At 59.4% G+C, this 56798-nt stretch carries 58 protein-coding genes (1 of these 58 running past the window's edge); 31 read left to right on the forward strand and 27 right to left on the reverse strand.

The genetic code is table 11. The features are described 5' to 3' along the window. Positions 1-215: 215 nt before the first annotated feature. The 7 genes from AADJ04_RS02960 to AADJ04_RS02990 form a co-directional block, all read right to left on the reverse strand. Positions 216-1325 (reverse strand): chemotaxis response regulator protein-glutamate methylesterase, encoded by a 1110-nt coding sequence (locus tag AADJ04_RS02960; protein ID WP_066696542.1) that lies wholly within the window; start codon positions 1323-1325, stop codon positions 216-218. 15 nt (positions 1326-1340) lie between these two features. After that, a complete protein-coding gene (gene cheD / locus AADJ04_RS02965; protein WP_198846530.1) occupies positions 1341-2084 on the reverse strand; it encodes a chemoreceptor glutamine deamidase CheD in 744 nt (247 codons plus the stop codon). A 33-nt stretch (positions 2085-2117) separates the two neighbouring features. Next, the gene (locus tag AADJ04_RS02970) at positions 2118-2966 is read right to left on the reverse strand and encodes a CheR family methyltransferase (RefSeq protein ID WP_142084074.1); all 849 of its coding nucleotides are present in this window, start codon (positions 2964-2966) and stop codon (positions 2118-2120) included. A gap of 158 nt (positions 2967-3124) precedes the next feature. Next, entirely contained in the window at positions 3125-3613 is a 489-nt protein-coding gene (locus AADJ04_RS02975; RefSeq protein WP_066696544.1) for a chemotaxis protein CheW, read from the reverse strand. Positions 3614-3651: 38 nt separating this feature from the next. Further along, positions 3652-5772, reverse strand: coding sequence for a chemotaxis protein CheW (locus tag AADJ04_RS02980; protein WP_198846531.1), 2121 nt, complete (start codon positions 5770-5772; stop codon positions 3652-3654). Between the two features lie 38 nt (positions 5773-5810). Beyond that, the gene (locus AADJ04_RS02985) at positions 5811-6173 is read right to left on the reverse strand and encodes a response regulator (protein ID WP_044402276.1); all 363 of its coding nucleotides are present in this window, start codon (positions 6171-6173) and stop codon (positions 5811-5813) included. Between the two features lie 49 nt (positions 6174-6222). Next, positions 6223-6669 (reverse strand): hypothetical protein, encoded by a 447-nt coding sequence (locus AADJ04_RS02990; protein ID WP_066696546.1) that lies wholly within the window; start codon positions 6667-6669, stop codon positions 6223-6225. 181 nt (positions 6670-6850) lie between these two features. Between AADJ04_RS02990 and AADJ04_RS02995 the strand changes: the two genes are divergently transcribed. Both AADJ04_RS02995 and AADJ04_RS03000 read left to right on the forward strand, forming a co-directional pair. Further along, the gene (locus tag AADJ04_RS02995) at positions 6851-7957 is read left to right on the forward strand and encodes an ATP-binding protein (protein ID WP_341238699.1); all 1107 of its coding nucleotides are present in this window, start codon (positions 6851-6853) and stop codon (positions 7955-7957) included. Between the two features lies 1 nt (position 7958). After that, a complete protein-coding gene (locus AADJ04_RS03000; protein ID WP_207373443.1) occupies positions 7959-8588 on the forward strand; it encodes a response regulator transcription factor in 630 nt (209 codons plus the stop codon). Positions 8589-8648: 60 nt separating this feature from the next. Here AADJ04_RS03000 and fliR read toward each other — a convergent pair whose 3' ends face one another. From fliR to fliF, 13 genes are all read right to left on the reverse strand, one after another. Then, a complete protein-coding gene (fliR, locus tag AADJ04_RS03005) occupies positions 8649-9419 on the reverse strand; it encodes a flagellar biosynthetic protein FliR (protein ID WP_207373442.1) in 771 nt (256 codons plus the stop codon). Between the two features lie 18 nt (positions 9420-9437). Then, positions 9438-9707: a flagellar biosynthesis protein FliQ gene (fliQ, locus tag AADJ04_RS03010; protein WP_142083364.1), complete on the reverse strand. Its 270-nt coding sequence runs from the start codon at positions 9705-9707 to the stop codon at positions 9438-9440. Between the two features lie 15 nt (positions 9708-9722). Beyond that, positions 9723-10514, reverse strand: coding sequence for a flagellar type III secretion system pore protein FliP (gene fliP, locus AADJ04_RS03015; RefSeq protein WP_082758812.1), 792 nt, complete (start codon positions 10512-10514; stop codon positions 9723-9725). Further along, positions 10507-10848 carry a flagellar biosynthetic protein FliO gene (locus tag AADJ04_RS03020; protein ID WP_082758813.1) on the reverse strand — a complete coding sequence of 114 codons (342 nt, stop codon included), beginning with the start codon at positions 10846-10848 and terminating at the stop codon, positions 10507-10509. The genes fliP and AADJ04_RS03020 overlap by 8 nt, the downstream gene beginning before the upstream one ends. A gap of 7 nt (positions 10849-10855) precedes the next feature. Next, positions 10856-11302 (reverse strand): flagellar motor switch protein FliN, encoded by a 447-nt coding sequence (fliN, locus tag AADJ04_RS03025; RefSeq protein WP_066696581.1) that lies wholly within the window; start codon positions 11300-11302, stop codon positions 10856-10858. Continuing rightward, a complete protein-coding gene (fliM, locus tag AADJ04_RS03030) occupies positions 11292-12296 on the reverse strand; it encodes a flagellar motor switch protein FliM (RefSeq protein ID WP_044402257.1) in 1005 nt (334 codons plus the stop codon). Before fliM ends, fliN begins: the two co-directional genes overlap by 11 nt. Before the next feature lie 18 nt (positions 12297-12314). Beyond that, positions 12315-12896 (reverse strand): flagellar basal body-associated FliL family protein, encoded by a 582-nt coding sequence (locus tag AADJ04_RS03035; protein ID WP_240485387.1) that lies wholly within the window; start codon positions 12894-12896, stop codon positions 12315-12317. A gap of 181 nt (positions 12897-13077) precedes the next feature. Continuing rightward, positions 13078-14259 (reverse strand): flagellar hook-length control protein FliK, encoded by a 1182-nt coding sequence (locus AADJ04_RS03040; protein WP_341238700.1) that lies wholly within the window; start codon positions 14257-14259, stop codon positions 13078-13080. A 70-nt stretch (positions 14260-14329) separates the two neighbouring features. Further along, a complete protein-coding gene (gene fliJ, locus AADJ04_RS03045) occupies positions 14330-14794 on the reverse strand; it encodes a flagellar export protein FliJ (protein ID WP_341238701.1) in 465 nt (154 codons plus the stop codon). Between the two features lie 20 nt (positions 14795-14814). After that, positions 14815-16209 carry a flagellar protein export ATPase FliI gene (gene fliI / locus AADJ04_RS03050; RefSeq protein WP_341238702.1) on the reverse strand — a complete coding sequence of 465 codons (1395 nt, stop codon included), beginning with the start codon at positions 16207-16209 and terminating at the stop codon, positions 14815-14817. Next, the gene (locus AADJ04_RS03055; RefSeq protein ID WP_198846609.1) at positions 16199-16942 is read right to left on the reverse strand and encodes a flagellar assembly protein FliH; all 744 of its coding nucleotides are present in this window, start codon (positions 16940-16942) and stop codon (positions 16199-16201) included. The genes fliI and AADJ04_RS03055 overlap by 11 nt, the downstream gene beginning before the upstream one ends. After that, a complete protein-coding gene (gene fliG / locus AADJ04_RS03060) occupies positions 16926-17921 on the reverse strand; it encodes a flagellar motor switch protein FliG (RefSeq protein WP_341238703.1) in 996 nt (331 codons plus the stop codon). The genes AADJ04_RS03055 and fliG overlap by 17 nt, the downstream gene beginning before the upstream one ends. Positions 17922-17950: 29 nt before the next feature. Beyond that, entirely contained in the window at positions 17951-19636 is a 1686-nt protein-coding gene (fliF, locus tag AADJ04_RS03065) for a flagellar basal-body MS-ring/collar protein FliF (RefSeq protein WP_341238704.1), read from the reverse strand. 174 nt (positions 19637-19810) lie between these two features. Between fliF and fliE the strand changes: the two genes are divergently transcribed. Next, positions 19811-20122: a flagellar hook-basal body complex protein FliE gene (fliE, locus tag AADJ04_RS03070; protein ID WP_341238705.1), complete on the forward strand. Its 312-nt coding sequence runs from the start codon at positions 19811-19813 to the stop codon at positions 20120-20122. Positions 20123-20226: 104 nt separating this feature from the next. Here the strand turns inward: fliE and AADJ04_RS03075 are convergent, their stop codons facing one another. Then, entirely contained in the window at positions 20227-20550 is a 324-nt protein-coding gene (locus tag AADJ04_RS03075) for a flagellar protein FliT (protein WP_341238706.1), read from the reverse strand. An 8-nt stretch (positions 20551-20558) separates the two neighbouring features. Further along, entirely contained in the window at positions 20559-20963 is a 405-nt protein-coding gene (gene fliS / locus AADJ04_RS03080; RefSeq protein WP_198846539.1) for a flagellar export chaperone FliS, read from the reverse strand. Positions 20964-21435: 472 nt separating this feature from the next. Here fliS and AADJ04_RS03085 point away from each other — a divergent pair, with 472 nt between their 5' ends. The 14 genes from AADJ04_RS03085 (at position 21436) to AADJ04_RS03150 (ending at position 38694) form a co-directional block, all read left to right on the forward strand. Next, positions 21436-22299 carry a flagellin gene (locus AADJ04_RS03085; protein WP_341238707.1) on the forward strand — a complete coding sequence of 288 codons (864 nt, stop codon included), beginning with the start codon at positions 21436-21438 and terminating at the stop codon, positions 22297-22299. Between the two features lie 146 nt (positions 22300-22445). Next, positions 22446-23882 (forward strand): flagellar filament capping protein FliD, encoded by a 1437-nt coding sequence (gene fliD, locus AADJ04_RS03090; RefSeq protein WP_341238708.1) that lies wholly within the window; start codon positions 22446-22448, stop codon positions 23880-23882. 176 nt (positions 23883-24058) lie between these two features. Further along, on the forward strand, positions 24059-24925 hold the full coding sequence (locus tag AADJ04_RS03095; RefSeq protein ID WP_341238709.1) for a flagellin: 867 nt from the start codon (positions 24059-24061) through the stop codon (positions 24923-24925). Positions 24926-24960: 35 nt separating this feature from the next. Then, a complete protein-coding gene (locus tag AADJ04_RS03100; protein WP_341238710.1) occupies positions 24961-28626 on the forward strand; it encodes a glycosyltransferase in 3666 nt (1221 codons plus the stop codon). Positions 28627-28634: 8 nt separating this feature from the next. Next, the gene (locus AADJ04_RS03105; protein ID WP_273624519.1) at positions 28635-29240 is read left to right on the forward strand and encodes a methyltransferase domain-containing protein; all 606 of its coding nucleotides are present in this window, start codon (positions 28635-28637) and stop codon (positions 29238-29240) included. Between the two features lie 160 nt (positions 29241-29400). After that, complete coding sequence (gene motA / locus AADJ04_RS03110) at positions 29401-30261, forward strand: flagellar motor stator protein MotA (RefSeq protein ID WP_341238711.1); 861 nt, start codon at positions 29401-29403, stop codon at positions 30259-30261. Positions 30262-30273: 12 nt separating this feature from the next. Continuing rightward, entirely contained in the window at positions 30274-31206 is a 933-nt protein-coding gene (motB, locus tag AADJ04_RS03115; RefSeq protein ID WP_341238712.1) for a flagellar motor protein MotB, read from the forward strand. A 68-nt stretch (positions 31207-31274) separates the two neighbouring features. After that, positions 31275-31661, forward strand: coding sequence for a chemotaxis response regulator CheY (cheY, locus tag AADJ04_RS03120; RefSeq protein WP_341238713.1), 387 nt, complete (start codon positions 31275-31277; stop codon positions 31659-31661). Between the two features lie 4 nt (positions 31662-31665). Beyond that, positions 31666-32289: a protein phosphatase CheZ gene (locus tag AADJ04_RS03125; RefSeq protein WP_341238714.1), complete on the forward strand. Its 624-nt coding sequence runs from the start codon at positions 31666-31668 to the stop codon at positions 32287-32289. Positions 32290-32398: 109 nt separating this feature from the next. Continuing rightward, positions 32399-33559: an EscU/YscU/HrcU family type III secretion system export apparatus switch protein gene (locus AADJ04_RS03130; protein WP_066692944.1), complete on the forward strand. Its 1161-nt coding sequence runs from the start codon at positions 32399-32401 to the stop codon at positions 33557-33559. Then, positions 33556-35640: a flagellar biosynthesis protein FlhA gene (gene flhA / locus AADJ04_RS03135; protein WP_066692941.1), complete on the forward strand. Its 2085-nt coding sequence runs from the start codon at positions 33556-33558 to the stop codon at positions 35638-35640. The genes AADJ04_RS03130 and flhA overlap by 4 nt, the downstream gene beginning before the upstream one ends. Beyond that, complete coding sequence (gene flhF / locus AADJ04_RS03140; RefSeq protein ID WP_341238715.1) at positions 35637-37181, forward strand: flagellar biosynthesis protein FlhF; 1545 nt, start codon at positions 35637-35639, stop codon at positions 37179-37181. Before flhA ends, flhF begins: the two co-directional genes overlap by 4 nt. Next, the gene (locus tag AADJ04_RS03145; RefSeq protein WP_066787429.1) at positions 37174-37971 is read left to right on the forward strand and encodes a hypothetical protein; all 798 of its coding nucleotides are present in this window, start codon (positions 37174-37176) and stop codon (positions 37969-37971) included. Before flhF ends, AADJ04_RS03145 begins: the two co-directional genes overlap by 8 nt. Positions 37972-37977: 6 nt before the next feature. Next, positions 37978-38694 carry an RNA polymerase sigma factor FliA gene (locus tag AADJ04_RS03150; protein WP_067513465.1) on the forward strand — a complete coding sequence of 239 codons (717 nt, stop codon included), beginning with the start codon at positions 37978-37980 and terminating at the stop codon, positions 38692-38694. Between the two features lie 180 nt (positions 38695-38874). On the opposite strand, the gene AADJ04_RS03155 is transcribed toward AADJ04_RS03150, so the two are convergent. The 3 genes from AADJ04_RS03155 to flgA form a co-directional block, all read right to left on the reverse strand. Continuing rightward, on the reverse strand, positions 38875-39258 hold the full coding sequence (locus AADJ04_RS03155) for a hypothetical protein (protein ID WP_207373424.1): 384 nt from the start codon (positions 39256-39258) through the stop codon (positions 38875-38877). Positions 39259-39297: 39 nt separating this feature from the next. Next, positions 39298-39618, reverse strand: coding sequence for a flagellar biosynthesis anti-sigma factor FlgM (gene flgM / locus AADJ04_RS03160; RefSeq protein ID WP_066692929.1), 321 nt, complete (start codon positions 39616-39618; stop codon positions 39298-39300). Positions 39619-39709: 91 nt separating this feature from the next. Continuing rightward, on the reverse strand, positions 39710-40435 hold the full coding sequence (gene flgA / locus AADJ04_RS03165; protein WP_198846552.1) for a flagellar basal body P-ring formation chaperone FlgA: 726 nt from the start codon (positions 40433-40435) through the stop codon (positions 39710-39712). 299 nt (positions 40436-40734) lie between these two features. On the opposite strand from flgA, the gene flgB reads away from it, so the two are divergent. From flgB to AADJ04_RS03225, 12 genes are all read left to right on the forward strand, one after another. Further along, complete coding sequence (flgB, locus tag AADJ04_RS03170) at positions 40735-41199, forward strand: flagellar basal body rod protein FlgB (protein WP_066787425.1); 465 nt, start codon at positions 40735-40737, stop codon at positions 41197-41199. Between the two features lie 28 nt (positions 41200-41227). Beyond that, on the forward strand, positions 41228-41632 hold the full coding sequence (gene flgC / locus AADJ04_RS03175) for a flagellar basal body rod protein FlgC (protein WP_341238716.1): 405 nt from the start codon (positions 41228-41230) through the stop codon (positions 41630-41632). Positions 41633-41659: 27 nt separating this feature from the next. Then, on the forward strand, positions 41660-42316 hold the full coding sequence (locus AADJ04_RS03180) for a flagellar hook capping FlgD N-terminal domain-containing protein (RefSeq protein WP_341238717.1): 657 nt from the start codon (positions 41660-41662) through the stop codon (positions 42314-42316). Positions 42317-42370: 54 nt separating this feature from the next. Further along, complete coding sequence (locus tag AADJ04_RS03185; RefSeq protein ID WP_273624513.1) at positions 42371-43993, forward strand: flagellar hook protein FlgE; 1623 nt, start codon at positions 42371-42373, stop codon at positions 43991-43993. Positions 43994-44187: 194 nt separating this feature from the next. Then, positions 44188-44928, forward strand: a complete 741-nt coding sequence (gene flgF / locus AADJ04_RS03190; protein ID WP_142083337.1) for a flagellar basal-body rod protein FlgF — start codon at positions 44188-44190, stop codon at positions 44926-44928. A gap of 45 nt (positions 44929-44973) precedes the next feature. Further along, positions 44974-45756 (forward strand): flagellar basal-body rod protein FlgG, encoded by a 783-nt coding sequence (gene flgG / locus AADJ04_RS03195; RefSeq protein WP_066692915.1) that lies wholly within the window; start codon positions 44974-44976, stop codon positions 45754-45756. A 51-nt stretch (positions 45757-45807) separates the two neighbouring features. Beyond that, positions 45808-46518 (forward strand): flagellar basal body L-ring protein FlgH, encoded by a 711-nt coding sequence (locus tag AADJ04_RS03200; RefSeq protein WP_341238741.1) that lies wholly within the window; start codon positions 45808-45810, stop codon positions 46516-46518. Positions 46519-46806: 288 nt separating this feature from the next. Further along, positions 46807-47958, forward strand: coding sequence for a flagellar basal body P-ring protein FlgI (locus AADJ04_RS03205; protein WP_142083336.1), 1152 nt, complete (start codon positions 46807-46809; stop codon positions 47956-47958). Position 47959: 1 nt separating this feature from the next. Further along, positions 47960-48880, forward strand: coding sequence for a flagellar assembly peptidoglycan hydrolase FlgJ (gene flgJ, locus AADJ04_RS03210; RefSeq protein ID WP_341238718.1), 921 nt, complete (start codon positions 47960-47962; stop codon positions 48878-48880). A 17-nt stretch (positions 48881-48897) separates the two neighbouring features. Next, positions 48898-50943 (forward strand): flagellar hook-associated protein FlgK, encoded by a 2046-nt coding sequence (flgK, locus tag AADJ04_RS03215; RefSeq protein ID WP_341238719.1) that lies wholly within the window; start codon positions 48898-48900, stop codon positions 50941-50943. A gap of 33 nt (positions 50944-50976) precedes the next feature. Continuing rightward, positions 50977-52347 (forward strand): flagellar hook-associated protein FlgL, encoded by a 1371-nt coding sequence (flgL, locus tag AADJ04_RS03220; protein WP_341238720.1) that lies wholly within the window; start codon positions 50977-50979, stop codon positions 52345-52347. Between the two features lie 58 nt (positions 52348-52405). Then, positions 52406-53644 carry an HDOD domain-containing protein gene (locus tag AADJ04_RS03225; protein ID WP_341238721.1) on the forward strand — a complete coding sequence of 413 codons (1239 nt, stop codon included), beginning with the start codon at positions 52406-52408 and terminating at the stop codon, positions 53642-53644. Between the two features lie 51 nt (positions 53645-53695). Here the strand turns inward: AADJ04_RS03225 and AADJ04_RS03230 are convergent, their stop codons facing one another. Next, positions 53696-54598 carry a LysR family transcriptional regulator gene (locus AADJ04_RS03230; RefSeq protein ID WP_341238722.1) on the reverse strand — a complete coding sequence of 301 codons (903 nt, stop codon included), beginning with the start codon at positions 54596-54598 and terminating at the stop codon, positions 53696-53698. A gap of 17 nt (positions 54599-54615) precedes the next feature. Here AADJ04_RS03230 and AADJ04_RS03235 point away from each other — a divergent pair, with 17 nt between their 5' ends. Continuing rightward, positions 54616-54795: a hypothetical protein gene (locus AADJ04_RS03235; protein WP_341238723.1), complete on the forward strand. Its 180-nt coding sequence runs from the start codon at positions 54616-54618 to the stop codon at positions 54793-54795. Next, the gene (locus tag AADJ04_RS03240; protein WP_341238724.1) at positions 54740-55381 is read left to right on the forward strand and encodes an NAD(P)-dependent oxidoreductase; all 642 of its coding nucleotides are present in this window, start codon (positions 54740-54742) and stop codon (positions 55379-55381) included. Before AADJ04_RS03235 ends, AADJ04_RS03240 begins: the two co-directional genes overlap by 56 nt. A gap of 169 nt (positions 55382-55550) precedes the next feature. Here the strand turns inward: AADJ04_RS03240 and AADJ04_RS03245 are convergent, their stop codons facing one another. Continuing rightward, positions 55551-56798 carry the 3' portion of a PLP-dependent aminotransferase family protein gene (locus AADJ04_RS03245; RefSeq protein WP_341238725.1) on the reverse strand. It continues 234 nt past the right edge of the window, so 1248 of the gene's 1482 nt are visible here — the last part of the coding sequence; its start codon lies off the right edge, out of view; its stop codon occupies positions 55551-55553.

Raw genomic sequence — 56798 nt, forward strand, 5'->3', positions numbered from 1 at the left:
ACTTCTTCAACCAACCCCGCCGCACCTAGAAACATGCCCTCTGTGCAGCGAAGCCTTCGATCATAGCAGAGATTTTGAGAGGAATGCAAACATCAGATGCATTTTGCGAATGCGGAATTGGCAACAGAAGAAGCGCCAGACGAACTATCGCGCAAAAGTACTAGATAGAGCCACCCACATCAACAACCCTCACAGCCAACTGACGAGGCAGCAATTCAAATACGATGCAGCACCCGGTCTGGTGAGCCACGCAGCCGAGCGAGCAGCGCACCCGCAATTTGACTCAAGGGTAAGACTTCGTCAGCCGCGCCATGTGCAATCGCCTCTCTGGGCATGCCGAAGACGATGCAACTGGCTTCGTCTTGTACATAGTTATAGCTACCAGCGTCCTTCATTTCACGCATGGCCGCTGCGCCGTCATTGCCCATACCGGTCAGCATGATGCCAAATGCGTTTCGCCCCACCACCGCTGCAGCGGACTTAAAGAGTACCTCAACAGAAGGCTTGTGCCTATTGACTGCAGGGCCGTCGTCCACCACGGCAACATAGTTCGCGCCACTGCGAGCAACATGAAATTGCTTTCCCCCGGGAGCAATATAGGCATGACCTGGGAGGATTCGTTCTCCATTTACCGCTTCTTTGACCGTAATCTGACACAGACCATTGAGCCTGGCGGCGAAGCTCGTCGTGAACCCTGGAGGCATATGCTGGGTGATAACAATGGCGGGCGAGTCAGCTGGCATCTGAACCAAGACTTCTTTGATTGCCTCAGTACCTCCGGTAGACGCACCGATACAAATCAGTTTCTCGGTTGAAAGGCGCCCGAGCAAGCCTCCGGGAGATGCAGATGTAACGGAGGCACCCACGGGATGCAACGGAGCAACAGCAACCGGGATATCTCGAACAGCGCCCCTGCGCACATGAGCCACGGCGGCAATACGAATTTTGTCTACGATCTGCTCCGCAAGATCGTTCAACCCACTTGCCAAACCCACCCTAGGCTTTGCCACGAAATCAATCGCCCCCAGTTCGAGCGCCTTCATAGTGACCTCGGCTCCACGCTCGGTGAGAGTCGAAATCATGACAACTGGCATAGGGCGCAGACGCATCAGACGGCCCAAAAAATCAATGCCATCCATCCGCGGCATCTCAACATCCAGCGTGATGACGTCTGGATTGAGCTCCCGAATCATTTCTCTGGCAATCAAGGGATCATTCGCTGTCCCTATGCACTCCATGTCCCTTTGGCGATTGATGATTTCGGCGAGCAAACTACGCACCAAGGCAGAGTCATCGACCACTACCACCCGAATTTTTTTACTCATCGAACCAACCCTCAATCAAAACAAATCCACCGATCCACCAGAATTACTTTTCGCGACGAGTACAGCATTACCCCGCACTTCTTGTGCAACATCTGGGTGCGCATGGGCCAGTCGCTTGACCATTGCTTTTCCTGTGACTGGAAAAAACACAACCTTCCGCGGATAAATATCCAGCACATCCTCTGACACGATGGGGATTCTCTCAGTATGAAGATAATTGAGCACAAAATTTGTGTTTCTTTCACCCACATTCATCGTGGTGAAATTATGCATAACTTGCGCACCACCAAATATCTTTGCCTGCATTGTTTCACGCCGAGCTCCAAGCTTCAGCATTTCGTTAATTAAAACCTCCATCGCATAAGAGCCATATCGCCCTGAGGCATCTGCCATATCACCATCGGGCAACATGAAGTGATTCATACCTCCGACACGGGATCGACTATCCCACAGACATGCCGCGATACAAGAACCCAAAACAGTCATAATAACCAAGTTCTCAGCTGACACGAAGTATTCACCAGGTAATACTTTTACCGTGTTATGCTGAAAATGGTGATCAAGATAAAAAAATGAAGCCTCTCCAGGGCGCCTTGGACGAGCTTTCAATTCCTCTAGAGAAGAATTTTTCACACTCATCACAGAGGAGGAATACACATCAGAACTAAGGGGTGCTATTCTGGGTGCACGACGCCGCTCTAGACCTGCCCCAGCACCACTAGAAGCAGAAGAGGATGTGCTTAATCGATTATTGGTCATGGGACAGTTTGAGAGTAGTCTCACCAAACAGAGTCAGCGCCGCTCGTAAACCGTTTTTCCGCGCAGGACAAACAGGTCTTTAGACTCGCTAAAATTTTCCGCATGTCCCACAAATAGAAGCCCTCCAGGCTTAAGGACTCGATGAATTTTTTCCAACACTCTTCTCTGAGTTGCGGCATCGAAATAAATCATTACATTTCGACAAAAAACCACATCGAAGGGCTCCTTGAATGGCCAGTCGTCTCGAATTAAATTGACACTCATAAAGTCAATTAAACGCCTTAATTCAGGCTTAACTCGCACCATCCCTGCATTAGAAGCCTTACCTTTCAAGAAAAACCTCTGTAGTCTTTCCTGGCTCATCCCCTTCATACTATCTATTCTGTAAACACCATTTCCGGCTGTAGCTAGGACTTTGGAGTCAATATCACTAGCTATCAGTTTGAAAGGGGGATTGTTCCCTAAAGCCTCACATGCAGTCATCACTATTGAATAGGGCTCCTCACCCGTAGAAGCGGCATTGCACCATACCTTCCAGGAAGTTCCCGACGGCTTGCTACGCAGGTGAGACGCGAATATTTCGAAATGATGCTGCTCGCGGAAAAAAGCAGTCAGATTGGTTGTCAATGCATTGACAAACTCTTGCCACTCAGGTCCGTCATTAGATTCAAGCCAACTGAGATAGTCGCTGAAGCTGTCGTGACCTGTTTCCCGGAGTCTGCGGGAGAGTCGGCTGTACACCATGGCGTGCTTACCATCATGTAAGCTGATTCCAGCACGCTTGTAAATAAGGCCTTGAACTCTTGCGAAATCTGCGTTTGTCCAAACAAACTCTCTACCTTGCGCAAGAGGCCCCGTAGGTGCGATGACGTTCGCATCCATCTCTGAGCGATGCGAAGAAGAGCGGTTAATTTTTATGGAATGAGTGGCTTGGGACATGAGTTCATCCAAATAGAAAATCTACCAATGCTCAAATTCAAAGAATCTGTGGCCAACCTATTGACTCATGCATCCTATGCCACGCAGCAGAAGCTTATGGTTCACTCATCATTTGCGGCCAAACCCATATCCGCGTTCGACATTAATTTTTCGATATCAAGCAGGATCAGCATTCTCTCCCCAACAGATCCCAATCCAAGAATACATCCATTATCAATTGCACTCTCAACATCAGGGGCAGATCGAATATTTTCAGCGGACAACTCCATCACATCACTGACAGAGTCAACTACGATTCCAACAACACGGTCACGCAAATTTAAAATTATTACAACCGTAAAACTATTGTAATCCGCCTGAGCACAATTAAATTTAAGCCGCATATCCACGATAGGAACGATAGTTCCGCGCAAATTCACGACACCCTTTATAAAAGCAGGTGCGTTTGCAATACGGGTTGGCTGCTCATACCCTCGTATTTCTTGCACCTTGAGTATGTCAATGCCATACTCCTCCTGATCCAATCTAAAGGTCAGATATTCGCGAGCACCAACATGCACGTTTTCAGAAATTTTAGCAACGAGACTCATAAATACTCCTCAGGACCAGATATTTCAATCAAATCCCCTCAATGCCTAGCACGGCGAACTAGCCCACCAATATCCAAGATCAAAGCAACAGTGCCATCACCCAATATTGTTGCACCCGAGACATTCGGAACTTTGCGGTAATTCGATTCCAAGTTTTTAACAACCACTTGGTGCTGCCCCAATAACTCATCCACCAGCAGAGCAACACGGCTTCCATCCGCCTCAACAACCACCATAATGTTGCTAGTTTTATTCAAATCGAATCTAGGGACTTGGAATATCTTCTCCAAAGCTATCACAGGCATATATTCGTCACGAACTTTCACCAGCTGCGATCCTTGGGCAACCGTACTAACGTCATCCGGATTCACTTGGAATGACTCCACCACGGACGAAAGCGGCAGTATGTAGACTTCCTCTCCCACTCCGACTGACATACCATCCATAATTGCAAGGGTCAGTGGCAGGCGCACCGAGACCTTCATCCCATAACCTTCCGCCGAATCAATCTCCACCGATCCATTCAATGCAGCAATATTTCGTTTAACCACATCCATTCCGACACCACGGCCAGATACGTCAGTGACTTCATCTGCCGTCGAAAATCCAGGAGCGAAAATCAGCTGCCACACTTCAGAGTCAGGCATCTGTTCGGATACATCCATTCCCCTCTCCAAGGCCTTCTTGAGTATCTTTTCGCGTGACAGTCCTTTGCCATCATCACGTACGTCAATCACAATAGAGCCCCCTTGATGGGAAGCAGACAGCGTGATAGTTCCGTGCTCAGATTTCCCCTTTGCTAAGCGTTCTGCAGGTAGCTCAATCCCGTGGTCACAGCTATTGCGGACCAAATGGGTAAGAGGGTCAGTAATCTTTTCAACCAGTCCTTTATCCAACTCAGTCGCCTCACCAAGAGTGACAAGCTCTACCTTCTTGCCCAGCTTGTTTGCCAAGTCCCGTAACATACGAGGAAAACGGCTGAAGACTATCGACATAGGAATCATCCGGATGGACATCACAGATTCTTGCAAATCTCGAGTGTTTCGATCCAAATCCGCCAGTCCCGCCAGTAACTGCTGGTACGCACCAGCATCCAAACCACGGCTATTTTGAGCCAACATCGCTTGGGTAATCACCAATTCACCGACCAAATTAATGAGCTGATCCACTTTATTCACTGCAACGCGAATAGTGGTGGACTCCATCTGGGCTTGTGTGGAAACCTTAGGTTCAACCGCCTTCGTCACTACAGCAGTTTTTACTTGTGGAACGCCTTCCGCAGAGGGCGCACGTGGAGGCAGCGGAGCGGGGGCTCCGGGCGCGTCGCTGAAGAAGCCATAAGCCACTTCCGAAGCACCATCAATTGGAGACGCTCCAACTTTCGCTGCGTCAACGAAGCGGACTTGGTCCTTGGACACATGGAATGCGAACAAATCCAGTAAATCATCAGTAGAAGAGGTTGTTTCTACTGCAAATACGCGCATACCGGGGATCGAAGCGGGTATGTCTTGGATAGTGCCCAAGCCCGCGATATCACGGAACAGATCCTTGATAGCGTCTGCTTGCTCTGTGCGATCTAGTGGACCCACATGAATTTCCAGCTGCCGCAACTGGCCAGGCACGTGAGGGGCCAACGCGGGTGCTGCAGCTACTGAAACAGGAGACGGCTCAGGGTTCACGGGTACTGGCGCATCCTGTGCGCGCACTGGAGCAACCTCCATATCGGTTGGTAGAAGTCCTGCAGCCAGATCACTGATTCGCTTCACCAAAGCAGTCGTAGAAACTGCCTCTCCCTGGCCTCCTGCTTGATGGCGGGCAAGCAAGCTCCGTGATGCATCTGCGGACTCAAGCAAAACATCAACCATTTCTGGAATAGGTTGCAACTCGTGCCGACGCAGTTTGTCCAACAAGGATTCCATCTGATGAGTTAGCTCCGCTACATCAGAAAACCCAAAGGTCGCAGCACCGCCCTTGATGGAATGAGCACAGCGGAAAATTCCGTTGAGTTCCTCATCGTTAGCATTACTGAAATCTAAATTCAGGAGCATTTGCTCCATCTGATCAAGATTTTCCCCCGCCTCTTCGAAGAAGATTTGGTAAAACTGACTCAGATCAAAATCAGCGCCTGATCCAGATCCTTCTTGGTAATTTTCTGCCATAGTTGGCTCCTAATTGGTAGCTGTGATTTGAAGCCGTGTTAACGGATTACCTTCTGAATGACCTCAATTAACCTATTGGGGTCAAAAGGCTTCACCAGCCACCCAGTCGCACCAGCAGAACGCCCCGCCTGCTTCATCTGATCGCTGGACTCAGTCGTCAAGATCAAAATCGGGATAGTTTTGAATTTGGGGTGTTCGCGCAGTTTGCGCGTAAGCCCAATCCCATCCAAGCGAGGCATGTTCTGATCTGCTAAAACCAAATGGATGTCATGGGTTTCCGCCTTTTCAAGGGCATCTTGCCCGTCCACCGCCTCCACTACGTGATAACCCGCACCAGTTAAGGTGAAGGACACCATTTTTCGCATGGATGGTGAATCATCTACGGCAAGTATTGATTGCATGTAAGGCTCCAACTGACTTGAATATTTAGATTAGCCAATCACGTAACGATCAAAATAAATCGACGGAACCAGCATCCATTTCGCTTTGAGTTACAGGGTTGGGTCTATCAGGGGCCATTTCAGCGAACGGGGCAGCCTCCTCACCCTCTTCATGTCCCATGGCCTCCGAAGCCAACCGAAAGGCACAGCCCTGCAGCACTTTGGTGGTGTGCCAGATCAACTGAGATGCCATGTCCTGAAACTGCAATTCTGTGACCGCACTACGCAGCGCATTTCTTACAGCAAGCAGCTCCGGCGAATCAGCAACAAAAGAATCTGTCAAAACAGCATTGGCCTCGCCAAATCTTTCGAGCAAGTTGTCTGTTGCATGACTAAGCAATCCCTCCAATCGATGTAGGTCGTGCATCACCACCAGCAAAGAGTCTTGCAGTTCGGCTGCCACCATGACAGGGACTTGAACCCCTGGTCCATCAGGCGTTGTTAGCGTAGATTGCATCGTCTCTCCATCGCAAAAATCAGCAGCAAAGCACTAGTGCCATCACAGAAGCCTGCGTTGATTTGAGATTTACACAAAGTAAACCCAATTACCCGCGAACCATTGGACGCTCACCCACCAACCCTCTCAACCGGACAAACACCCTTGTTTGTTCCAAAATGTATCCTATGATACCCCTCCTATGGTCAAGATAGCGTCAGAGCAACGCCTTCGCGTACTACATCTCGAAGACTCGCCCGCCGACCAAAGTTTGGTGCGCCGCATCATGGTTAAGTCGTATCCATTGGCGGAGGTACTCCATGTTGATTCACTGGAGGCATTCCTTGATCGGTTACATCAAACTCACATCGACATCATCCTAGCGGACTACCGGCTCAACGGATTTACAGCGCTTGATGCATGGCAACATGTTGTGCAATTGCCTAATCCCCCCCCGTTTGTGCTGCTTTCGGGGGCGATAGGGGAAGCTGCTGCGGTGGACGTCATGCGGCTGGGGATTTCAGATTACCTCTTGAAAGATGACATAGCCCGCCTCCCCCACGTCGCGGCGAGAGCACTGGAAGTTCATCAGGCAAAGAAAGAGCGTGCATTGGCGGTTACTCGCCTCGCAGAGTCGGAAGCACAACTGGCTGCACTGACAGAACATCTCCAAACCTCCATTGAGCATGAGCGCGCTTGCATTGCAAGGGAAATCCACGACGACATAGGCGGAGCCCTGACAGCTGTCAAATTTGACATCGCGTGGATTGGTAGACATGCTGATACGCCAGAGATGAAAGAGCATGCCTTAGCTGCGTCTGAAATGCTGCAACACGCTATCGGAGCCAGCCAACGTATCATGATGAACTTGCGCCCGCCCATCCTTGAGCAAGGCCTGGTCGCGGCGGTTCGCTGGCTAGCCAGCGGTTTTGAACGAAGAACCGGCGCATCAACAACGGTGCGCGTGGCAAACGAACAAATGCAAGTAACTTCCGACGTGCAACTGGTGGCTTATCGCACGACCCAGGAAGCTCTCACGAACGCCGCAAAATACGCAAGTCCCAGTAAAGTGGTGATTGACCTGTCAGATCGCGAAGGCGTTTTGACATTGGAAATTGCAGACGATGGTTGCGGCATGTCCCCCGAAATGCGCATGAAGCCCAAAGCTTTCGGGTTGAAAGGTCTGCAAGAAAGAGCCCGCACGGTGGGAGGCTGGCTAGACATCAGCAGTCAGCCTGGAAAAGGGACATGCATAACGCTGACAGTTCCAATCACAGCCACTGCGGCTCATTCAACAGAAGAGTTCTAAAGTGATTAACGTCGTTCTCTGTGATGACCACGCTGTCTTGCGTCGGGGTATTCGCGATACATTGATGGAAGCACACGACATTACTGTGACAGGCGAAGCGGGCAGTTATCCTGAGTTGCGGGAGGTTCTGCGCACATCACCCTGCGACGTTTTGCTCTTGGACCTGAATATGCCAGGGCGCAGCGGGCTCGAGGTGTTGGCAAGCCTGAAGGAAACCAATTCCGAAATCAAAGTTCTGATAGTTTCTATGTACCCGGAAGATCAGTATGCACTGCGCTGCCTCAAGGCTGGAGCGCAAGGCTACGCTAACAAAGCGGGTGATCCCATGGAACTGATTGCAGCGGTACGAACGGTGGTGCAGGGACGAAAGTACCTCACAGCAGAAGTAGCCCAAATGCTCGCTGAAAGCGTGGCGCAACCCAAACTTGAAACACCACATTCAGCACTATCCGAACGTGAGCTGCAAACTCTTATCAAAATTGCTTCAGGCCGCCGTCTCTCTGACATCGCGGAGGAGCTTATGTTGAGCCCCAAAACAGTGAGCGTCTACCGCGCCAGAGTTTTGGAGAAACTGCAACTCACCAACAATGCTGAGTTGACGGTTTATGCCATACGCAATCAGCTGGTCTGACCCGCCACTGGATCGAAGACAAACACCTTGGTAACAAGGCCCAGATAGTGCTGTCGATTACTACCGTTGGGCTGCAAAAATATCCATGGCCTGCTGCATCAGCGTGAGCATGGGCTGCTCCAGCATGGGCAGGGTGGCGGTGATGCCCAGCATGCCCACGGTCAGCGTCACAGGGAACCCCACCGCATAAATGTTCATTTGCGGCGCTACTCGCGAAATAACGCCCAAGGTAAGGTTTACGAACAGCAGTAGCGCAATCATAGGCAGCGCAATCCATAAAGCACTGGAGAACAGCGAAGCGCCCAGCTCATACAAGCGCATCTGATTTAAAGCTGCTAAAAAATTCCCATTCACGGGGAATCGCTCAAAGCTCTTCACTACCGCCAGAACTACCAACAAGTGGCCGTTGATCGCAATGAACAACAACATTGCGATATTTCCAAAAAAACGGGCCACTGCACTGACTTGGGCATTGCTGGTGGGATCGAAAAATGATGCGAAATTGAGCCCCATCTGGAGGCCAATGATTTCTCCAGCCAACTCTACAGACGAGAACACCAGTCGCACGGCGAAGCCGATTGCCAACCCTACAACCACCTGCTGCACAACGACTCCGATGGCCTCACGTCCGTTGATATCGACAATCGGTTGTTCAGGCAGGATCCCTTGCGCGCACACTGCCACCAGAAAAGCCAAGCCGACCTTCGCCCGCGTGGGTATCACACGCATGGAGAAAATAGGAGCTACGGTAAAAACAGCCAGAACGCGTAAAAAAGGCCAAAGCACAGGAGACAGCCACGCCATCAACTGTGCCTCGTTGAAAGTAATCACGACCCTGAAATCCTTGTGCTAACCAACCACGGAAGGAATCGATTCAATCGTTCTGCGCAAGTAATCCACCAAGGTGCTAATCATCCACGGCCCGGCGATGGCAAAGACCACCATAGCGGCGATCAGCTTGGGCACAAACGCCAGCGTTGCCTCCTGAATTTGTGTGACCGCTTGAAAGATGCTGACGACCAAACCAACCGCCATCACGACTCCTAACACAGGCATGGAGATCATGAGCAGCAAGGTCAAGGCATCTCGCCCGAGGGTCAAAACCATTTGGGATGTCATGCCAGAACCTCTCAATCAAGTAACGAAACTGGCTGCCAAAGAGCCCAAAAGCAGGTTCCATCCGTCAGCCAAAACAAAAAGCATCAGCTTGAATGGGAGTGCGACCAACACCGGTGACAGCATTATCATGCCTAGTGACATCAAAATGCTGGACACCACCATATCAATCACCAAAAACGGTATGAAGATCATGAATCCAATCTGGAACGCTGACTTCAACTCACTCGTTACAAACGCAGGTACTAAAACGCGCAAGGGTGCCGTTTCTGCTGTCACCTCTGGATTGAGACGAGCCAGCCGAGAGAAAAGTGCGAAGTCTGATTGGCGTGTTTGCTTCAACATGAATTCACGCATGGGTGCTTCGGCTTTTTGCAAAGCCTGCTCAAAGCCCAAAGTGTTGTTCGTATAAGGTAAATAGGCTTCTTGATAGACACGATCTAGCGTCGGCCCCATCACAAACATCGTCAAGAAAAGCGATAGACCAATAATCACCTGATTTGGTGGAGCTGACTGGGTACCGATAGCCTGCCTCAACAATGACAAGACAATCACGATACGGGTAAAACCCGTCATCAACAGAAGTACCGCAGGCAAAAAAGACAGTGCCGTGAAAAATAGCAATGTCTGAATAGGCACAGAGTAGCTATTACCACCTGAGCCCGTTCCTATTAACACGGGTAAGGCTCCTGCTGCCGTCTGTGCTGCGGCCACGGAGCTGAACAACACTCCGACCGTCAGGACGACGACTCCGGCCCCAGCCGGCAGCAAGGCTTTAAGCCAACAACGACCGAGGGACAGATTAGCCATCTGACTCTTTCGGCATCGATGCGCGAGCCATCTCTTGTGCGAAAGATGCGGGCTGCTGCTCCGGTGAGGCAGGGACCGGAGTAGAAAATAAGCAGTTGATATGTTGAGAGGTCACACCTAAGACCAGTAAGGTGCGAGAGTGCTCAGGCCCAACCTCCAGCGTCACAACTCGCTGCTGAGGTCCCACCGCTACGGTAGAGACGATTTTGGATGCAGTGATCGCTCCCCCAGCAATACCTCGTGATGCTTGACGCTGCTGAGCCCAGCGCACTACCCATGGCAAACAAGCCATTCCGGCAATGAACAAAACCACCACGCCCAGTGTTTGCGCCATATTTGGGCTATCCACGGCTAGCTCGCCTCAGCCGCTCTGAAGGGGTCACCACATCGGTGAGACGAATACCAAACTTGTCATTCACCACCACGACTTCACCCTGGGCAATCAAGTACCCGTTGACCAGCACATCCATGGGCTCACCGGCAAGAGCGTCCAGCTCCACAACGGATCCCTGTGCGAGCTGCAAGATGTACTTGATGGGGACTTTGGTACGTCCCAACTCCACAGAGAGCTGAACAGGAATGTCCAACACCATATTGATGTCGTTGACCGGGGCATCGTTGCTGCTGGAGAAAGGACGCACGGGTTCACCAGACAACGGTCCGCCCTGCTCAGCATCTCCCGGTGCGTTGTCGCGCTTTTGTTCCTCAAGCGCTTCGGCCCACCCCGCAAACGGATCGTCTGCGGCGTCGGCGGCATTGTTGTCATTGTTGTTTTCTTCAGTTGACATCTTTTTCTCCAAGCCAGCTCATATCCGCATTGCGCAGGCATTCTTCGATGCGAATTGCATATTTCGAGTTGTGCGTCCCATACTGACATTCAAAAATAGGAACACCGCCGATCGATGCCTTGATGCGAGGCTCGCGATCCAACTCAATGAAATCTCCGGGTTTCATGGCCAACAATTGCTCCACAGTGGCATCTGCCTTGGCCAACTCGGCCACCAGCACCACTTCGGCAGCTTGAATTTCCCGGGTCAGCACTCGAACCCAACGGCGATCCACTTCGATGGAGTCACCTTGGGTAGATGAATAAAGCACATCCCGGATCGGCTCCAGCGTTGCGTACGGCATGCAAACGTGGATGGCGCCTGAAAGATCACCAATTTCCAATTGAAAAGCCGTCGAGACGACAATCTCACTGGGCGTGGCGATATTGGCAAACTGCGGCTGCATTTCAGACCGCTGGTACTCCAGTTCCAATGGATAAATACCATGCCAAGCCTTTTTGTATTCGACACAAATGACATCAACCAAGCGGTTGATCACACGCTGTTCTGTGGGTGAAAAATCACGGCCCTCAATACGAGTCTGAAACTTTCCCACTCCGCCGTATAGCGTGTCGATGATCCCAAAAACGAGCGAGGGCTCACAGACGATCAAACCGCTACCGCGCAAAGGCCTGATAGCAACAATATTAAAGTTTGTGGGAACCGCTAGCTCACGCAGGAACGCGCTGTAGCGCTGCACAGCCACCGTTCCGACGGAAATTTCAGGACTCCTGCGGATGAAGTTGAAAAGCCCAATACGAAAATTACGCGCAAAGCGTTCGTTTACGATTTCCATCGTGGGCATACGCCCACGAACGATACGTTCTTGACTGGAAATGTCGTAATTTCGAACAGATCCAGCCTCTGCAACTTCTTCTACGGACTTCTGGCTTTCACCAGTGACACCTTCAAGAAGGGCATCAACTTCTTCTTGCGACAGAAATGAATCACTCATACATGACTCCTAGGCGTGTCACTGAATGATGAAGTTCGAAAAAAGCACACGTTTCACAGGATTCTTCTCCGCCCGGATACGGGCAGCGCGATCCTCCGCTTCTTCATCCTCGGAATCCCCAGGAGTACGCTTCTTGGGAATGGGCACATTAAACCCCAACGGTTTGGACACTTCTCGATGAATGTCACGTGCGAGCTTTTCCTTACCCTCTCGTTGAAGCAGCTCCTCAGAAGTGCGTTGGGATACCAGCATCAAGATGCCGCTGCGAATAGAGGGCATGTATTGCTTGACCAAATCCGCAGTTTTGGCATCAGCCACCTCCAGGGTGATACCAATCTGCGCAAACCGTTCCCCCCCTGGGTCAGCCAGGTTAACCACCATATTCTCAATGGGAAGAAACGTCGGGGGCGTTTTAGCACTCTCTTTGGCCGCAACAGGCTCCTCGACCTCCTCGTCCTTCGGGTGAGAGCGGCTAGACAACAACCAGGCGGCAGCGCCACCTGCCACCACAAGCAAGGCAACCACCACGATGATGATGATCATCATCTTCTTGCTTTTGGGTTTCTCCTTGGCCGGAGCGGCTGGGGCGTTGGCAGACACGGGTCGATTCCTTGCTGTGTGGGGTGAGCCAACCATGCACGTTGTGACGGTGGCAGGCTACTCACTTAAATTGTCGGATGATCAGGCGACCGATAATAGCCAGAATAAAAGCCCAAACACATGGCTGTATCACACCTCATCTGCCCATGACTCGCAGGTCTGGGCGAGACACGGAAAGCCCTCACACAAAGACATCAATCGCACCGCGCCCAGTTTGGATGTGATTTGCTCGCACAGAAATACCTTCAGCAGCAACCACCGTGGTCTGCCCCGCCTTTGGGGGATGCCCCTGAGACGGCTCACCACTGGAGCGTCCATCACGTGCAGACGTGCCCACGCTTGCACCTGACAGTACTAAACCCTGCCCGCGCAACATCTCACTCAATTGCGCCATGCTGGCATCCAGCAGCTGCCTTGTCTGCTCCTGGTCGCTGCGGAACGCGACCTGGGCCTCGTTGCCCGAGAGCGTAACGGAGACTTCTACAGGCTGCCCATCCCTGGAAACCGTCATTTCTGCGCTCTGCACCTTCTGGTTCACCCAATATGTGACTTGCTCTGCTAGCGCATCCTCTGCGGCAAAGGGAGCCATCGCGTCAAAGGAAGCTGCCTCCCCGGCAGGTAACGGAACCTCAACTTGAGCTCCATCCTGAGCGCCTTCATTACCAGCGCCGGTGTTACCCAAGTCCGACAGCCGCGCGGGTTCGCTCCCACGTTCAGGTACCAGAGGAAGAACCTGTCCGTTCAGGACGGAAGTGTCCTCTCCTTCCATCAATCCCAAGAACGTGGGAGAACTACCCGCTGCGTGCACCCCAACAGCCGAAAGCCCTCCCGCCTCTCGCAGTGAAGCCACAGATGAAGTAGCCAAGGCAACAGACAAGCCATCTGCAGCACTTGCGAGAGTTTTGGCAAGGTCACTTGACAACCCTTTGGTCAGCAGCATGCTTGCACCTGCACTCAAAGGCTCACCCCGCTGCGCCAACGCCGCAGTTGCACGAGTGCCGACGGGCCTCCCCAGGCTAAGAGCAGATGCAGCGAGGTCCCCGTCCTTGACATCGCCAAGCCTGTCCAGCGCAGTGGTTTGAGCAACCAAACCGCCATCTGGAAGATCCATATTCCAAGAAAGCCCTGCACCCCCACCTTCTGTAGACAGTGACCGAGCGCCCAAAAGGCTACTTGCCGCTACTCCTTGCATTTGCATAAGCATCCCAGGGTCTGTTCCCTGAATAGCCACTAAGCCAGCGTCCTCCGGCTGGAGATCCAAGCGTTCATCAGCTTCTGGGCTTTGCTCCAGTGCAGCCATCAGCGCCAAAAAACCCCCTTGTCCGGCGGCCTCTTGAGCCGCTTCGTCGGAAGGTTTGGCCATCGTCTTCCCACGCACTGGCGCGCTCCCCCCTTGTGGTGAGTGAGAGCTTCCAACTCGAGACTGTTCCATTTCAACCCTCCTGACCCGAAAGTCCAATCGCATTACTGTGGTACTTGATCGCCGCGCGCTCGTCCGTTTGCTTCTGGTCACGCCGCGCTTGCTGCAGTTCGATCTCTTTGCGACGCGCTGCCAACACTTTTCGCAGGCTCGCCAGCCGCAATTCGGCGGCCAGCACTTGGCGTGAAGCGGCCTCGATGCGCTGCATATGGTCTGCCACCACACCAGACTGCAATCCAGCTGCGTGCCCAAGTCGCCCCATGAATTGGTGATGGTGATACATCACCTCCGGCTTAAAGCTCGCGCCCTCTTTCGCACCCCAACGCTCTTGTATTTCTTCTGCATAGCCTTCCAACTGAGACAGCTGTCCCTGCGCGGCCTGACACGCAGCTTGTGCGTTTTGGAGAACTTGGCGCGCATCATCGCGCTTGCGCTCCGCAACACTCACGGCAACCATCAACGCTTTCAGCACAGACATCGCGTATCTCTTTATGAAAGCTAACTCTCAAGTACTGCCGCCATGGCCGCAATACTCTGATCCATAGAAGCAGCGTCAAACATGTCTTGCTGCAGGCACGCTGCCATCTGCGGCTGCAAGCGTATGGCTTCGTCCAATGCAGGGTCAGAGCCGCTCATGTAGGCCCCCACTTGCACCAGATCACGACTTTTCTGATAGCGGGAGTAGACAGCACGAAAGCGACGCGCTAGATCGAAATGCTCACGCGACACCACGTTGTGCATCACACGGGATGCCGACTGCTCGATATCAATCGCCGGGAAATGACCTGACTCCGCGAGCGCCCTGGATAAAACAATGTGTCCATCGAGAATGGCGCGCGCTGCGTCTGCAATCGGATCTTGCTGGTCGTCACCTTCAGACAGCACGGTATAAAACGCTGTAATTGATCCCACTCCATGCAATCCATTGCCACTGCGCTCGACCAATTGAGGCAACTTCGCAAAACAAGATGGGGGATAGCCTTTGGTGGCTGGCGGCTCACCAATGGCCAGCGCAATTTCTCGCTGCGCCATGGCGTAGCGGGTCAGCGAATCCATCAGCAGCAGCACATGCTTGCCTTTGTCCCTGAAATGCTCAGCCACCGCAGTGGCATAGGCTGCTCCTTGCATGCGCAGCAGAGGTGGCGCATCAGCGGGGGCAGCAACCACGACAGAGCGGGCACGACCATCTTCACCCAAAATATCTTCGACAAACTCCTTGACCTCGCGCCCCCGCTCGCCAATGAGTCCCACCACGATCACATCCGCACGGGTGTAACGGGCCATCATTCCAAGCAATACGCTCTTGCCAACCCCAGAGCCCGCGAACAGCCCCAGACGTTGACCACGCCCAACCGTCAACAACGCGTTGATCGCACGAACGCCAGTATCCAAAGGCTCCCGTACAGGATCCCGATCCATGGCATTGATCTGACGACGATCCATGGGTTCCGCCACCACATCCTGCACGGGCCCCCCATGATCCAGCGGAAGCCCCTGTGCATCCACCACACGGCCCAGCAACCCATCGCCCATCGGTAAGCGCAAGACACCTGCGCGTGCTACAGGCTTGGCGACCTCCCCTAGTCGAGGGGGCGGAATGTAGGGCGCGGCAGGCGTCACGCTGGCGCCACTGGACAGACCATGAATGTCGCCAGCGGGCATCAAAAATGCCTTGTCGGCAGAGAAACCTACGACCTCTGCCAGCACTGGGGTATGTCCAGGCATCTGAACCATGCACTGCGAGCCCACGGGTACCCGAATTCCTGCCGCCTCCAATACCAAGCCCGTCAGGCGCGTCAAGGTCCCGCGTGTCTCCAGAGGCACGCCGGCACGGACACGCTCACGAGCATCACTCATGAAACGCTCCCAGGAAGAAGCAGGCTCAATTGCCATGGCTATCGGCCTCTTGTTTTGCCTCTTGCCAGGGGCTCTGCAACCCCAGCGCCGCTACAGCCCTCTCCCAACGCTTGGATACCGATGCATCCACCACTGTTCCGCCAGACTCAACCAAGCAGTCTCCCGATGGAACTGCGGCATCGGGGAGCCACTGAACGGAGGCGCTTTCGGTCATAGCTTGCAAGGGCTGCTGAACTGCAGCCAAGTCTGCAGGATTGAGCCGCACCACGGCAGGGCGACCTTCTGCAATCAGCATGGAAACAGCCTCTCGCACCGCAGGCAAAAGAACCTGCGGGTTGCAAGAGAGCTCCTGCCGAACGACCTGACGAGCAATATCGCACGCAAGAGCCAACACATCCTGAGCCATTTGCTGCTGCATGCCAGCCATGGAGGACTCCATGGACCTTGATACAGACAGCAGACTTTGGGCCAATTCCTGGCCTTGCTGGGCAACATAGTCGTCCATGCGACGCTGCCACTCCAGAGCAGTCTCAGCCTGGCCCTGAGCAAAGCCCTTGGCGTAAGCGTCGTCGCAGGCTTGTTGAACCAAGGCCAACTGCGCCGCCTCATCAAACACCGGCTCTTCGGGCAAGGCCACGGGTTCTGGCTCAGGCTCCGGTGGCAGCAGGTCGGAGCCATCCACCGCACCGAACTTCCATTGCGTGACAGCGCCCACCTCCTCACTGGGGATGAAGCGTGAGTAATGTCGATGATTAGACGAAGGCATCATCACCACCACCAGCAATCACAATCTGGCCTTCGTCCGACAGACGACGCACGGTCTTGAGAATTTCCTTCTGCTGCGCTTCCACTTCCGATAGACGCATGGGGCCACGCGACTCGAGATCCTCACGTAGGGCCTCGGCAGCGCGGGAAGACATATTGGAGAGGAATTTTTCGCGCAACTCCGGTACTGCGCCCTTGAGCGCAACAATAAGGGTTTCGGAAGCGACTTCCTTGAGCACGACCTGGATGGATTTGTCGTCCAGCTTGAGGATGTCCTCGAAGACAAACATCTTGTCCATGATCTTCTGGGCCAGGTCGGGGTCGTAACCACGGATGGACTCGAGCACCACAGCATCCATGTTGCCGCCCAGCAAATTGATGATTTCTGCGGCCGCCTTGACACCGCCCAAAGAGCTCTTGCGGATCTTGTCTCCGCCCGCAAGCACTTTGAACAGCACTTCGTTCAGATCTTTCAAAGCCGTTGGCTGAATACCTTCCAGCGTCGCCACCCGCAGCAACACTTCACTGCGCTGACGGTCCGACAACTGCTGCAGGATGCCTGCGGCCTGCTCGGAATCAAGATGTACAAGAATGGCGGCAACGATCTGTGGGTGCTCATTGCGCAGCAACTCTGCCACCGACAACGGGTCCATCCACTTCAGGCTTTCAATACCTGAAACATCTCCACCTTGCAGGATTCGGTCAATCAACAACGATGCCTTGTCATCCCCAAGGGCACGGCGGAGCACAGAACGAACGTAATCGCCCGTGTCAGAAACCAAGAGGCTCTGCGCAGAAGCAGCGTCAGAGAAACGGTTAATCACGCGGTCAACCTTCTCGCGCGAGACCGACTTCATGCGCGCGATAGTCTCTCCGAGCTTCTGCACTTCTTTAGGCGAAAGATGCTTGAATACTTCCGCAGCCTCCTCTTCCCCAAGAGACATCAGCAGAATCGCCGCGTCGTTCAGACCTTCTTCATCCATGAGACATCATCCATTCAGTCACGAGTGCATCAAGCGGCATCGCCGTGCACCCAAGTTTTCAGGATATTAGCCACAGCCACCGGATTGGCCTTGGCCAATACCCGAGCCTCTTCCAGCCGGAGTTGCTCTGGCGTGACCTCCACAACCTCATCCTTCTTGGTGGGAGCAGGGAGTGCAGGCCGATCTGGCTCATCCGCTTCCAGCGCGCTGAGCTGACCACCGGCCACAGGAACTGCTTCAGCAGGTTTGGCCGTGCCCTTCAGTGCAGGCCTTACCAATCCCAGCAGAACCAAAGCGGCAAACAACACGGCCCCCAAAGGCCAAGCAAAGGTTTTAGCCAACTCAATCGTCTCAGGCTGCTTCCACAGTGGTACAGCAGGTGCTGGAGTCTCAGAACTCAGGAAAGGCGTATTCATCAGATTCACGGAATCTCCACGCTCCTTGTTGAAGCCAATGGTTTCACGCACCAAACCGGTCATCTGTTCGATCTGCTCAGGGGTAAGCGGCTTGGGTGATGCGCCACCTTTCTCCTCGGCCAGGGCTTGATAGTTGACAACCACAGCAGCACTCAGGCGCTTGATGGCCCAGTTATTACCACGGGTCACCTTCACCGTCTTGTCCACTTCGTAGTTGGTGGTGGACTCGCGCTTGCTGGTGCTTTCCCCGGCCCCCTGTTGCCCACCCGCTGTGGGCGCCGGATTGGCTCCATTGACAGGCGCAGCAGACGGAGCGGGCGGCTGATTGGCCACAGCGCCAGGCACACCCGTTGCAGTTTTATTGGCAGTACCGCTGCTCTCAAGCACCTGCTGGCTACGAATGGCGCCAGAGTCTGGGGTCTGGTTGGGGCGGAATTGCTCTGAAGTCGATTCTGTTCGGCTGAAGTCCAGCTCTGCGCTGACCTGGGCCTTGACATTGTTGCGCCCAACCACAGGCTCCAAAATCTCCATGATGCGGCGAGCGTACTGCTGCTCGATCTGCTGCACGTACAACAGCTGTTGAGCATTAATGCCTTCTTCCCCCGCAGCATCGGGAGACTGCGACAACAGCTTGCCTGTGTCGTCCAGCACACTGACCGCCGAAGGGGCAAGCTCTGGGACGCTGGAGGCAACCAGGTGAACAATGCCTGCCAACTGGGCTCGATCCAGTATGCGCCCCGGATGCAAACTCACCAAAACCGATGCCGATGGTTTTTGCTGCTCCCGGAAAAAACCGTTCTGATTGGGCAGCGCCAGATGCACCCGCGCCCCCTGCACTGATGACAGCGCCTGGATGGAGCGCGTCAATTCACCCTCCAGCCCGCGTTGAAAGTTGAGCCGTTCCTGAAACTGCGTCATCCCAAACCGGTTTGTCTCCATCAACTCAAATCCGGTCACCGAACCACGGGGTAAGCCCTGCGTAGCAAGCCGCAGTCGCACATCGTGCACCCTCTCGGCGGGGATGAGGATTGCCCCGCCCCCATCCGCGTGCTTGTAAGGCACGTTCATTTGCGACAACTGGGCAACGATGGCTCCACCATCCTTATCGCTCAGGTTGGAGAAAAGTACTTTGTAGTCAGGCTGACGGCCCATCACCATGGCTGCAACCGCAGCAACCACCAACAACGCGATGCCAGCACCCAGGCGCATGCGCTGACTACGGTCCAGCGCAGACAACCGCTGCAGCCAATTGGGGCTCGCAGGAGGAGGTGTAACAGGGACTTCAGCAACAGCAGACATCTTGCTTTCCAATGTGAGAGGCTCGGCAGAGACCTAGCGTTGGGTCGATTATTGGGGGGAGCGCCACACCATGTTGACCAGATAAGCCGCGCATTTGTCCATCTATTTCACAGGATGGCTCGCTACGCCCTCGATAGGATCACAGCGTACCTCAATCCCTTTACGGACACTGCCATGGACCTTCGCATCTCCAGTTCCACCGCCCCCTTGTCGGGCGCCGGCCTGGCGCGCCGCGCTGCCATGCCGCAGTCAGAGGGTAACGAAGCTGGCTTCTCCAGCGCGCTGAAGGGAGCGCTACAGTCGGTGAGCGCAGCGCAGAATCACTCTTCCGCTCTTCAAAGAGAAGTCCAGATGGAAAACCCCTCCGTGAGCCTGGAGGAAACTATGGTCGCGATTCAGAAAGCCCAAGTTGGCTTCCAAGCGACTCTGCATGTGCGCAATCGCATGGTGCAAGCCTATACAGACATCATGAACATGCAGGTCTGACAAGATAAGTTCCGCCCTCTCGTCGCAGCACAAATAAAAAAGCGCTTGCAATGCAAGCGCTTTTTTATTTGGAGATCACATCCCCCCGCCACAGGGGGGATGCGTCAATGCATCATTTGAGGCTGCCCCTCAAACAAGTGCTCAAACTGGGCAAGCCAAGGCTCAGCAAGGCAACGAATCTGGGCATCGTTGCGCAAAATACGCTGCATGATGCGGGTTTTCTCACGGCGTTGCTCAGGCAGCAACTCGTGCTCCTGCGACTTGAAACGCAGCTGCTCGATCAGCACGGCACAGGCGCCCTCATAGCGCACCACACCATCCCAATCCTTCAGTTTCGCAGCTTCCAACATTTTTGCGCTGCTGTCTTCGATGGCTTTGTAGTAGTCCATCAGCATTTCAGGCCCAGTTTTATCAATGATTGTTGGCATGTTCCGACTCATGTGTGCACCTGGTTTCCAATCTCGCTCCATCCGTCCATCACGGGCTGTAGCGCATTGAGCACTTCATCTATCGCGGTCGCATCATTCTGTGCGTTGGCCTGGGTGAGACGCACAAGGCAGTACGAATACAGTTTGTGCAAATTCTCTGCCAGCGCACCCCCGGCCTGCATATCCAAGCCGGAAATCAGGCCCTCGTCCAGCAAGCGAGCAGCCTTGCTGATAAAGCGCACCTTGGCAGTCACATCTTTACGCACGATGGCATCCTTCGCAACAAGGAGACAGGTTCGCAGTTCCGTGAACAGAAGCCCGATCAACTGGTGGGGCGAGGCGCTCATGACCTGGGAATTCAAGTCCACCTGCCGGTAAGCAGCAGATGCTCTGGCGCTGGGATGGGAGTACATGTGAAAACCTTCCATTTCTTGGTGTGCTGAGCCAGTTATCGGCAAGTACCGCCCCAAATTAAGACTCCGATCGCAAATAAGCACTCTGACAGCAAAAAGGCATTGGCACGATTCAACGCTCCGTGTACATCTGTGGATTCAGGCGGTCGACGGCGCAAATATTCGCGATCGCGCAGCTGTTGCTGCTTTTTACGCCTTGCAGCCCGTCCTTATCCACAGCGCCCACGTCCGCTTGAATCGTACAAAACATGCCCAAACCGACCCGATTCTCCACGCTTGAGCGGCCATGCCATCTCACGAACAAGCAGCCAAAGCGCTGCCATGTCCGGCCTTTTTGATCTGATCACCCTAAAGTTTCCCGCCCAGCACCCGAAAACTCCATCAACGAGCATCGAGTGACTCGTTGCCAGATGCGCATAGGGCACAACTGGCACTGGATAAGAGCTAAACTTTCCTCCAAGGAGCTTTCCCCATGGCCATGACCATCAACACCAACGTTGCTTCTCTCAACGCCCAGCGCAACACCGCCGCCAACAGTGCGAGCCTGAGCACCACCATGCAGCGCCTGTCATCGGGCCTGCGCATCAACAGCGCCAAGGACGACGCTGCCGGCCTGGCCATTGCCGACCGCATGAACACCCAGGTGCGCGGCATGAACGTGGCCGTGCGCAACGCCGGCGACGCCATCTCCCTGGCGCAGGTGGCCGAGGGCGGCCTGTCGGGCATGAACGATATGCTGCAACGCATGCGCGAACTTGCAGTGCAGGCCTCCAATGCCACCAATGGCTCGGGCGATATCGCCAAGCTGAAGAACGAATATGACCAATTGGGCAAGGAACTCGGCCGCATGCTTGATGCCACCCAGTTCAACGGTGAGAAGATCCTGAACACGAATGCTAATTATGTATTCCAGGTCGGAGCCAATGCTGGTGCAGAGAACCAGATCACCATTGCATCCGGCGATATCAGCTTGAGCGGTATCACTGATTTCACCAACGTCATGGGCGCCGGCGGGACAGCAGCTCCAGCGTCTAGCCTGGATACCGCAGTTGCAGCCGACAACACCGCCATCATCGGCGCCCTGGACAATGCAATTTCCGCGGTGAATGACCGCCGTGCCTCCTTAGGCGCCCTGCAAAGCCGGTTTGAAAACACCATCAGCTACCTGCGCACGGCCAGCGAGAACCAGTCCGCCGCCCGTGGCCGCATCATGGATGCGGACTTCGCCGCAGAAACCGCCAACCTGAGCCGCACACAGGTCCTGCAGCAGGCCGGCACCGCGATGATTGCCCAGGCCAACCAAGCGCCACAGCAAGTGCTGGCCCTGCTGCGCTGATGGCAAGCCCTGCAAGGCAGGCCTGAGAACCAAGCCGGGGGACCACAAGCACCCGGCTTTTTTCACTTTTCAACGCAAATAGCGCGGCGTAAGATGGGCCCACAAAGCCCGTCGGCAAACCACTTCACCTGGCACAGGAGCGAAACATGGCCTCTATTTCATCTCCCGGCATCGGTAGCGGCCTGGATGTCAATACCATCGTCAGCCAGATGATGGCCGTGGAAAAGCGCCCGCTGCAGCTGCTGCAAACCAGTGCCAGCAGCCTCGATACCAAGATTTCCTCCTACGGCCAAGTCAAATCCGCCCTGTCGGCGCTGTACGACGCAGCCAACGGCCTGATGAGTTCGTCCGTTTGGCAGAGCAAGCAGTTCGCCACCACCGACAAGGATGCCGTCACCGGCTCGGTGTCCACGGCAGCCGTGGCTGGCAACTTTTCCCTTCAGGTCACGGCGCTGGCCAGCAGCCAGTCTTTGGCGTCTGGCAGCTTCGCAAGCGGCGCCGTGATGGGATCCGCAGGAACACTCAGCCTGCAAACAGGGCGTTGGGACGCAGTCGGCACCGGCTTCACGGCCGCAGGAGCAAAGGTGGATATCTCGATCGCAGCCACCGATACGCTGGCCGACGTTGCCGGCAAGATCAACGGTGCGAACGCCGGGGTTTCGGCCGTGGTGGTAAAAGGCACCAACGGCGACCAATTGCTGGTGCGCGGCACCAAAACGGGACAGGAAAACGGGTTTTCTATGTCCGTACTCGACGATGGCACCCCCCCTGCGCCCCCCGCGCCGGGCAGCGCCCTGAACAAGCTGGTCTATGACCAGGCATCCGTTTCCGCAGCGCAGGCGGGAATCATGTCGCGCACGGTGAAGGCCAGTGACGCCACTTTCACCATCAATGGTATTGAGGCCACATCAGCCACCAACACCGTGGCCGATGTGGTGCCAGGCGTCACGCTCAATCTGCTCAAAACCACCACCACTCCGGTGGAAGTCACCGTCAGTGCCGACAAAAAGGCTGTGCGCGACAAAGTTGAGGCCTTTCAGCAGGCCTACAACAAAATCAACACCCTGCTCGCCGATCTGACACGCTACGACCAGAGCAGCAAGACAGCACAGCCCCTGCAAGGTGACAGCACGGCCACCGGGCTACAAAATGCATTGCGCGGCTTGCTTGGACGGCCCGATGCCACTGGTACCTACTTCACCAATGTGGGGCTGGAGTTGCAACGCGATGGTTCGCTGAGCATCAACGCAGGCAAGCTGGATGCCGCACTGAACGATCTGCCAAAGCTGGAGCAGACCCTGACCGCCAGCACCGGCAATGCAGCCACTGACGGCCTTGTGACGCGCATGCGCGACTTCGTATTTGGTGCCAACGGTGTCGAAGGCAACATCACCGGCCGCAGCAAGGCCCTGGAAGCCGCCAAGAAACGCAACCAAAGTGAGCAAGAAACAATGAGCCTACGCCTGGAGCAACGCCAGAAAAATATGCTCAAGCAATACCAGGCCCTGGATGCAAAGCTGGGAAGCATGGGTTCGCTCAACTCCTTCATGACATCACAAATCAGCCAATGGAATAAGAGCTGACCACCCCAAAAAAGCCAGTAAAAGCCAGTAAAAGCCCCGTTCATCGGGGCTTTTTTTTGCAGCGAGCCCGCCAGAATTGCCCTTAACACCCGGCAAGTCATGAGGCACGGTCGCAGCCGACTGATCGCATGTATCCGAGTGGAAAGCTATTTCTTCGAAATTGAAGGAGCCCCTCCATGTCCATGACCATCAACACCAACGTTGCTTCTCTCAACGCCCAGCGCAACACCGCCGCCAACAGTGCGAGCCTGAGCACCACCATGCAGCGCCTGTCATCGGGCCTGCGCATCAACAGCGCCAAGGACGACGCTGCCGGCCTGGCCATTGCCGACCGCATGAACACCCAGGTGCGCGGCATGAACGTGGCCGTGCGCAACGCCGGCGACGCCATCTCCCTGGCGCAGGTGGCCGAGGGCGGCCTGTCGGGCATGAACGATATGCTGCAACGCATGCGCGAACTTGCAGTGCAGGCCTCCAATGCCACCAATGGCTCGGGCGATATCGCCAAGCTGAAGAACGAATATGACCAATTGGGCAAGGAACTCGGCCGCATGCTTGATGCCACCCAGTTCAACGGTGAGAAGATCCTGAACACGAATGCTAATTATGTATTCCAGGTCGGAGCCAATGCTGGTGCAGAGAACCAGATCACCATTGCATCCGGCGATATCAGCTTGAGCGGTATCACTGATTTCACCAACGTCATGGGCGCCGGCGGGACAGCAGCTCCAGCGTCTAGCCTGGATACCGCAGTTGCAGCCGACAACACCGCCATCATCGGCGCCCTGGACAATGCAATTTCCGCGGTGAATGACCGCCGTGCCTCCTTAGGCGCCCTGCAAAGCCGGTTTGAAAACACCATCAGCTACCTGCGCACGGCCAGCGAGAACCAGTCCGCCGCCCGTGGCCGCATCATGGACGCGGACTTCGCCGCAGAAACCGCCAACCTGAGCCGCACACAGATCCTGCAGCAGGCCGGCACCGCGATGATTGCCCAGGCCAACCAGCAGCCCCAGAGTGTGCTGAAGCTGCTGCAGGGCTGATGCCCGGGCGGCCACAAACACTCCACAAACGCCACATGCCACAGTCTTCGTCCGCCCATCCCTCGCCTTATTACATCCACGCCCCACAGGGGCTGGATGAGGGCTCGACCTTCACGGCGCAGCTTCATATGCTGTGCCACCAGCTCAACCGGGCGGGCTACCCCGCTTACCTGGCTTCTGCTCCCACGGTGTACGGCATGTGGTGGACGCCCATCCTCACGCCCCAGACAATGGCTGCGCACCACATGGCGGGGCTGACGCCGATTTCCATCCAGCTGCAGGCAGGCGGCGACCCCATGCTGCCAGGCCTGCAAGTGCGCTTCGAACCCGCACTGCAAAACGACGGCTCTGCGGACGCGTGTGCGCGGCTGCACTTCAGCATGCCCGGGGCCCTTGCCACCACCACTGAGCGCTACACCCTCAAGGCCAGCCTGCCCTGGTTTGACACAGCGCTGCTTGATCGTGAGCCGGATACAGTGCAGCGCACAGGTTCACTCGTGTATTCTGGGCATCTGCCCGGCCCGCAATTCAAACTGCGGCCTGAACACGAGGCCCTGACAGACGTGTCGCCCTTCGCCCAACAGCGGATGGGCGCTAAGGAGCGCTGGCGGTTGCTGGCCGAAGCAGAGGTGCTATTTGCCTATGCGGCGGGCAGCATAGTCACGGAGGCTCGCATCTTGGGATGCCAGGTGGTGTATGTCGCCAACGACCACCAACTCCAGAATCTGCCCCAGCACCCGCTGGAGACCTGGGGTACGAGCCTGAATACGCCGCAGACGCCCCTGGATTCGCGGGACTACAGCCCGCAGGCATTGCGGGAGACGCTGTGTGCACTCATGCAGGACGCGCCCACTTTGCTGCACCGCCTGATTGAAACCACGCAGGCGGCAGCCGCTGTACTGCCCCCGCAGCTGGTGTGGAGCGCGCACCAGCTACACACGCTGGAAGATCTGCTGCCCTCGACGCCTGAGGGCCGCGCCGCCCGTGCTGATGCACAAGCCACTGACCAGCTCTGCAAGTCATATGAGGCTTGGAAAGTCAAGGCCGCTCCTACCGAGATTTACAGCGACATTTGCGCCGAACTCGTTAACTCCGGCAAAGTGCGGCCACCCACAGTGCACCTCTTCAGTCATGGCCGCGATCAGAGCACCTTGGCCGACACCATGGACGAACTGGGCAAGAGCTGGCTGCCCCCTCGACGTATCGTTATCCATGCCGATATGGCAGCACCCTTTACTCCAGAGGAGTTGGGAAGTGACGTGCAGTGGATGGGGCCGGGCGAAGCCAGGCCTTCAACGATGCCAAACTACGATGGTGATGAATGGGTCATCCTGCTGGATGCCGGCACCCGGCTGGAGCCGTACACGCTGATAGAACTATTGGCCTGTGCCCACCACCATAACGGTGCTCGCATGGTTTACGCGGCGCACGACGTGGCCCTGTCAGCGGACAAGCACTTGCCGCACTTCACGGGCGGCACCAACCTAGAATGGCTGCGTGGAACCAACTACCTCGGCGGCGTCGTGGCGGTGCGCTGTGCTGACTGGATGAAGTTGCCAGATCCAGCCCGCTTCGCATCGGCCTACCGTCTAGCACTGCGCAGCAGTGCCATCAACGGAGCTGCTAGTGTGCATTACGTGGATCAGGTGCTGTCCCATTCCGCTCCCCAGCTGACGACCCAACAGGAGGCGCAGGAGTTCTGCGTCGCCCAGGAGGAGTTGCAACAGCTGTACCCCGGCACGGAGCTGATCGCCAGCAGCATGCTCGGATGCTGGACGGTTCAATATCCCGACCCTGGAACGGCGCTGTCGTTGATCATTCCGACAGGCAAGCAGCAGGGCTATCTGCGGGCACTGTTGCAGTCTTGTATCCGCTATTACCCGACTGGCGTTTTCGAAGAAGCGCTGCTGCTGGTGCAAGACGATGATCTGCCGTCGATGCAGCAATTCGTGCAGAGCTGGCCCCATGCCAACACGTTGCCTTTGCGCCTACTGCCTACAGGAGGCGGCGCATACAACCACGCCCGCAGCATCAACCTGGGGCTGCGCGCAGCCCACACCGAGCTGGTGGTTGTGTGCGACGACGACATTGAATGGCTGGACGCACAGGCTCTGCCTGCGCTGCGTCGGTTTTTCACGCAGGAGTCGGTGGCCCTCGCGGCCCCCCGGCTCGTACTGCAAAAGGATCGCTTCCCCCTGGTGATGGCTGGCCCGCATGTGGCAGGCGAGGGTGCACTGCTGCAAAACTACGTGGGGGAACGCCAGGGCCTGACGGAGCGCGGACTCCACAACCGACTGCAAATGGCACAGGACGTCGTCGGCGTGCACGCCTCGTGCTGGATGGCGCGCCGCAGTGCCGTGTTAGCGGCAGGTGCCCCGGACGAAGTTGGCACGCCGATCTTTCAGTCAGTTACCGACTTGGGCTACCGTCTGCAGCAGTCGGGGTGGCGGCTGGTCTGGGCGCCCCAGGCCAATGCTTTGCACGCTGGCGGCATGACTGTGAATGCAGTGCGCCGAGACCCCGCGCAGGCACTGGCTCTCTCGCAGGCAGCCATGGCAGAGGCGCACCAACTACGTAATCGATGGCTGTCCTTCGTAGGCCAGCATCCGATCTACAGCAAGCATCTTTCAGGTAGCAAACCTTATACCTTGGACATGCACCTGGCGAACCGCTGGAGCCAGGACTACCGAACCAGGCCCAGGGTGCTGGCCCAGCCAATTTCCAGCGGGTCGGGGCAGTACCGCGTGATCGAACCGCTAGACGCACTGCAAATGCGCAGCATGGCCGAGACCTGCGTGGTGGCGCCCCCAAAGTCGGGAAAACCCGACCGCCGGGTCCTGACCCCTCTGGACGTAGCGCGGTTCAAACCAGACCGCATCCTGGTACAGCACTCCATTTCAGACCAGGACATTGCCAATCTGCGCGCCATCCGAGAAACGCACCCTCAAGCTTTCATCATTCAACTGATGGACGATCTCACTTCGGATTTGCCCGCATCGCACCCCAACCATGTCTTCGGCCAGCGAGAGGGGCATACCCGCACATTGCAGGCGCTGGAGTTGAGCGACCGACTGATCGTTTCTACCCAGCCCTTGGCCGACTACTATGCCCCGTATTGCCGGGATATCCGTCTCGTGCCCAATGCGCTCGATCCGCAATACTGGGGCCACCTCCAGCGCACACCACAGCCCCGCGAACGGCTGCGCGTTGGGTGGGCTGGCGCCGCTCAGCACCTGGGCGATCTTCGTCTGGTGGAGCGCGTGGTGCAAACACTGGCGGATGAGGTGGACTGGGTTTTCATGGGCATGTGCCCAGACGAGCTACGCCCTTACATCAAAGAGTTTCACGGCTTCGTCTCTTACAAGGACTATCCAGCCAAACTGGCCAGCCTGGACCTCGACATCGCTATCGCGCCGCTAGAAAACAACCTGTTCAACGCGTGCAAAAGCAACCTTCGGTTGCTGGAGTACGGAGCAATGGGCTGGCCGGTGGTGTGCTCGGACGTATATCCCTATCAAACCATGGACCCACCCGTACTGCGGGTCCCTGACGACGAGGGCGCATGGCTCGCTGCCTTGCGCCGCCTGATTAAAGACCCTGGCTTTCGTCGCGCACAAGGCCAAGCGCTACATGATTGGCAGCAGCAACACTATCTTGTCGAGCACCATGTGGACGCGTGGTTTCACGCCATTTTTGACTGAGAAAATTCATGAAAACTTTTCTACATGTAGGCTGCGGCGCACAGCGAAAAAACAATACCACTCGTGGGTTCAATACGGATGAGTGGACTGAACTGCGTCTGGATATCGACGAAAGCGTGCAACCGGATATCGTGGGCACCATGACAGACATGTCCCGGGTTCCTGACTCATCCGTAGATGCGATTTTTTCCAGCCACAACATTGAGCATCTATATGCTCATGAGGTGCCGCTGGCACTGAGCGAATTTTTGCGTGTGTTGAAACCTGATGGTTTTGCTGTCATTACGTGCCCGGACCTGCAATCCGTTTGCAGCCTTGTGGCGCAGGGGAAGTTAGTGGAACCTGCTTACCACACGGGACAGGGCATTCCCATTTCGCCCATAGACATCTTGTATGGCTGGCGCCTGCCCATGGCCCAAGGCAACTTGTATATGGCACACCGCTGCGGATTTACCGAAGATGTTCTCCGTGGCACGTTGCTGAACTCCGGATTCGTCAGTGTCGGAACCTTGGGCCGCCCAGACCATTTTGATTTATGGGCCGTTGCCAGTAAAAGTACGCTTACCGAAGACGGCATCAAGCATCTGGGAGCGAAATATTTTTTCTCCCCATAGACCCATCCAAAATAGCGCCCTAAAAAATCTCACGGCAAATCCAAATGCTTGGAAAGCCACATCCATAGGAATTAAACGTTGACCCCCCCGCATCACGACTAAGCAGTTATTCATTAAGTTACATTCAGAGCGCCGCTTCACACTCTCGCACTTCCGTCCTATGTTCGTCATCATCGGCTACGTCGTCAGCATGGTCTGTATCTTCGGCGTGTACATCGTTCACGGCGGGAATATCCAGGTCATCCTGAAAGCCCTTCCCTTTGAGATGATCACCATCGGGGGCAGTGCCCTGGGCGCGTTTGTGGTCAACAACCAGCCCAAGGTGCTCAAGGCCACGCTCAAGGCGATTCCGCAGGCGCTCAAGGGCAGCAAGTACACCAAGGCACGCTACATGGAACTGCTGGCGATGCTGTACGAGATCCTTCAAAAAGCCCGCAAAGAAGGCCTGATGGCGATTGAAAAAGACGTGGAAGCGCCCCACGAATCCGAAATCTTCAAGAAGTACCCCGTGGTGGGCAATGACCACCACCTGATCGAGTTCACTACCGACTACCTGCGCATGATGGTGTCTGGCAACCTGAACTCGCACGAGATCGAGGCGCTCATGGACGCCGAAATCGACACCCACCATGCAGAAGCCCATGCCCCGGTGGCGGCCATTGCCCGCCTGGCCGGCGCTCTGCCTGCGTTTGGTATCGTGGCTGCGGTGCTGGGGGTGGTGAACACCATGGGCTCGGTGGGGCAGCCCCCCTCGGTACTGGGCGGCATGATCGCCTCGGCGCTGGTGGGCACGTTTCTGGGGATCTTGCTGGCCTACGGCTTCGTTGAGCCGCTGGGCGGCCTGCTGCAGCAAAAGACCGAAGATGCCGCCAAGGAATTCCAGTGCATCAAATCCACGTTGCTTGCCAGCATGCAGGGCTACAACCCGGCCACAGCGATTGAGTTTGGCCGCAAGGTGCTGTTCTCCACAGACCGCCCCACGTTCTCAGAGCTGGAAGGCCACGTGAAGGGCAAGAAGTAAACGGATTGCGCTGTGGCAGAAAAGAAACTTCAACCCATCATCATCAAGCGCGTCAAGAAGGGCGGCCATGCCGCCCACGGCGGCGCGTGGAAGATCGCCTACGCCGACTTTGTGACGGCCATGATGGCCTTCTTTCTGCTGATGTGGCTGCTGGGCTCTACCGCCAAGGGTGAGCTGCAAGGCATTTCAGACTATTTCAGCTCTCCGCTCAAAGTGGCCATGACTGGCGGAGATGGTTCGGGCAACAGCTCCAGCGTCATCCCGGGTGGGGGCAACGACCTTTCGAAAGTGCACGGGCAGGTGCGACGCTCTGATTCAGACGCGGAGAAAGCGCGCCGCCAGAGCATTGACACCGCCAGAGCCGAGCGCGCCAAGCAAGATGCCCAGCGCATCAAGACACTACAAGCCAAAATCGACGCGCTGATCACGGAAAACCCGCGCCTGAACGAATACAAGTCGCAAATTCGCATCGATGTGACGCCGGATGGCCTGCAAATTCAGATCGTGGACGACCAAAACCGCCCGATGTTCGACAGCGGCAGCGCGATGGTGAAGCCTTACATGCGCGACATTCTTCGGGAAATTGGCGCGGCGCTCAACGGTGTGGAAAACCGCGTGAGCCTTGCCGGCCACACCGATGCCGTGCCCTACAGCAACAGCGACCGTGGCTACAGCAACTGGGAATTGTCTTCCGACCGGGCCAATGCCACCCGCCGGGAACTGGTGGCGGCTGGCATGCCAGATGCCAAACTGGGACGGGTCGTGGGGCTCGCAGCCAGCGATCTGCTAGAACCAGACAACCCCCGGTCTGCCGCCAACCGCCGCATTACCATCACGGTATTAACCCGTGAGGCTGAAGAAAGACTCATGGGAAAAGGGATTCCCACCGTAACATCGACTGAACTGTCGATGGAAAAGCAGGAAAATCCCGAGGAGGGCAGGTAGACGTTACGCCTTGTCACAAAACCTGCCACACTTGACAATATCAGACATTTCGACCGAAAGGGTCCCACGTGACCACAGCCCTTCGCTTTCTTATCGTTGACGACTTCTCCACCATGCGCCGCATCGTTCGCAACCTGCTCAAGGAAAGCGGGTTTGCAGATGCCGATGAGGCGGAAGATGGTGTCGCGGCGCTCAACAAGCTGCGTAACAGCAAGTTTGATTTTGTCGTCACCGACATCAACATGCCGAACATGAACGGCTTTCAGCTGCTATCTGAAATCAAAAAAGACGACAAGCTCAAGCACCTGCCGGTACTCATGGTTACCGCCGAGGCGCGCAAGGAAGACATCGTTGCCGCCGCCCAAGGGGGCGCTGCGGGCTACATCGTCAAGCCATTCACCAAAGCCACTCTGGAAGAAAAAGTTCTGCTGATCCTCAAGAAAATGGGACTGTGAAGCCATGGACACGCCAGAAATCACCCCACCGGAGCCGGCAACAGACATCCATCACAAGATCGGACAGCTGACCCGGCAGCTCCACGATTCGCTGAACGAACTGGGCTTTGCGGAAAAACTGCGGGGCTCCATGGGTGAGTTGCCCGATGCCCAGAGCCGCCTTTCCTACATAGCGCGGTTGACCGGCGAAGCCGCCGAAAAAGTGCTCAGCCGCGTGGAACTGGCCAAGGCCCAGCACGACTTCATCGCCTCGGAAACCCGGCGTGTGGTGGATTCATTGGTCAAAGACCCGGTCGCCGCGGTTGCCAAGGGTGAAATCTTCAATTTTTTGACAGACGTGGAACGCGTCACGAAAGAAGCCGACGTTCACCTGACCGAAATCATGATGGCGCAGGACTTCCATGACCTGACAGGCCAGGTGATTGCCAGGGTGGTGAATCTGGCGGCAACCATCGAAGATCAACTGGTGCAGCTGCTCATCCAGACGGCTCCAGCAAATGCCCAGGTCGTCGTACCCACGCCAGAGCCAGCCAAGCTGCAAGGGCCGGTGGTGGATCCCGAGAACACCCCGGACATCGTGACCGATCAATCCCAGGTGGACGATCTTCTCGCGAGTTTGGGATTCTGATCCCGGCAGCATTCTGCGATGCTTGAATAAGGGGCCCCAGCGGCCCCTTTTCCGCCTTTAGATTTCCGAGCTGCTTACGACAATGGCATGACCCAGCCGTCATGCCATCATGGACTCCAGCCAAGACAAAGAATTACCCGCCACGGAGCGCAAGCTACAAAAAGCGCGCGAAGATGGCCAAGGTGCGCGCTCGCAGGACTTGTCACACCTGGCCATCCTGGGTGCAGGAGCTGCCAGCATTCTGGTCCTGGCACCTACGCTCATGGACCACTTGCAAAAGGCCCTGAGCCAACAACTCGTGTTTGACTCGCGCACGGTCATGACGCCCGGCAGCATGCTCGAACGCATGCAAGCCGTGGTCATGGTGGGGCTGGTCGCCAGCGTGGTGTTTGCCGTGCTGACCAGCATGGCAGCCGTCATCAGCGCCATTGGTGCGGGTGGCTGGATCTTCAGTACCAAGCCCATCACGCCGCAATTCAACCGCCTGAACCCCATCACGGGCTTCACCAACCTGTTTGCGAAGCAGCAACTGGCCAACGTGGCCAAGATGGTGCTCATGACGTCCATCCTGGCTTTTGTGGCCTGGAAGTACATGGGCAACAGCATCGAGAGCATTGCGATGCTGGTATTGCAACCTTCCACCAGCGCCATTCGCGCCATGGCCGAATGGCTCACCACCGGGGTCAGCATGCTGCTGCTGGTGGTCTTTCTGGCCGCACTGATCGACATTCCGCTGCAGGCCTTCTTCTTCAAATCGGGCCTCAAGATGTCCCACGAAGAAGTCAAGAAAGAACACAAGGAAGCCGAAGGCGACCCCGACACCAAAGGCCGCATCCGCCAAAAGCAACGCGAACTGGCCGACCGTGCCAGCGTGGGCGCTGTGCCCAAGGCTGATTTTGTGGTGATGAACCCCACCCACTACGCCGTGGCACTCAAGTACGACGAAGCCACCATGTCAGCCCCCCAGGTGATTTCGCGCGGCACCGACCTGGTGGCCATGCGCATTCGCGATTTGGCCAAGGGCCACGACATTCCGGTGCTGCAGTCGCCCATGCTGGCGCGCGCCTTGTATGCGCACGCCGGGCTGGACCAACCCATTCCGGCCACCCTGTACACCGCGGTAGCCCAGGTGCTGGCCTATGTTTACCGGCTCAAGGCAGCCATGCGCGGCCAGGGCCGCATGCCCGGCGAGCTGGTCGAACCGTACGTACCGCCAGAACTCGATCCACACAACAAGCTTTCGGCCCAGGCCAAAGGTGAATCTGCATGAACACCTCCGTCAACTACCTGAAATTGTGGGCGGGCAAGAACACCTCGGTTCTGCAAGGCATGTCCGCCCCCCTGCTGGTCGTGGCCATTCTGGCGTTGATGGTGCTGCCCATCCCCGCATGGCTGCTGGACACTTTCTTCACCCTCAACATCGCCGTTGCCCTGATGGTGATGATGGTCGCGGCCTACATGATCCGGCCGCTGGACTTCGCAGCCTTCCCATCGGTGCTGCTGCTGACCACGCTGATGCGCCTGTCGCTCAACGTGGCTTCCACCCGCGTGGTGCTGCTGGAAGGTCACACCGGCCCTGGCGCAGCAGGCGCAGTGATTGAGGCCTTTGGCCACTTTCTGATCGGTGGCAACTTTGCCGTGGGTCTGATCGTGTTTGCCATCCTGGTGGTCATCAACTTCATCGTGGTGACCAAGGGTGCCGAGCGTATTGCCGAAGTGTCAGCGCGCTTCACCCTGGATGCGATGCCAGGCAAACAGATGGCTGTGGACGCTGACTTGAACGCTGGCTTGATTGACGAGAAAGAAGCCAAACGCCGCCGTGCTGAGGTGGGAGAAGAAGCCAACTTCTTCGGCTCCATGGACGGTGCCTCGAAGTTCGTGCGCGGCGATGCCGTGGCCGGTATCCTGATTTTGCTGATCAACATCGTGGGCGGCTTCACCATTGGCGTGCTGCAACATGGCCTCACGGCCAAGGAAGCCGCCGACAGCTATATCCTGCTGGCCATCGGTGATGCGCTGGTTGCCCAGATTCCTGGCCTGCTGATTTCCGTGGCCGCAGCCATGGTGGTGTCGCGCGTCGGCAAAGAGCACGACATGGGCCGCCAGATCGTGCAGCAGCTGTTCATGTCGCCCCGCGTGCTGGGCGTGACGGCCGGCATTCTGATCATGCTGGGGCTGATTCCCGGCATGCCCCACATCGTGTTTCTGGTGATTGGCACCGCGTTTGGCTATGGCGCGTGGACGCTGTACCAGCGCCAGCAAGCCCCCGCCGAACCCGAGGCCCCACCCGCACCACCCACAACTGATGGCGAAGCCACCTGGGACGACCTGCAGCCCATCGACCTGCTGGGCCTGGAACTGGGCTACCGTTTGATCTCGCTGGTGGACAAGAACCGCCAGGGCGACCTGCTCACCCGCATCAAGGGCGTGCGCCGCAAGTTTGCCCAGGAAGTGGGCTTCCTGCCCCCTGCCGTGCATGTGCGCGACAACCTGGAACTCAAGCCCAGCGCCTACCGCATTACTCTGCGCGGCGTGGTGGTGGGCGAGGGCGAGGCCTTCCCCGGCATGTTCCTGGCCATCAACCCCGGCGGCATCACCACGCCCCTCATCGGCACCCCCACCACCGACCCTGCATTCGGCCTGCCAGCACACTGGATTGACGATCGCCAAAAGGAAGCGGCACAAATGGCGGGTTTTACCGTCGTTGATTCAGAAACCGTGATGGCGACGCATTTGTCACACTTGATGCAAGTCCAGGCAGCCAAGCTCCTCAGTCGCACCGAAACCCAGCAACTGGTGGAACACGTAGGCAAGCTGGCCCCCAAGCTCATCGAAGAAGTGGTTCCGAAAATGGTGTCGATCGCAACGTTCCAGAAAGTTCTCCAGCTGCTGCTGGAAGAGTCTGTGCACATCCGCGACATCCGCACCATCATCGAAACCCTGGCCGAGCACGCTGGCACGGTGTCCGACCCTGTGGAGCTGGCACGGCGCGTGCGCATTGCACTGTCGCCCGCCATCGTCCAGCAGATCTACGGCCCCACCCGCGAACTCAACGTCATCGCCATCGAGCCTGGGCTGGAACGCCTCTTGGTACAGGCCTTGGGCAATGCCGCCGGTCCCGCGCTGGACCCCGGTGTGGCCGACATCCTGACCCAGAAGGCCGCCGAAGTGGCCCTGAAGCAGGAAGAAATGGGTTTGCCCGCCTGCCTGCTGGTGCCAGACCAAATTCGCAATGCCATCTCCCGCCTGGTGCGCCGTGTCGCCCCCCGCCTGCAGGTGCTTGCGCACAGTGAAATTCCCGAGACCCACACCATCCGGATTGGGCCCATTCTCAGAGGTGCATCAGCATGAACATCAAACGCTTTACCGCCCCCACCTCCCGCGAGGCATTGGCCAAGGCGCGCATGGCCTTTGGCGAGGGCACCCTCATCCTGTCCAACCGGCCCACCGCCAACGGTGTGGAAGTGGTGGCAACCGCTGAAGACACCCTGTCTGCGCTGGACAGCGCGGCCCAAGGCTCGGGCAGCCCCACACCACAAGGTGGCCGCGACTTCCAGGATTCGCGCCCCCATGATGACGACCGGCTCGGCGGCAAGAACAACCACCGTGCAGCGCCCCGTGCTACACAGATGGCGGCCCCCGCCAGCCGCCACAACCCGGTGGAAGAAGACACCGAACAGCTGGCAATGAGCACGCTGTCGTTCCAGGACTACGTGCGCGAGCGCATGCTGCGCCGCCGCCATGAAGCCATGAACGGCCCCTCCACGCCGCCCACCTTTGCCGAGCGCAGCCGCGACCAGGACCGTGACTTCCCCCGCGAGCGCCCTGCTGCCCCGGCCGTGGTGCGCCACAACCCCCTGCGCTCCATCCCCATGGACCTGCCCGAGCCCGCGCCACGGCGCAAGGCCGAGCCCGCCGCAGCGGCCGCCATCTCCATGGCCCAGCAGCAAAGCCTGATGAACGAGCTGCACGCCATGAAGGAGATGATTGAAGACCGCTTCAACACCATGGCATGGCTGGGGCAGGCCAAGCAAAACCCCATCCAGTCCAACCTGATGCTGAAGATGATTCGCGCAGGTTACTCGCCCGCCCTGGCGCGCGCCGTGCTGGAGCGTCTGCCCGAAGACCTGTCCGCCGGTGACTCCGTGCGCTGGCTGATGGAAGTGCTGGAGCGCAACCTCAAGACCGACGAACACGACGTACCGCTGTACGAGCAAGGCGGCATCTTTGCCCTGGTGGGCTCTACCGGTGTGGGCAAGACCACCACCACGGCCAAGCTGGCTGCACTGTGCGCCCGCGTGCATGGCCCTGGCAGCGTGGGCCTGATCACGCTGGACACCTACCGCGTGGGTGCCCATGAACAACTGCGCACCTATGGCCGCATGCTGGGCATCGTGGCCCACCTGGCCCATGACCGTGCCGCACTGCAAGACCTGCTGGGTCTGCTCAGCGGCAAGAAGATGGTGTTGATCGACACCACCGGCGTGGCACCGCGCGACCCCCGCAAGCGCAGCATGCTGGACGTGCTGGACCTGCCCCATGTGAACCGCCTGCTGGTGCTCAATGCAGGCTGCCACGGCGACACGCTGGACGATGTGCTGACCTCGTTCAAGACCGCGGGCTCGCAGCAGGCCATCTTGTCGAAGGTGGACGAAGCCGTGAAGCTCGGTCCCTCTATCGATGCCCTCATCCGCCACCAGATGGTGCTGCGCGGTGTGACCAACGGCCAGCGCGTGCCCGAAGACTGGGAAGCTGCCGAAGCGCACAAGCTCATCAGCGCATCCATGCGTGCACCCGTCAAATCCGCTTTCGACCCCAAGTCGGTAGAGCTGAACTACTACTTCTCGAACGCGCCTGAGGCCCTGAGCGAGAAAGGACTGGTTGATGCTTGATACCGGTTTTCACCAAGCCGCAGGCCTGAACAGCTTTACGCCCCAGGCGCAGTTGCGTGTGCTGGCGGTGGCCAGCCAGGAGCGTGCCTCCAGCGGCCTGGAAATGCTCTGGCAGATCTGCGCCAACCTGCAGCGCCTGGGATACCCGGTGGCGGTGCTGGACGGCACAGCGCTGGAGACCGATGAATCCCCCGGCCTCAGCCATCTGCTGCAAGCCCCCTGGAACGATGGGCTGAATGCCAGCGCATCGGTCACCTCGGTGGCGGTGCTGCCCGCAGCCCGGGGCATGCTCCAGCTGCAACGCCAGGCCTACAGCGAGGGCACACCGCCTTTGCAGAGCCTGCAGCCCTATTTCCGCGCCTACGGCATGCTGGTGCTGCACGCGCCTGCGGGCCTGCTGGCACCGTTGCTCACCCATACCAGCACCATTCCGCTGGCGGTGATGGAGGGTGGATCGGCCGGGGTGCTCTCTTGCTACAAAAGCCTCAAGCACATCGCCACGCACACGGGGTTGCCCTGCACAGTGGCTTCCGTGCTGCAAACCGATACGCCGGCCGAACGGCGCAAAGTGCTGGGAGCCTTGCAAACCTTGCAGGACTGCGCAGAGCGCCACCTGGGCGGGCGCGTGCGCACCACCACCGTTTCAGCCAATAACCCCCACGACGTTCAATGCTTGGCCTTGCAACTGCTGGAAAACGCGGGCACCATCAACGGGCCGCTGGGCACCTTGTCCTCGGGCAGTTTGAAGGGTTTTTCAGAAGTATCTGCACAACCCATCCGGAGCCACTGATCTGTGATGTACACCGCCAAAGGCCAGCTCGATCGTGATGCGCTGATCCGCCAGCATGTTCCGCTGGTTCGACGGATTGCGTACCACATGATTGCGAAGCTGCCTCCCAATGTGGAGCTGGACGACCTGATCCAGGTGGGCATGATGGGCCTGGCGGAAGCCCTCTCGCGCTACGAAACCGCCCAGGGAGTGCAGTTCGAAACCTTCGCCAGCCAGCGTATCCGCGGGGCCATGCTGGACGAGTTGCGTGAGAGCGACTGGATGTCGCGCAGCTCGCGCAAAAGCCAGAAAGACATTGAGCACGCATTGCACCGGCTGGAGCAAAAGCTGGGGCGCAGCCCGCTCGAATCAGAAATCGCCGCCGAGATGGAACTGAGCCTGGCCGAGTACCAAAGCCTGCTGAGCAAAGTGCGCGGCACCCAACTGGTGTACCTGGAAGATATGACCCATGGCGGGGACGACGAAGACGGTTTTTTGGACCGCCACGTTGCCGACGCCGGGGCGGACCCGGCAGAGCTGCTGCGCGACCAGCGCCTGAGGGCCTCACTCGTCAACGCCATCAAGAGCCTGCCCGAGCGGGAGCAGTACATCATGGGCATGTACTACGAGCACGACATGAACCTCAAGGAAATTGCCGCCGTGCTCGGCGTGACCGAATCGCGCGTGTGCCAACTGCACAGCCAGTCCATCGCACGCCTGCGCGCCAAAATGCGCAGCCACTGACCCAGTCCACAGAGTTTGCAATAAAAATAGCTTCCAACGCTTGATAGGCAAGCGCTGGAAGCTATTGTTTTTATAGCAAACTATTCCAATTGAAATTGGCCCGCCGCGCGCCACAACTGCAGGTCGCCGGGGACGGGATACCCACGCCTGCGAAGTACAGGCAACGCACGTGCAAGAAACTCAGCCTGCCGAACGGTAGATTCGCGCCACCGCGCCCGCCTTGCCCGGGCCGGCTTGGGGATTGCCGTAGGTGGCCGACTGGGCACTGCCCGCCTGGGGAACCACCACGGCGACTTGCCGGTCGGTGATCACGGACACACGGGCCAGGTTGTCACGTTGCACGGCCAGTTGCTGGCCAATGGCGGCCAGCCGTTGTTCAAACTGAGGGGGAAGTTGGCCGGCGGAAATGCCTTTGGATTGCTCCAGCACCCAGGTAAATCGAGCGGCTGCGTCGCGCAGCGCAGTGCTGGCGGTCTCCAGCGCAGGGGCATCCAGGGACAGCAAGGCCCCTGAAACTTGTTCGATGTGTTGCTCTACAGCGGTGAGGGCTTCTTCTAACGACATGGTGGAGATGCGCTAGCCCAAGCCCGATGGATCTGGTGCTCAGCCGCGCGAACGGGAAAAGATTTCTTGGGCGCCGGACAGCATTTTGTCTGCAATCACCTCAGCGTTGACCTTGAACGTGCCATTGCCAATCGCTGCGCGCACTTCGCTGACCCGCTTGGCATCAAATTCACTGGACGTGCGGCCGGACTGCTCCAGTGCCCGGGCCGAGCCAGACACGGTGACAGGCACACCGGCGGCCGACGCAGCTGCAGCGCCTTTCGCCACCCCTTCGGCAGCTGGGGCTGGACTTTTGGCTTGCTTGGCAAGCCCTGTCTGCGCCAATGCGCCCGGGAGTTCCGGTTTTTGACCTATCTTCATCGCTCTCTCCGCCACCCCGGTGATGTGGGGCTCAGTAGCAATGTTTTCGACCCGTTTTCGCAGGACTTTAGGTGTTTATGCGGGCAAATCCTCAAAGAGTGATAGTCACCGTTCCATCTTCGGAAACAATTCCACTCACTATCCGACCATTGTCCATTCTCACGCGCACAGTCTGCCCGACAGAGCCGGCAGACAGCGCTTGACCTGCAGAAGTCACAGCATAACCCGGGCCTTGGGCTGACACACGCACCTGGGCGCCGGCCTTGAACAGGCTGGGGGCTTTGACCATGGACTGGCGCAAGGCCTGCCCGGCCATCAATTGGCGCGTGGCCGTTTGGCCCAGCCATGCCTCTGGGTTTGCCAGCACCGGCGCAGCGTCTGCGGCCCAGTCGACTTCTGCCTGGGCTGCATCGTTGGCCGTCAGCACCGCGCCGGGGGCGACGTTGCCCGTAAGCACCCAGGCCGGGCCCCAGGCCTTGATGGTGACGGGCAGGAACACATTCCAGGCGGAACTGCCCTCCACGCAGCGCAAACCCAGCCGAGTGCGCCCCCACAGGCGCGAGCCTGCAGGCAGATAGGGTTCCACACGACTGCAAGGGGCCAGGCGCAGGCGGCTGTCCAGGGTGCCCACGCTCACCTCCATGCGCAGCGTGGCGCCGGGGGCCTGGTTGCGGGTCAGGGCGTCGTCCAGCCAGCGCTGGGTGAGCGCGCCGAGCTCTGCGGCCGGATCGGCCACGGCTTGCGCCTGTGCGGCGCCCGCAAAGACAAAAGCCGACAGGGCCAGCCAGGCACAACGAAAAAATGAAAGGGACGGCATGGTGAGCACTCTCCAGTAATGGCGCCAACCCGCTGCGCCGCGGTGGAATGGTTCGATGACAGCAGCCAAGCCCGGGGCAATCACGCAGTCAAGGTCGAGGGCGGCTTTGGCGGGCAAGGGGCCGCAGACCCATTCCAACGCCGTCACTATAGAACGGCATCGCAACCTGCAAAACCCGAAACTGCGCGGCCATTTCCGCGTTCTTCGGGCTTTAGAAAAAACCTGCCATTTCCATAATCGAACCACGCCAAAGCCCGCTCCGGGCCCAGGCGCCAAGCGATACAGGATGTGAGGCAACCATGCTTGACAAGATGACCAACCAGCTGGGTTTTCAGGGCAACGCGCTTATTTTGCGCGCCGAGCGCCAGCGCATCATTGCCAGCAACATTGCCAACGCAGACACCCCCGGCTACGTGGCGCGGGACTTTGACTTTGCCAGCACCTTGCGCGAAGCCACCAAGGCGCCTGCCGGCACGGATGTGAAGTCCGTTCTGCACGGCGACAAGGGGCCCGCAGTCAGCACCGCCACCTCGGACCCCCGGCATTTCCGCGCCACCACCACCGGCTCGGGCTCGGCTTCCACCCTGGGCGGCCCCGGCAAGCTCGGCTATGCCGTGCAGACCCAGCCTGCGCTGGACAACAACTCGGTGGACCTGGACCGCGAGCGCGCGAACTTCGTGGACAACGCGGTGCGTTACGAAGCCACCCTGCGCTTTATCAACGGCAACGCCAAGACCATGCTCAGCGCCATCCAGGGCCAGTAAGCGCAAACACCACCCAACGAGGCACACCATGTCCATGTTCTCCATCTTCAATGTGTCTGGCAGCGCCATCAGCGCGCAGTCGCAGCGCCTGAATGTGGTGGCCAGCAACCTGGCCAACGTAGACGCCGTGGCAGGCCCGGACGGCAAGGCCTACAAGGCCCGGCAAGTGGTTTTCCAGACCACACCCATGGGTGCCGACAGTGCCGCAGGCGTGCGTGTGTCGTCCATCAAGGAAAGCGATGCGCCCGGACGCAAGGTGCACGACCCCGCGCACCCCCTGGCCGACGAGCAGGGCTACGTGAACCACTCCAACGTGAACGCCGTGGAAGAAATGGTCAACATGATTTCTGCCTCGCGCTCGTACCAGAACAACGTCGAGGTCATGAACACAGCCAAGTCGCTGCTCCTCAAGACCCTGCAAATGGGCCAGTAACCGACCCGGCATCCAGGAGAGATCCGCATGATCATCAGCCCCACCCAAACCACCGCTGGTACCACCACGGGCAGCACCAAGGCCTCTGACCCCAACACCGATCCGGCGGCAGCGCAGGACCGGTTTCTGAAACTGCTGGTAGCGCAGCTGAACAACCAGGACCCGATGAACCCTCTGGACAACGCCCAGATGACATCGCAAATGGCGCAGATCAACACGGTGACCGGCATCCAGCAGCTGAACCAGACCATGGCCAGCATGGCGGCGCAGTTCAATTCGCTGCAGGTCATGCAGGGCACCGCCCTGGTGGGGCGCAGTGTCTTGACCGAAGGCTCCACCGTCACCATCGACGACAAGACGGGCAAGGGAGGCTTCGAGCTGGCCTCTGCCGCCACCAGTGTGAAGGTGGAGATCGTCAACGCCAACGGCCAAGTCGTAGACACCGTGGACATGGGCGGCCAGGGCGCGGGCCGACGCCTGTTCAACTGGGACAGCAGCAAATACGTGGGCTCTACCGACGGGCTGCGCTTCCGGGTCACGGCACTCAACGGCAACACCCAGGTGGGAACCACTTCGCTGGCCCTGTCGAAGGTGGTCGCCGCAGGCGCCGAGGACGGCCAGCTGATGCTGAACCTGTCCAACGGCCAGGCCGTCCGCTACACCGACATCAAGGCCATGGTCTGACGACCGGCATTTCCCACGACCGCATCGAACACACCGCCCTCCCAGGAGAACACCATGAGTTTTCAACAAGGCCTCTCCGGCCTGAACGCCGCCAGCAAGAATCTGGACGTGATCGGCAACAACATCGCCAACTCCAACACCGTGGGCTTCAAGGCCTCGCGCGCGGAGTTTGCGGAAATGGTGGCTTCTGCCATCGGCTCGGCCGGTGGCTCCAGCGCCGGTATCGGGGTGGAGACGGCCAACGTAGCCCAGCAGTTCACCCAGGGCAATCTGAACATCACGGGCAATAACCTGGACGTGGCCATCAACGGCAATGGCTTCTTTATGCTGAAGCTGCCGGACCAGACCCAGGCCTACACCCGCGCGGGCAATTTCAAGCTCGACAAGGTGGGCAACATGGTCACCAACGATGGCGCCCAAATCCTGGGCTACACCGTCAACCCCGTCACAGGCCAGCGCACCAGCACGGAACCCGTGCCCATGGTGTTCCCCACATCGCAGCCCATTCCCGCCAAGCAAACCGAAAAGATCAGCGCCGCATTCAACTTGGATGCGCGCGCCACCAATGCCGCTGGCGACCAGGCCGCCACACCACCCGTACCCGCCACGCCACGCACCACCTACGGCACATCGATCAATGTGTATGACAGCCAGGGTGTAGCGACGTCGCAGAACCTGTACTTCGAGAAAAGCGGTGCGAACACATGGGACATCTACACCCAGCTGGACGACCTTACCACCTCGCCAGCAACGGTTCCATCGATCGCGGGCCGCATGATTGCTGGCGAGAACGGAAATACCGTTGCCATGATCGAGCCGATCGCGAGTGCAACATCCATTCCCAACGCAGACAAGACAAAAACGCAGATAGACGATTTCCCTACAGAATTCACCTACAAGTACTACGGCGCCGACGACAAAGGCGTCTTTGCTATCCGCGAAACCAAGCTGACCTTTACAGACCCCAAGGCGGCTTGGGACTTCACCTACTCCGACAAGCCCGCTAACACGCTCGTCGCTTCGGCACGACTGAAAAGTAACTTGGTTGACTACGCGACCGGTGTTCCCGTTACCGGGGGAACCTTTACTCCACCCATCCCCAACCCACCGACGGCTGCCAATCCAGCTCCACCACCGGCTACCAACCAGTCCTACGAGCTAAGCCTGCTGGTGAACCCAAGCCCTAGCAACCCAAACAGCCCCAATGCAGCGGGCAGCAACCCGGCGCCGTCCGCCTTCCCAGTCACTTTGGACCTTAACAAGGTCACCCATTTCGGCACCAAGTTCGCCGTTTCAGACTTGACGCAGGACGGCTACACGTCTGGCCAGCTGACGGGCATCAACATCGAAAACAACGGCATGATCATGACGCGTTACTCCAACGGCGTCACCCGTGCCGAAGGGCAGCTGGCGCTGGCCAGTTTCCGCAACACCCAGGGGCTGGCCTCGATTGGCGGGAACAACTGGGTGGAAACTTTCGAGTCGGGCCAACCCGTCAAGGGCACCGCCACCGACGGCAACTTCGGCTCGCTGCGCTCGGGTGCGCTCGAAGAATCCAACGTGGACCTGACGGCAGAGCTGGTCAACATGATGACCGCCCAGCGCGCCTACCAAGCCAATGCACAGACCATCAAGACGCAAGACCAGGTGCTGTCCACCCTGGTGAACTTGAGATGAGACACCCCCTGAGTCGCTTCGCGCCTTCCCCCTCTCTCTACGCGCTGCGCGCTACGGGAGCGGGACGCACCCAGCGCGGCGGGGCGGTGCGGCCGGCTCAGGCCCTTGCGCGGCTGCGCTGGCTTGGGCTGCGCCAGCTGCATGCGCAGTGGACGGCGTGCGGGATCGCAGGGAACTGAAAGGAACATCGCGTTATGGACCGCATCATCTACACCACCATGACAGGTGCCAACGCCGCTGCCCACCGGCAGTCGGTGCTGGCCAACAACCTGGCCAATGCGTCCACCAACGGCTTTCGGGCAGAGATGTCCACCTTCCGCTCGGTGCCGATGCAGGGCGACGGCTCCACCACCCGCGTGTTCGCGCTGGAAGCCACGTCGGGTTACCTCAACACCGCTGGCCCGGCCAAGACCACCGGGCGCAGCCTGGACGCCATGGCCATGGGCAATGCCTGGTTTGCCGTGCAGGGGCTCGATGGCCTGGAGGCCTACACCCGTGCGGGCTCCTTCAACGTCTCGGCCGCCGGCCAGCTGGTCACGCCTTCGGGCCTGCCTGTGCTTTCTGACGGTGGTGCACCCATCGACATTCCCCAGGGCGCCGAAGTGACCCTGGGTGCCGATGGCACCATCACCGCCAAGGCCGCAGGCCAGCCGCCCGCTGCGGTGGGCCGGCTCAAGCTGGCTTCTCCCACGGCGGAAGACCCGCTCAAGCGCGGCGACGACGGGCTGTTTCGCACCGCCTCGGGTGAGCCCATGCCCAACGATGCAGCAGCCCGCATGCTCAGCGGCGCGCTGGAAGGCTCCAACGTGAACCCGGTGGAGAGCATGGTCGGAATGATCGCCGCCTCCCGCCAGTTCGAACAACAGATGCGGCTTCTGCAAACGGCCGAAACCAACGACAAATCAGCCGCCCAGCTGCTCAGCCTCAACGGCTGACCGCCGGCCCCACGCCCACGCTGAACCGCCTTCAAGGAAAACGCCATGTTCACCGCTCTCTACACCGCCAAGTCCGGCATGACCGTGCAGCAGACCAAAATCGATCTGCATTCGCACAACCTGTCCAACGTCTCCACCACCGGCTTCAAGCGCAACTTTGCCAACGTGGAAGACCTGGCCTACCAGAACTACCGCCAGGTGGGCGCTGCCGCCACCGAGCAAAACCAGCTGCCCACCGGGCTGCACATGGGCCTGGGCGCGCGCACGGTGTCGATTGGCCGCAACTTCGAGCAGGGCAGCCTGCAAGAGTCCAAGAACAGCCTGGACGTGGCCATCAACGGCAACGGTTTCTTTGAAGTCACCATGCCCGACGGCACCATCGGCTACACCCGCGACGGTTCCTTCAAGGTGGACGCCCAGGGCCGCCTGGTCACTTCGGGTGGCCTGCCGGTGGCCAACGGCATCACCATTCCACCCAACGCCACCAACATCAGCATCAGCAACGACGGCGCGGTGAGCGCCACCGTGCCGGGCAACACCCAGCCCCAGCCTCTGGGCAACCTGGCCATGTCGGGCTTTGTGAATGCGGGCGGCCTGGAGCCCATCGGGCAGAACCTGTTCAAGGAATCTGCAGCCTCGGGCCAGCCCCAGCAGGGCACGCCTGGCACCAACGGGCTGGGCATCATCAAGCAGGGCTTTCTGGAGTCTTCCAACGTGAACGTGGTGGAAGAACTGGTGAACATGATCCAGACCCAGCGCGCCTATGAGATGAATTCCAAGGCCATCTCCACCACCGACCAGATGCTGGCCAAGCTGAGCCAGCTCTGAGCCCGCGCCGCCTGAAGAAAGCCTGCCATGAACCGCACCGCATTCACCCTGATGGCCCTCAGCACCCAGGGCACCGCACGCAGAACGCTGGCCGTCAGCGCCAGCATCGCCCTGGTGGCCCTGGCCACCGGCTGCGCCAGCATGTCGCCACCGCCCCCGGTGGACATCCTGCCCACGGCCCCGCTGCAACTCACCGTCGCCCCCCGCGCTGCGCCTGCGCCCGCCACCGGCAGCCTGTACAGCGCAGCCAGCTATCGCCCTTCGTTCGAAGACCGGCGCGCACGGCTGGTGGGTGACTTGGTGACCATCCAGATCGTGGAGACAGTGACCGCCAAGCAGGCTTCATCGTCCACGGTAGACCGCAGCTCCGAAGTCAGTGGCGGCGTCACGGCCTTACCGTTCGCCAAGGCCACCCTTACCGACAAGCTCAGCCTGGGCGCCAGCTCGGGTAACACCTTCTCGGGCAAGGGCGGCACGGAAAGCGCCAACACCTTCCAGGGCTCCATCACCGCCACCGTGATCGATGTGCTGCCCAATGGACACCTGGTGGTGGCGGGCGAAAAGCAGATTGGCGTGAACCAGAACGTGGACGTGCTGCGGTTCTCCGGCACCATCGACCCGCGCGCAATGCAGCCGGGCAGCGTCATCAATTCCACCCAGGTGGCCAATGTGCGCGTGGAATCGCGTGGCCGGGGCGCGCAAAGCGAAGCCCAGGCCATGGGCTGGCTGGGCCGCTTCTTCAACAAGGTCACACCGTTCTGAACGGGGCCTGCTTCGGTCGCTTCGCGCGCTGCCGGGGCCGGCATGAAGGCTCGGCGGCCGCGCGCGGCACACCATGGTGGTCGCGCGCCCCGCTGGCACCGGCCCCGCCAATCACTCATATTTTGATAGCTACCCGCGCTTGATACATAAGCGCCGGGTGGCATTTTTATTGAAATTCTCCGCGCAGGGCATGCGCTGGGCGCGTGCCAGCAGCGCAGCGCCATCCGAGGCAATAGACCGGTGAACCGGCTTCTTTTTGGGTTTTAGTTCTTGCCATGGCCGACCACAATGGAAGCCATGAAAGCCTCGTCCCACTCCGTTTGGTCGCGCAGCCTGCGCGCACTCTGGCTCTTGCTGGCCGCAGTGCTGGCGGCGGCATCGCCTGCAGCGCACGCATTGCGCATCAAGGAAGTGGCGGCCGTGCAAGGCGTGCGCAGCAACCAGCTCACCGGCTATGGTCTGGTGGTGGGGCTGGACGGCACAGGCGACCAGACCACGCAGATGCCCTACACCACGCAGGCCATGTCCAACTACCTGCAGCAAATGGGCATCCCCCTGCCGCCGGGCACGGCCTCGCAGTTGCAGCTCAAGAACGTGGCAGCCGTCATCGTCACCGCCCAGTTGCCCGCGTTTGCGCAGCCGGGGCAGATGCTGGACGTGAACGTGTCTTCCATGGGCAACTCCAAGTCGCTCAAGGGCGGCACCCTCATCACCACGCCGCTGCGCGGTGCCGATGGCGAGGTCTACGCTTTGGCCCAGGGCAACCTGGTGGTGGGTGGCGCCGGGGCGTCGGCAGGCGGCAGCAAGGTGCAGATCAACCACCTCGCGGCTGGCCGCATTCCGCAGGGCGCGCAGGTCGAGCGCACCGTGCCCACGCCACTGCATGACAGCGACACCATCAACCTGGGCCTGAACGCCTCAGACTTCCAGACCGCCCGCAAGGTGGCCCAAGCCATCAACGCGAAGCTGGGCAACGGCCTGGCCACCGCCATTGACGGCCGCACCGTGCAGGTACGCGCACCTCAGGACCCCGGTGCCCGCGTGGGCTTCATCGCCGACCTGGAAGAGCTGCCCCTGGAAAACAGCGTGCCCACGGCCAAGGTGGTCATCAACGCCCGCACGGGCTCCATCGTGCTCAACCAGGCCGTCACGCTGGGCTCGTGCGCCATTGCGCATGGCAACCTGTCCATCACCATCAGTTCCACCCCGGTCATCAGCCAGCCCAATCCGCTGTCGCAGGGGCAAACGGTGGTCACGCAAAAGAGCGACATCACCATCAACCAGGAGCCCGGCAACATCATCCAGATGCCGCCCTCGGCCCAACTGGCCGATGTGGTGCGCGCCTTGAACCAGCTGGGTGCCACGCCGCAGGACCTGCTGGCCATCTTGCAGGCCATCAAGGCCGCTGGCGCTCTGAACGCGGAGCTGGAGGTGATCTGACATGGCCCTGACCCTGCCCTCGTCCGCCCCCAGCAGCGCCCGCCAGGCGCTGGCGGTGGACACACGTTCGCTCAACAACCTCAAGCTGGAAGCGGGGCAAAACAGCCCCGATGCGGCCAAGGAAGCCGCAAAGCAGTTCGAGTCGCTGTTCATGCGCGAGCTGATCAAAAGCATGCGCGAAGCCACCATGAAGTCGGGCCTGCTCGACAGCGCCGGGGGTGACCTGGGCTCGGACATGCTGGACCAGCAACTGTCGGTGCAGATGTCTGGGCAGCCCGGGGGCTTGTCGGAAGCGATTGCACGGCAACTCTCGCGCCAGATGGGTGTGGCAGAGCCCACGTTCTCGGTGCCTTCCACGCTGAGCCTGCCGCAAGTCACGGGCCGCGCTGGCGTGGCCACCAAGGCGGCAGCCAGCCCCATCAACACCACCACGCCTGCCCCCAAGGGGCGCGACGATTTTGTGCAGCACCTGAGCAGCACGGCCGAAGCCGTGGCCAAGGAAAGCGGCATTCCCGCCAGCTTCATGCTGGGCCAGGCAGGCCACGAAACCGGCTGGGGCCGCAGCGAAATCCGCAACAAGGACGGCTCCACCTCGTTCAACCTGTTCGGCATCAAGGCGGGCAAGGGCTGGACGGGCAAGGTGGCCGAGGTCACCACCACCGAATACATCAACGGCGTGCCCCGCAAGGTGGTGGCCAAGTTCCGCGCCTACGACTCTTACGAAGATTCGTTCCGCGACTACGCCCGTCTCATCACCGACAACCCCCGCTACGAAAAAGCCCAGGCCACGGCCCGGACCGGCTCTGCCGTGGCCTATGCCGCCGAACTGCAGAAGGCGGGCTACGCCACAGACCCCGAATACGCCAGGAAACTCAGCGGTGCCATCCAGAGCGCACTGCGGGCCCAGAAGGCGCAAGCATGATGGAAGCGGTGTAAATCATGGGACTGCTCAACGTCGGCGCTCGCGCCCTGATGGCCAACCAGGTGGCCTTGCAGACGGCTGGCAACAACATTGCCAACGTCAACACCCCCGGGTATTCGCGCCAGACGGTGGCACTGCAAACCGTGCAGGGGCAATTCTCGGGCGCAGGCTACATCGGGCAAGGGGTGGATGTGCGCACCATCTTGCGCAACCAAAGCGAGCTGCTCACGCGCCAGGCCGCAGCGGCGGGATCGGTGAGCGCGGGGGATACGGCGCGTGCGCAGCGGCTGAGCCAGCTGCAGGAGATCTTCAGCGGCGGCCCCACAGGGTTGGGGGCCGCCATCACCGACATGATGAACGCGTTCTCGGACGTGGTGGCTGCCCCCACCGACCTGTCGGCGCGCACCCTGGTGCTCACACGCATGGACGAAACCGCATCGCGCATGCGCACCTCGGCCGACCGCATCAACGAGATCCAGTACACGGTGACCGAGGAGCTGAAGAACAGCGCCAACACCGTCAACAGCCTGGCCAAGCAGATGGCTGCGATCAACGAGCAGATTGCACGCGCCACAGGCAACGGGCAATCCCCCAACGACCTGCTGGACCAGCGCGAACAGGTCATCCGCGAAATCAACCAGTATGTGCAAACCACGCAGATACCGGCGGATGACGGAACCATTGGCCTGTTCGTCGGCGGCAGCCAGCCCCTGGTGCTGGGCACCACGGCCACCGAGGTGGCGGTGGGCGACTCGGGCACGTTCCCGTCCAGCGGGCAGGTCAAGCTGCTCTTTACCCGCCCAGGCTCTCCAAAGATTGAGCTGGACGAAAACATGCTCGGGGGCGGCAGCATCTCAGGCCTGCTGCGGTTCAACAACACCGATCTGGCCGAAGGGCGCAACCTGCTGGGCCGCATGGCGCTGGCCATTGGCACCACCCTGAACTACCAGCAGACGCTGGGGCTGACGCTGGACGGCGTGGCCGGCAAACCCCTGTTTGCCACCACCCCCAGCGTGCCGGGCCTGACACTGGGCACCGCCGTGGGTTCCATCAGCTTCACGAACTCCGCCAGTTTTTCGCCCACCAAGTTTGCAGCGTCGGACTACGAAGTGCGCTTTGATGCCACCGGCGTGGGCGGGCAGGTGGTGCGGCTTTCAGACGGCGAGACCACTCCGTTCACCAACATCGCCACACTGGCCACCACGCAGATCGACGGGCTGACTTTCAACTTCACCGCCACGGGCACTGCCAACGAGCGCGTGCTGTTCAAGCCCTTCAGCACGGCGGCCAGCGACATGAAGGCGCTGGTGTATTCGCCCCGCGATCTGGCGGTTGCCAATCCGATCAATGCCGCCATGGGCACGTCCAACAGCGGCACGCTGCAGCTGGCCGGGCTGCAGGCCACGGGCATCACCTGGAATGGCAGCCGACCAGTTAACTTAGGCGCAACCGGGCTGTCTTTGCCGCCCAGCCCGGTGTCCCCCGCTACCACCGGCGGCGGCGTGATGCTCACGTTCAACGCCAACGGAAAATTCACGATCAGCGGCAACGCCAACCCGCCCATCGACATGGCGGCCAACCCACCCAAGTTGCTGGCTGGGACGGGGGCGCCACCGCAGTACGAATACACCTCGGGGCAATCCATCCACATCGATGGCTGGTCGATCAACCTCAAGGGCAGCCCCAAGGCGGGTGACACCGTCACCATCGGCAACGCAAAAGACGCCCAGTACGGCGACAACTACACCCGCAACGCCGGCAACGCCACAGCGCTGATGAACCTGCGCGATGTGAAGATGTTCGACGAATCTACCCTCAGCGACGGCTACGCCAGCGCCATGGCCCAGGTGGGCACGCGCACGCAAAGCGCGCTGTTTGCCTCCGAGCTGTCGAAGTCAATTGCGGTGAACCTGGAAAACGACCGCACGGCGGTATCGGGCGTGAACCTGGACGAAGAAGCCGCCAAGCTGCTGCAGTACCAGCAGGCCTACCAGGCATCGGCCAAGATGCTGCAAATTGCGCAGAGTGTCTTTGACACGCTGATCCAGAACCTGGGCCGATGAGGCCGCCTCTGATGCACTCCGAAGGAGTCTGACATGAGCAATACGATCTTTCGCGTTGGCACGGCCAACATGTATGACAACGCCATCCGCAACGTATCGGCGCGGCAGACCTCGCTCGTCAACCTGCAGGAGAACCTGACCTCGGGCAAGCGTGTAGTGCGTGCCAGCGACGACCCCGTGTCGGCCGCCCAGGCCGAACGCGCACTGACCCGCATCAGCCGCATCCAGACCGAGCAGCGCGCCCTGGAAAACCAGCGCAACGCGATTGCCCAGGCGGAATCCACCATGGGCGACGCCATCAGCCTGGTGCAGGAAGCCCGCCAGCTCATGGTGAATGCTGGCAACGGCGCGCTCAGCAGCAGCGAGCGCGCCACCATCGCCAACCAGTTGCAAAGCCTGCGCGACCAGCTCACCGCCGTGGCCAACCGCACCGATACCAACGGCATCCCGCTGCTGGGGGCACTGGGCAGCGCGCAGTCGCCTTTTATGGGGCCGCTCAACAGCACACCTGACTATTTGTTTGCGGGCCAGGCAGGCCAAACGGCCAGTGATGGCGTCACGCTGCCCAACACGCTGGACGGAGACTCCGCCTTCATGTTCGATGCCAAGCGCGACGGCAGCTTCCATGCCGCCATCACGCCGGGCACCAGCACCGTCATCGTGCCTGGCGCCACCACACCCAGCGTGCCCGCCATGGGCCAGCCCAACCGTGCGTTGACCACATCGGCCATCACCGTGGCTGAAGGCACCAGCTTCAACAAGAACCCAGCCACAGGGCTGGCCTACACCTACAGCGTGAGCTTTTCACCCGTCACGCTCGACCCCGCCACCAACACCCTGTCTGCCACCTACAACGTCAGCAGCACCGACCCTGCCTTCGTGCCCCCGGCGGCACAAACGCTCAACCCGATCAAGATCGGCGAGAAAGGCGAATTCAACATCAACGGCCTGCCGCCAGGGATGTCGATGAAAGTCACGACGCTGCCCACCAAAGCGGTGGACGGCACCATCACGCTCTCGCCCGCTGACGGCGACACGATCAACATCTCGCCCCAGGCCAGCGTGTTCAGCGTGATCGACAAAGCCATTGCCGAGATCAAGGCGGCCCCCAACTCCAACGCGGCGGCCCAGGCCATCAGTCAGGCGCTGGCAAATGTCGATATCGGGCTGGAGCGCATGAGCAACATCCGCAGCTACGCGGGCGAGCTGCTCAACCGCGCAGACCGTATCACCGGCGACCAGGAAAAGCGCTCCGTGCAGCTCGAATCCGACCGCTCACGCGCCGAGGATCTGGATATGATCAAAGGCATTTCGGACTTCCAGAACCAGCAGACGGGCTACCAGGCAGCGCTGCAGACCTATGCGTCGGTTCAGAAGCTTTCGCTGTTCAACTACATCAGCTAGCGTCCCGCCCCGCGCAGCGCGCCGGGCCCCAGATGCCAGCCGCACCGCCTGAGAGCACATGGTCCAATCCGTCCTAGGCAGTCTGATTCTGGGCTACCGCCCCTTGTGGAACCGCGCCCGCAAGCTGGCTGGCGTGCAGCTGTATGTGCACAACGAGTCCTCCCTGCTGGTAGACGCAGGCCACCTGCTGCGCACACTGGCAGAGCTGTGGTCGGCCAGTTCTCCGCCGCTGCTGATCTCGCCCCAAACGCACCAGCTGCTCTCCAGCCTGCTGGAAAGCGCGCCGCGCGGCAGCCCGTGGATTGAAGTGCGCGGCGACTGGCTGAACGATTCCACCATCTTCAACCAGGTGCGCGCAGCCCATCGGCGGGGGCTCAAGCTGGTGTGGCGTGGCGAGATTGCCAACCTGCCACCCGCCGAAGTGGCGCGCTGCTTTGACAACAGCCTGCTCACCCTGCGCGCCGAAGACGCGATTGCCGCTCTGCAGCGCGGACCACAACAGCCCGGCGCCCCCAAGCTACCACCACGCAACATCAGCCCCATCCTGGCAGGGCAGATGTATGAGAACGTGGCCAGCCGTGCCCTGATGGAGCACTGCCTGGACAACAACGCGCTGGCGCTGGCCGGCTGGCCCACGGAAGACGTGCTCTACAGCATGCGGCACACGCCGCAGCAGCCGTCACACGCGGTCATTCACCGGCTGATGAAGGCCATCGACAACGAGCAGTCGCTGGAGACGTTTGAAGACATCATGAGCGAGGATCCGATCCTGTCCTACCGCTTCATGATCTACACCAACTCGGCAGCCCTGGGCCTGCGCACAGGCATCGACTCGCTGCGCCGGGGCATGGTGATGATGGGGTACGAGTCCATCAAGCGCTGGCTGTCGGACCAGCTGCCCCACTCCTGCACGGAGCCCAACATGCAGCCCATCCGCGAGTCAATGGTGATGCGTGCGCGCCTGACCACACTGCTGCTCAACCCCGGCGTGGAAAACGAGCTGCGGCGCGAAATTTACCTCTGCGCACTGCTGTCGCAAATGGATGAACTGCTGCGCGAGCCCCTGGGCACGATCCTGCGCCGCATCCCGCTGTCGGAACGGATCTACGACGCGACGGTGCTGCACACCGGCCCCTACGCACCCAGCCTGCAAATGGCCTGCGCGCTGGAACACGACGACGCCAGCGTGATCCGCCGCCTGTGCGAAGAGCACGAGATGGACCTGGAGGAGGTCAACCGCGCACTGCTGCGGGTGCTGTCCGATCTGGAAGTGGAACGCCCGGCTCCTCCCCGTTGATGGGGTGTGACCCAGGCTGATCTGCACCGATCTGCCCGCAGCCCGCACCCACTACTCCAGCACACCCGGCTGGGTGACGAGATAGCGCTGCAAGGCCGCAATGGCCTGCCGCACCTTGGCAGGCTGCGCATCCCGCTGGGGCGTCACAGCCCAGATATCCAGGGTGCCCATGGTCCACTGCGGCAACAGCCGCACCAGGCGGCCTGATGCCAGCGCGTCCTGCACATCCAGGCTGCCCATCAGCGCCACACCCAGGCCTGCCTCGCACATCTGCTGGATGGACAACTGGTTGTTGCTCACAATGCGCGGCTCCACCCGCAGGCTGCGGGCCGCGCCCTCGGGGCCCCTCAGGTCCAGCAGCAGGCCCGCCCCTTCGCGTGCAAAGCCCAGCCAGCCGTGGGCCAGCAGGGCGTCTGGCGACTCCGGGCTGCCGTGCCGGTCCAGATACTCGGGCGAGGCGCACAGCCACCATTCCAGCGCCCCCAGCCTGCGTGCCGCCCAGGTCGAATCGGCCAGGCGGCCAAAGCGCACCGCCAGGTCCACCCGGGCGTTGATGAGATCAATGGGAGCATCGTCCACCAGCAACCGCAGCCGCAACGAGGGGTATTGCGCCAGCATCGCGCCCAGAGCCGGGGAGACATGCCGCGCAAAGCCCACGGTGGCCGACATGCGCAGCTCGCCACTGGGCGCATCGCGCGCGGCCGCCAGCTCGGCCCGCGCCTGCTCGGCTGCCGCGCACATGGCTGCGCACTGGGCGTGATAACGCTGGCCTGCTTCGGTCAAAGCCAGTTTGCGGGTGGAGCGGTGCAGCAGCGTCACGCCCCCTTCCCGCTCCAGTTGCCGCACCTGCTGGCTGACCGCTGACGGGCTCATGCCCAGCACCCGGCCCGCGCCCGTCATCGAACCATGCTGCACCACGCTGGCAAACACCGCCATCCGCTTGAGATCGTCCAACACATCCTCCTGCCGCAGTGAGCCTGTTCAAAGGCTTGATTTTGAAGCAGCGCTTCAAAGACAAAGCATTTTTAACCCTCTACCGCAAGCGCAGCATCAAAAATAAGCTTGCAGCATCTTCATTGTTTGCAGGAACACGCCATGCACATCGCACTGATCGGCGCTACCGGCTTTGTAGGCACCGCATTGTTGAATGAACTGCTGCAACGCGGCCACCGCGTGACGGCCCTGGCCCGCGACCCGGCCAAGCTTCCTTTGCGCGAGGGCCTGACCGTGGTGCAGGCAAACGCAACAGACGCCGCGCAGGTGGCCCAGGCCGTCCGGGGGGTGGACGCGGTGGCCAGCGCCTACAACCCAGGCTGGACGCATCCCCACCTGCACGACGAATTTCTGCGGGGCAGCCGCGCCATCACGGCGGGCGTCAAGGCCGCTGGCGTTCAGCGCCTGTTGGTGGTGGGCGGCGCAGGCAGCCTGTATGTGGCGCCAGGCGTGCAACTGGTGGACACCCCCCAGTTCCCGGCCGAATGGAAAAATGGCGCACTGGCCGCCCGCGAAGCGCTGAACCTGCTGCGCCAGGAATCGACCCTGCAATGGACCTTTCTCTCGCCCGCCATCCTGCTGGAGCCCGGCGAGCGCACGGGCCACTACCGCCTGGGCACCGAATCCCCCCTGATGAATGGCGACCAGCCCGGCAAGATCAGCGTGGCCGATCTGGCAGTGGCCATCGTGGACGAGCTGGAGGCTCCACGCCACCTGCAGCAGCGCTTCACCGTAGCGTATTGATACTTGAATTGCTACGTTATTGATAGCTGCTTGCGCATATAAATAAAGCGCTGCAAGGGTATTTTTCTCAAAATCACCGCGCCTGGGTGGCGAGAAAGCCTGCAAAAGGCACCCAGGCGACGGCCTCCCGCGCGCTGAGCGCCTGTTTCGCGGCTCTGCGCTCAGCCGCTCACTTCATCGCTGCCACCACCTGCTGGAAGACTTGCCAGAAGGCCGCTTCCTGCGTCGTGGCAAAGTTGATGCGCATGAGCGTGCTGGGTTTGCGCTCGGCATGGAACAGCGCGCCGGGGGCCAGCAGGTAGCCCTCGTCCAGCATGCGCTGGGCCAGAGCGTCGGTGTCCACGCCCGTATCGACCCAGCCGAACAGGCCCACCGGCTCTGCCGCAAAAGTGCAGCCGGCTTGCAGCGCCAGCTTGACGCTGCGTGACCGGGCGGCATCCAGCCGGGTACGGATGCGCTCGGCATGGCGGCGCAGCTGTCCTTGCTCAATGCACAGGGCCAGGGCTTTTTCCAGCAAGGCAGGGGTGGTGAGAGTGGCCAGCAGCTTGGTGTCGAGCAGGGGCTCCACCAGATTCGGCGGGGCCGCCAGGTAACCAATGCGCCAGTTGGGGGCAAGAATCTTCGCGAACCCGCTCACATAGATGGTGCGCTGCAGGCCATCGAGCGCCGTGAGGCGCGTGGCGTGCTCTGGCGCGATGTGGCTGTAGGTGTCGTCCTCCACCACGTGGAAGTTGTGCTGGTTGGCCAACTGCAGCACGCGGTGGGCGCTGCCCGGGCTGAGGCAGTAGCCCGTGGGGTTGTGGAACACGCTCACGCTCACGTACAGCTTGGGCTGGTGCACTTCGCAATACCGGGCCATCACCTCCAGGTCTGGCCCGTCAGCGCGGCGCGGCACGGGCAGGATGCGCATACCGAGGGCCGCCAGCCGCGCAAACTCCACCGCCCAGCCAGGCTCCTCCACCATCACCGGATCGCCCGGGCGCAGCAGCGTGCGGCTCACGATGTCCAGCGCATGCGTGGCCCCCACGGTGGTGATGATGTGCTCGGGCACCGTGTGCACGTTGAGGGTGGAGAGTTTTTTGGCCAGCAGGCGGCGCAGGTGCGCATCGCCCAGAGGCTCGCCGTATTGCAGCGAAAAATCTTGCAGGCTGCGCGAGTTGGTGACCTTGCGCACCGCAGCGGGCATGAAGGTGGACTCCAGCCACTCGGACGGAAACACGCCCATGCCGGGCTGCGGCTTGTCGCTGATCTTGTGGAACATGCCGCGGATGAGCGCCGTGGCGTTGACGGGCGACACGCCCCGCCCCGCGCGCCCGGCGGCGCGCGCCGCAAACCAGTGGGCGGTGCTCCAGTTGGCGGCGGCGTTTTCCAGGGTCGGGTCCGCGGTGCGGGCATCGGCCCCGGCGGCGGTGTCCGC

This window comes from uncultured Acidovorax sp., from assembly GCF_964021665.1.
GTDB classification, from domain to species: Bacteria; Pseudomonadota; Gammaproteobacteria; order Burkholderiales; family Burkholderiaceae_C; genus Acidovorax; species Acidovorax temperans.

What these genes read in the sequence shown, in the direction of transcription:
- AADJ04_RS02960 (WP_066696542.1), bottom strand. Translation starts at nt 1,325, where the DNA reads ATGAGTAAAAAAATTCGGGTGGTAGTGGTCGATGACTCTGCCTTGGTG.
- cheD (WP_198846530.1), bottom strand. Translation starts at nt 2,084, where the DNA reads ATGACCAATAATCGATTAAGCACATCCTCTTCTGCTTCTAGTGGTGCT.
- AADJ04_RS02970 (WP_142084074.1), bottom strand. Translation starts at nt 2,966, where the DNA reads ATGGATGCGAACGTCATCGCACCTACGGGGCCTCTTGCGCAAGGTAGA.
- AADJ04_RS02975 (WP_066696544.1), bottom strand. Translation starts at nt 3,613, where the DNA reads ATGAGTCTCGTTGCTAAAATTTCTGAAAACGTGCATGTTGGTGCTCGC.
- AADJ04_RS02980 (WP_198846531.1), bottom strand. Translation starts at nt 5,772, where the DNA reads ATGGCAGAAAATTACCAAGAAGGATCTGGATCAGGCGCTGATTTTGAT.
- AADJ04_RS02985 (WP_044402276.1), bottom strand. Translation starts at nt 6,173, where the DNA reads ATGCAATCAATACTTGCCGTAGATGATTCACCATCCATGCGAAAAATG.
- AADJ04_RS02990 (WP_066696546.1), bottom strand. Translation starts at nt 6,669, where the DNA reads ATGCAATCTACGCTAACAACGCCTGATGGACCAGGGGTTCAAGTCCCT.
- AADJ04_RS02995 (WP_341238699.1), top strand. Translation starts at nt 6,851, where the DNA reads ATGGTCAAGATAGCGTCAGAGCAACGCCTTCGCGTACTACATCTCGAA.
- fliQ (WP_142083364.1), bottom strand. Translation starts at nt 9,707, where the DNA reads ATGACATCCCAAATGGTTTTGACCCTCGGGCGAGATGCCTTGACCTTG.
- fliP (WP_082758812.1), bottom strand. Translation starts at nt 10,514, where the DNA reads ATGGCTAATCTGTCCCTCGGTCGTTGTTGGCTTAAAGCCTTGCTGCCG.
- AADJ04_RS03020 (WP_082758813.1), bottom strand. Translation starts at nt 10,848, where the DNA reads ATGGCGCAAACACTGGGCGTGGTGGTTTTGTTCATTGCCGGAATGGCT.
- fliN (WP_066696581.1), bottom strand. Translation starts at nt 11,302, where the DNA reads ATGTCAACTGAAGAAAACAACAATGACAACAATGCCGCCGACGCCGCA.
- fliM (WP_044402257.1), bottom strand. Translation starts at nt 12,296, where the DNA reads ATGAGTGATTCATTTCTGTCGCAAGAAGAAGTTGATGCCCTTCTTGAA.
- AADJ04_RS03040 (WP_341238700.1), bottom strand. Translation starts at nt 14,259, where the DNA reads ATGGCCAAACCTTCCGACGAAGCGGCTCAAGAGGCCGCCGGACAAGGG.
- fliJ (WP_341238701.1), bottom strand. Translation starts at nt 14,794, where the DNA reads ATGTCTGTGCTGAAAGCGTTGATGGTTGCCGTGAGTGTTGCGGAGCGC.
- fliI (WP_341238702.1), bottom strand. Translation starts at nt 16,209, where the DNA reads ATGGCAATTGAGCCTGCTTCTTCCTGGGAGCGTTTCATGAGTGATGCT.
- AADJ04_RS03055 (WP_198846609.1), bottom strand. Translation starts at nt 16,942, where the DNA reads ATGATGCCTTCGTCTAATCATCGACATTACTCACGCTTCATCCCCAGT.
- fliG (WP_341238703.1), bottom strand. Translation starts at nt 17,921, where the DNA reads ATGGATGAAGAAGGTCTGAACGACGCGGCGATTCTGCTGATGTCTCTT.
- fliF (WP_341238704.1), bottom strand. Translation starts at nt 19,636, where the DNA reads ATGTCTGCTGTTGCTGAAGTCCCTGTTACACCTCCTCCTGCGAGCCCC.
- fliE (WP_341238705.1), top strand. Translation starts at nt 19,811, where the DNA reads ATGGACCTTCGCATCTCCAGTTCCACCGCCCCCTTGTCGGGCGCCGGC.
- AADJ04_RS03075 (WP_341238706.1), bottom strand. Translation starts at nt 20,550, where the DNA reads ATGCCAACAATCATTGATAAAACTGGGCCTGAAATGCTGATGGACTAC.
- fliS (WP_198846539.1), bottom strand. Translation starts at nt 20,963, where the DNA reads ATGTACTCCCATCCCAGCGCCAGAGCATCTGCTGCTTACCGGCAGGTG.
- AADJ04_RS03085 (WP_341238707.1), top strand. Translation starts at nt 21,436, where the DNA reads ATGGCCATGACCATCAACACCAACGTTGCTTCTCTCAACGCCCAGCGC.
- fliD (WP_341238708.1), top strand. Translation starts at nt 22,446, where the DNA reads ATGGCCTCTATTTCATCTCCCGGCATCGGTAGCGGCCTGGATGTCAAT.
- AADJ04_RS03095 (WP_341238709.1), top strand. Translation starts at nt 24,059, where the DNA reads ATGTCCATGACCATCAACACCAACGTTGCTTCTCTCAACGCCCAGCGC.
- AADJ04_RS03100 (WP_341238710.1), top strand. Translation starts at nt 24,961, where the DNA reads ATGCCACAGTCTTCGTCCGCCCATCCCTCGCCTTATTACATCCACGCC.
- AADJ04_RS03105 (WP_273624519.1), top strand. Translation starts at nt 28,635, where the DNA reads ATGAAAACTTTTCTACATGTAGGCTGCGGCGCACAGCGAAAAAACAAT.
- motA (WP_341238711.1), top strand. Translation starts at nt 29,401, where the DNA reads ATGTTCGTCATCATCGGCTACGTCGTCAGCATGGTCTGTATCTTCGGC.
- AADJ04_RS03125 (WP_341238714.1), top strand. Translation starts at nt 31,666, where the DNA reads ATGGACACGCCAGAAATCACCCCACCGGAGCCGGCAACAGACATCCAT.
- AADJ04_RS03130 (WP_066692944.1), top strand. Translation starts at nt 32,399, where the DNA reads ATGGACTCCAGCCAAGACAAAGAATTACCCGCCACGGAGCGCAAGCTA.
- flhA (WP_066692941.1), top strand. Translation starts at nt 33,556, where the DNA reads ATGAACACCTCCGTCAACTACCTGAAATTGTGGGCGGGCAAGAACACC.
- flhF (WP_341238715.1), top strand. Translation starts at nt 35,637, where the DNA reads ATGAACATCAAACGCTTTACCGCCCCCACCTCCCGCGAGGCATTGGCC.
- AADJ04_RS03145 (WP_066787429.1), top strand. Translation starts at nt 37,174, where the DNA reads ATGCTTGATACCGGTTTTCACCAAGCCGCAGGCCTGAACAGCTTTACG.
- AADJ04_RS03150 (WP_067513465.1), top strand. Translation starts at nt 37,978, where the DNA reads ATGTACACCGCCAAAGGCCAGCTCGATCGTGATGCGCTGATCCGCCAG.
- AADJ04_RS03155 (WP_207373424.1), bottom strand. Translation starts at nt 39,258, where the DNA reads ATGTCGTTAGAAGAAGCCCTCACCGCTGTAGAGCAACACATCGAACAA.
- flgM (WP_066692929.1), bottom strand. Translation starts at nt 39,618, where the DNA reads ATGAAGATAGGTCAAAAACCGGAACTCCCGGGCGCATTGGCGCAGACA.
- flgA (WP_198846552.1), bottom strand. Translation starts at nt 40,435, where the DNA reads ATGCCGTCCCTTTCATTTTTTCGTTGTGCCTGGCTGGCCCTGTCGGCT.
- flgB (WP_066787425.1), top strand. Translation starts at nt 40,735, where the DNA reads ATGCTTGACAAGATGACCAACCAGCTGGGTTTTCAGGGCAACGCGCTT.
- flgC (WP_341238716.1), top strand. Translation starts at nt 41,228, where the DNA reads ATGTCCATGTTCTCCATCTTCAATGTGTCTGGCAGCGCCATCAGCGCG.
- AADJ04_RS03180 (WP_341238717.1), top strand. Translation starts at nt 41,660, where the DNA reads ATGATCATCAGCCCCACCCAAACCACCGCTGGTACCACCACGGGCAGC.
- AADJ04_RS03185 (WP_273624513.1), top strand. Translation starts at nt 42,371, where the DNA reads ATGAGTTTTCAACAAGGCCTCTCCGGCCTGAACGCCGCCAGCAAGAAT.
- flgF (WP_142083337.1), top strand. Translation starts at nt 44,188, where the DNA reads ATGGACCGCATCATCTACACCACCATGACAGGTGCCAACGCCGCTGCC.
- flgG (WP_066692915.1), top strand. Translation starts at nt 44,974, where the DNA reads ATGTTCACCGCTCTCTACACCGCCAAGTCCGGCATGACCGTGCAGCAG.
- AADJ04_RS03200 (WP_341238741.1), top strand. Translation starts at nt 45,808, where the DNA reads ATGGCCCTCAGCACCCAGGGCACCGCACGCAGAACGCTGGCCGTCAGC.
- AADJ04_RS03205 (WP_142083336.1), top strand. Translation starts at nt 46,807, where the DNA reads ATGGAAGCCATGAAAGCCTCGTCCCACTCCGTTTGGTCGCGCAGCCTG.
- flgJ (WP_341238718.1), top strand. Translation starts at nt 47,960, where the DNA reads ATGGCCCTGACCCTGCCCTCGTCCGCCCCCAGCAGCGCCCGCCAGGCG.
- flgK (WP_341238719.1), top strand. Translation starts at nt 48,898, where the DNA reads ATGGGACTGCTCAACGTCGGCGCTCGCGCCCTGATGGCCAACCAGGTG.
- flgL (WP_341238720.1), top strand. Translation starts at nt 50,977, where the DNA reads ATGAGCAATACGATCTTTCGCGTTGGCACGGCCAACATGTATGACAAC.
- AADJ04_RS03225 (WP_341238721.1), top strand. Translation starts at nt 52,406, where the DNA reads ATGGTCCAATCCGTCCTAGGCAGTCTGATTCTGGGCTACCGCCCCTTG.
- AADJ04_RS03240 (WP_341238724.1), top strand. Translation starts at nt 54,740, where the DNA reads ATGCACATCGCACTGATCGGCGCTACCGGCTTTGTAGGCACCGCATTG.